The sequence below is a fragment of the Sphingomonas sp. Leaf357 genome (assembly GCF_001423845.1).
Taxonomy (GTDB): domain Bacteria; phylum Pseudomonadota; class Alphaproteobacteria; order Sphingomonadales; family Sphingomonadaceae; genus Sphingomonas.
In genome coordinates this window covers 1,550,388-1,606,868 of record NZ_LMPM01000001.1, presented here as the reverse complement: position 1 = coordinate 1,606,868, position 56,481 = coordinate 1,550,388, and the positions used below count along the sequence as shown (strand labels likewise).

Here is a 56,481-nt window from a genome sequence, read left to right as displayed (position 1 = left end):
ACCACGCCCTTGCGCTGCGGCTGCACCGCGGCGAGCGTGTGATCGAGCCGGCGATGTTCGGCGAGCGTCCATCGCGCCGTCCGGTCGCGCTCCGACGACAGGCCCATATCGGCGAGCATCGCGCCCTGCTCGGGCGTGATATTGCCGTAGAAGGGCGGCCCCTGGGTATGCTGCGGCGGCTGGTATTGCTGCGCCGACGATCCCGCCCCGGCCAGCGCCACGCCGAACGCCGTCAGCCATTTCAAGACACCGGCGACACGACCCATATTCACCCCCGAGGCGCGAAGTGTGACGGCGCGCGCGGGCGTGTCAATCTCCGCTCAGCACACTTCGGCGGTGAATTTCGGCAGCGGCCCCGGCGGCACGCGCGCGGCGGAGAGATAGAAGACGTCGGCGCCGATATGATGATTGCTGCCATACGCCGCGCCGAGCACCTCGTAGAGCGCCGGATCATAGGCCTTCAGATCGTCGTGCGAGAGGACGACGCGGCCGTCGAACGTCGCCACCTTGTTCGAATCGAACCAGAATTGCGTGCCCTCGGCCCAATATTCGTCGATCGTCGTGGCGGTATATTCGCCCTTCCACAGGCCTTTCCGCAGCGCATCGGCATAGGCCTTGCCGACCCGCGCATAGAGCTTCGGATCGGCGGTCTGGATCGCGTTCAGCACGTTGTGGCCGAATTCGTGGACGAAGATGTTCTCGCCGTAATAGCGCGAGCTCTGCCAGCCGAGCAGATTCTCGACCGCCCCCGTGGTGAGCAGGCCGGACATGCCCCGCGCCCGCGCGTTCCAGTATGCGGCATCGCTCAGCCGCCCGATCCGCTCGTCGTAATGCTTCGATTCGCAGAACGTGAGCCGCGGATCGCCCCGGGCGGGCTTCTTCCAGTCGCGCTGCTCGGGAATGTCCACCGTCCCCTCCTCGGCCGCGATCACCGCCACCCGCTGCCCACGTGCGACGAGCGTGCGGGCGAGATCCGGGCGGTAGGAGAGCATCGCGACGACGATGTCCCGCGCCTTGACGAGCGCCTCGTCCGGCACCTTGGCGGAAGACACGATGGGAATGCCGGCGGCGTCGAGATAGCGGGTGTAGAACGGATCGAGGTGGAGGACCGGCGGGGGCGCGGTGATCGACGGCGATTGCGCGAAGCATATAGCGGACAAAACCAGGGCAGCACCCGCCAAGGCTGTAGATATCATTCGCACGCGCAAATCTCGAAGTTATAACATTGTACCAACGTGTTCGTCATGATATAGGCATGCCATGCAAACCGCGCTTCGCAAAATGGGCAATTCCACCGGCATGATTCTGCCGCGCGCGATCCTTGGCGAGATCGGGGCGACCATCGGTGCCACGATGGATCTGAAGGTCGAAGACGGTCGGCTGATCGTGACGCCGATCGTATCCGATATCCGCGCGGGCTGGGCAGAGGATGCCGCCGCAATCGGACGGGACACGTCGACGGAAGAGGAAGCAAACTGGCGGGGTTTCGGCAACGAAGGTGATGCCGATCTGCAATGGTGAAGCGGGGCGAAGTTTGGCTGGTCTCGCTGGACCCGACCGTCGGCAGCGAGATCCAGAAGACCCGCCCCTGCCTGATCGTGTCACCGGACCAGATGAACGATCACCTCCGCGCCGTCATCGTGGCACCCCTCACCTCGGGCAGCAGGCCCGCTCGTTTTCGGGTGCCGGCGCACTTCCAAGGCAAGGACGGCTTGATCCTATGTGATCAAATGCGCACCATCGACAAGATGCGGTTAGTGAAACGATTGGGCAAACTGGATGCTACGACGCTGAAGGCGGCACTAGCCATTCTGGTAGCGATGTTTGGCAATTGATCATCGATCAGTAAATGAATACCTTCGGCGACGTGATCTGACGGCTCGCTTGTAAGTACGCTATTCAATCCAGCTTTTTTGAGTTCGGAAGTTACAGTGAAATGACCAAACCCCGTCACGCTCAATAATCACGAGCGAATTTACTTTGAGTACGTAGCTTTCACCATCGTCCTCTAAATCAATTATATCACCAATCCGTGGGACAACCGGCATCATTCGAACCCGGTCAATGCTGTTAAAAACGAAGTTCAACGTGATGCATTAATATACCCGCTTCTTCGGCTTGATATACTCCACCTCGTCGGTAAGCGTGTATTCGTGCACCGGGCGGAAATCGAGCGTCGTGACGCCGCCCTTGCCGCCCCAGCCTTCGAACGTCGCGGTGGTGTGCTTCATCCAGTTCTTGTCGTCGCGATCCGGGAAGTCCTCGTGCATGTGCGCGCCGCGCGATTCCTTGCGGTTGGCGGCGCCCTTGATCGTCACGACGCCCTGGCCGATCAGATTGTCGAGTTCCATCGTCTCGACCAGATCGGTGTTCCAGATCAGCGAGCGATCCTGGATGCCGACATCCTCCATGCTCTTGTAGATCGCGTCCATCTTGGTGACGCCCTCGGCCAGCAAAGCGGTGTCGCGGAACACGGCGCAATGCTTCTGCATCGTCTTCTGCATCTCCGCGCGGATCCGGGCGGTGGGCGTCGCGCCCTTGGCGTTGCGGAAATGGTCGAGCCGTTCGAGCGCCAGATCGGCCGAATCCTTGGGCAGCGGGTTGTGCGGCGTGTTCGGCTTCAGCGTCTCCTTGAGCCGCAGGCCGGTGGCGCGTCCGAACACGACCAGATCGATCAGCGAGTTCGATCCCAGGCGGTTCGCGCCGTGCACCGAGACGCACGCCGCCTCGCCCACCGCGAACAGGCCCGGCACGACCGTATCGGGATCGCCATCCTTCAGATGGACGACCTCGCCGTGGAAGTTCGTCGGAATGCCGCCCATATTGTAATGCACGGTCGGCGTGACGGGCAACGGCTGGCGCGTCAGATCGACGCCGGCGAAAATCTTGCCGGTTTCGGTGATGCCGGGCAGACGTTCGTGCAGCACCTTGGGATCGATATGGTCGAGGTGCAGATAGATGTAGTCGCCGTCCTTGCCGACGCCGCGGCCTTCGCGCATTTCCGCCGCCATCGACCGGGCGACGACGTCGCGCGAGGCCAGATCCTTGGCGCTCGGCGCATAGCGCTCCATGAACCTCTCGCCTTCGGAGTTGGTCAGGTAGCCGCCCTCGCCGCGTGCACCTTCGGTGATCAGCACGCCGGCACCGTAGATGCCGGTCGGGTGGAACTGCACGAACTCCATGTCCTGCAGCGGCAGGCCGGCGCGCAGCACCATGCCGTTGCCGTCGCCGGTGCAGGTGTGCGCCGACGTCGCCGACTGATAGACCCGCCCGCCGCCGCCGGTCGCCAGCACGACGGAATGGCTGCGGAACCGGTGGATCGACCCGTCTTCCATGCAGAGCGCGATCACGCCCCGGCACTTGCCGTTCTCCATGATGAGATCGAGCGCGAAATATTCGACGTAGAAGTCGGCGTCGTACTTCAGGCTCTGCTGGTAAAGAGCGTGAAGCATCGCGTGGCCGGTACGGTCGGCGGCGGCTGCCGTTCTTTGAACAGGAGGCCCTTCGCCCATGTTCTGCATATGGCCGCCGAACGGGCGCTGATAGATCGTGCCGTTCTCGTTGCGGCTGAACGGCACGCCGGCATGTTCGAGTTCGTAGACGGCGGCGGGTGCCTCGCGCACCATATATTCGATCGCGTCCTGGTCGCCCAGCCAGTCCGATCCCTTGACGGTATCGAACATGTGCCACGTCCAGTGATCGGGCGAATTGTTGCCCAGGCTCGCCGCGATGCCGCCCTGTGCCGCCACGGTGTGGCTGCGCGTCGGGAACACCTTGGTGATGCAGGCGGTCTTCAGGCCGCTTTCGGCGATGCCCATCGTGGCGCGTAGGCCCGAACCGCCGGCACCGACGACCACGGCATCATAGACATGGTCGATGATCTTGTAAGCTTCGGCCATTACTTCGGCATCCCGGTGAAGGCGACCCTGAGGATCGAGAAGATCGCGACGGCGGCGACGCCGGCGGTGAAGAAGTTGAGCAGGACCATCGCGATCACGCGATCCGCGCCATGCTGGTAATCCTCGATCACGACCTGCAGCCCGAGGCGGAAGTGGTAGCAGACGGACGCGACCAGCAGCGTGAGCGGCACCGCGACCCAGGCCGAGGACAGCCACAGCCGCACGGTTTCGAAATCGTACGAATTCAGCCGCGCCACCGCGATCATGAACCACAGCATCAGGAACAGGTTCGCCCCCGCCGTCAGGCGCTGGTGCCACCAATGATGCGCGCCTTCCTTGGCGCTGCCGAGGCCGCGAACGCGACCGAGTCGAGTGCCGGCGCCCATCAGTGCTTCCCCATCGTCAGATATGCCCAGAACAGGATGGTCATCGTCGCCGAGGCCGACACCGTGATCCACGCGCCCAGACGGTTGTTCTTCAATTCGTAATTCGCGCCCGCATCGAGGAAGAAGTGGCGGATGCCCGTCGCCATATGCTGGAACAGCGACCAGGTGAGACCGATCCCGAACAGGTAACCGATCGCGTTCAGGCCACCGGCCGAATACGTGAACACGTCGACAAAGGTCGCATAGGCGTCCTTGCCGGCCGCCAGCGCCGCCAGCCACCACACGAGCAGACCGGCACCGACGGTCGCCATGCCGCTGCCGGTGGCACGGTGGACGATCGAGACGACCATGTTGATCGGCCATTTCACGTGCATCAGATGCGGTGAGATCGGGCGGCTGGGTGCTTTGGTGGCCAAGGGGCAAGTCCTCATGCGGGCAATCGCGCCGTATTAGTCGGCACACCGTGCGATGCAAGCGTTGCGGCGCACGACACCGCGTTCCATTTCAGCGCCCCTAACCGCGTCTTAACCAAATCGCTTTAGCCAGAGGGCAAGCCGTTCCGCGTGGACGGCACGGTCGCGTTCGATTTGGAGTTGTCCCCTTGACCATCACCGACATGCCCGTTCCCGGGTCGATCGCGGCGACCATCGACATCAGGGCGCGATTGCGCGCCTTCGATTTCGACAATTCGCTGGCCGAAGCCGCGCGCGACGTCTGGAAGATCATCGAACCCGATGCGAGCGACGTGGCCCTGGCCTTCTGGGACCAGTGGAAACGCGCCAGCCCCGGCGAACGCAACTGGCAGCCGCACGAAGAGACCAAGATGCTGGAACTCGGCGTCACCTTCTTGCGCAACCGATTCTGCGACGTGACCGGCGTGGCCTGGGTCGAATCGATGGAGCGATCGGTCGCCTCGGGATACCAGGCCAACGTTTCGACCATGGCATTGCTGTCGATGACCTGTGCGAGCGATCGCGCCGCGCTCGATATCCTGCTCAAGCGTTGCAAGTTCGACGATCCCCATCTGCCGGTGATGATCGACACGCTGATGCGCCTGTCCGCGCTGGAGGGTGAGATCACCGTCGAGATCTACAACGCGTTCCGACAATATACCGCGCGGCTCGAACGCGACGCACTGGCCGGCGATTTCCGCGACGGCATCGCCCGGATGGTCGAGGACGCGACCGAGGAAAGCGCCGTGCTGCGCGGCCAATCGATGCGCACGTCCAGTTCCGCGCGCGGTATGCTCGGCAAGACGTCCGAAGTCGCCGCCGCGGCCGAACAGTCCGCGGTCGCGATGCGCGAGGCGGCGCACACCGCCGCCGGCCTGATCCGCGCGATCGAGGATGCGCGCACCGAAGTGGAAGCGGCACGCGAGATCGCCACCCGCGCATCGAGCCAGGCCGGAGTCGCGGTCGGCATGTCCGAAGCCCTGTCAGATCACGCCAAGTCGATCGAATCGATCCTCGGGCTGATCCGCGACATCGCCGGACAAACCAACCTGCTGGCGCTCAACGCCACGATCGAAGCGGCGCGGGCCGGCGATGCCGGACGCGGCTTCGCGGTCGTCGCGCAGGAAGTGAAATCTCTCGCCAACCAGACCGCGCGCGCCACCGACGACATCGCCGCCAAGATCGCCGCGATCCAGTCCGCCACGCGCTCCACGGTCGAAACCAATGCGAGCATCAAATCGACCGTCGCCGAGGTGCAGGAAAGCGCCAACCGCATCCGCTTCGCGATGGAAGCCCAGGCACAGACCGTCACCGCGATCACCGCCGCGGTCGACGAAACCGCCCTGGCGGCCGATTCGATGTCCAACACGATCGCCGCGATCCGCGAGGATACCGAGAGCGTCGCCTCCGAAATCGATCTCGTCGGCCAGGGCTTCGATTCGCTCGAGGGCCGGCTCGGCACGCTGAAGAACAGCGCTGGAGAATTCGTCACCAAGGTTGCCGCATAACCGTTCTGCCGAAGGCAGACGGGGCATCGCAGGAGAGGATAACCCGACATGGCGCGCGCGTCACAAGCGACTGATCTCACCTCCGGATGGATCGGCGTGGCCCGATCGGCGGCGCAGCGCGTCGCCGATTACGACTGGGACCAGTGCATCCGCCCCGGCAGCGCGGACATCTGCGCGCTGATCGCCGGATCGGAGGCGCGGATTTCGGCCGCCTTCTGGAAGTATTACATCGATCTGCCCGCGACCGAGCATCTGCGTCCGTTTTTCGACGAGGCGCGCCTGAACAAGCGCATCGCCAAAAGTGCGCGCTACACCCACGCCAAATATGCCGATCCGTTTTCCGACGCGTGGATGATGATGGCGTTCGGCCATGCCAGCGAATCCTATCAGAACGGCGTGCCGCTGCCCGCTCTCTTGTCTTCGCTCAGCTTCGCGCACAGCCAGACGCTGCAGATCATCGCCGAGAAACTGGGTGACGACAGCGCACGCTTCCGCCGGCTGTCCGACGTGATCCAGCGCCTCGCCCTGGTCGAGGCCGATGCGATGACCACGCATCTCGGCCAGTGCGATGCGGCCCGCACGCGCGAGGAACGCCGCGAACGTTCGGCCCGGTTCAGCGAGAATATCGCGCAATCGATCCAGGGTACCGCCGCGCTCGGCACCGGCATCCGCGTGCGCGCGCGCGGCACTTCCGCCTCGACTCGCGGAATGCTCGGCAAGACCTCCGACGTGGCCTCCGCCGCCGAACAGTCGGCGGTGGCGATGCGCGAGGCGGCACAGACCTCGGCCGGCCTGATCCGCGCGATCGAGGATGCCCGCAGCGAGGTCGAGGCCGCCCGCGAGATCGCTGATCGCGCCTCCGGCCAGGCCGGCGTGGCGGTGGGCATGTCCGAAGCGCTCAGCGATCACGCCAAGTCGATCGAATCGATCCTCGGCCTGATCCGCGACATTGCCGGACAGACCAACCTGCTCGCCCTGAACGCCACGATCGAGGCGGCCCGTGCGGGCGATGCCGGTCGCGGCTTCGCGGTCGTCGCGCAGGAGGTGAAGAGCCTCGCCAACCAGACCGCGCGCGCTACCGACGACATCGCCGGCAAGATCGCCGCGATCCAGTCCGCGACCCAGTCCGCGGTCGAGACCAATGCCGGCATCAAGGCGACGGTGGCGGAAGTCCAGATTTCCGCCGATCGCATCCGCGCCGCGATGGAAGCACAGGCGCAGACCGTCACCGCGATCACCGCGGCGGTGGACGAAACCGCGCTGGCGGCGGATTCAATGGCCAACACCATCGCCGCGATCCGGGAAGATACCGAAACCGTGGCAAGCGAGATCGACACGCTCGAACGCGACTTCGCCGAGATCAACGACAGGCTCGATTCGCTGAAGGGCGCGGCGGACAGTTTCTCGGAGAGCGCGGCGGCGTAAATAGCGTCGCCCCGGCGCAGGCCGGGCCGCCGCGTAACCGGCAAGAACGATCGCTTGAAACTGCGGCCCCGGCCTGCGCCGGGGCGACGATCTGTTGAACGCTTCTCGTGCTACGACTAGACACACGCCGATGACCAATATCCTCCTGACCGGCAGCAGCCGCGGCATCGGCGCGGCGATCGCGCAGGCGCTCGATCTGCCGGACGTCACGCTGATCGGCCATGGCACGACCAGCGGCATCCCCGCCGATTTCTCCGATCCGGCGGCCCCGCAGGCGCTGTGGGCCGCCGCGCTCGACCGGCTCGGCGGCCGGATCGACGTGCTGATCAACAATGCCGGTGTGTTCGAGGCGAACCCGCTCGACCGCCCGCATGACGATTGGGTCGCCGATTGGGAGCGCACGATGCGCATCAACCTGACCGCCAGCGCCGAACTCTGCCGGCTCGCCGTCGCGCATTTCCAGTCGCGCGGCAACGGCGGCCGCATCGTTAACATCGCCAGTCGCGCCGCCTATCGCGGCGATTCGCCGGCGCACTGGCATTATGCCGCGTCCAAGGCCGGCATGGTCGCGATGACGAAGAGCATCGCGCGTGGCTACGCGGCCGAGGGGATCCTGGCCTTCGCGATCTGCCCCGGCTTCACGATGACCGGCATGGCCGACGACTATCTCGCCAGCCGTGGTGGCGACAGATTGCTGGCGGACATTCCGCTGGGCCGCGTCGCGCAGCCGGACGAGGTCGCGACGGCGGCGAAGTTCCTCGCGCTGGAAGCTCCGCCCTCGATGACCGGCGGCGTGATCGACGTGAACGGGGCCAGTTACGTACGCTGATCCATCCCGGGTGGTCTGGCGCATGATCACGTCGGGTTGACCCATCCACCCTCCGTTCGTCCTGAGCTTGTCGAAGGACGTGTCCGAGGCCGACCGGAGATGGTGGGACACGTGCTTCGACAGGCTCGGCACGAACGGTTCTATTTTAAATCATCGCGCTTCAAGCCTGCGCTGAACGATTTACCGCAGCCCCAGCAATTTGTGCGTCTGGATCGTCAGCCGCCATTTCGGTCGCTGCATGACCAGATCGATCGCCGCCGCGTGATTGTCCGCCGCGTGCGGATCGTCCATCGGCTGGAGCAGGAAATGGGTGAAGTCCCAGCCTTCCATCGCCGGCACGTCGCTGCCCGGCTGCGGCCAGACAAGCTTCAGTTCGTCGCCCGCACGCTGCACCACCTCGCTGCCCGCCTTGGGGCTGATGCACACCCAGTCGATACCGGGATGGACCGGCAGCGTGCCGTTGCTCTCGATCGCGATCTCGAAACCGCGCGCATGCAGCGCATCGACGATCGCGTCGTCCACCTGCAGCATCGGCTCGCCCCCGGTCAGCACGACGAAGCGGCTGTCAATGCCCGCGCCCCAGAAATCCGCCGCCGCCCCGGCCAGCGCCGGCGCATCGGCGAACTTGCCGCCCCCCAGCCCATCGGTGCCGACGAAATCGGTGTCGCAGAACCGGCACACCGCGCTCGCCCGGTCCTGCTCGCGGCCCGACCACAGATTGCAGCCGGCGAACCGCACGAACACCGCGCGGCGGCCGGCATGAACCCCCTCGCCCTGCAGCGTGAGGAACATCTCCTTGACCGCGTAGCTCATGTTACAGTGCGGCGTAGCGCGTGGGATCGGGCAGGCCGGCGTCCTCGAACCCCTTGGCGCGCAAGCGGCAGCTGTCGCACTGGCCGCAATGCAGCGATCCCGGTGCCGGATCGTAGCACGACCAACTCATCCCGGCGTCGAGCCCCAGCCGAGCCGCCTCGCGCACGATGTCGGCCTTGGTCATGTCCTGCAGCGGCGCGTGGATCTTGAACGGTTGTCCTTCGACGCCGGCCTTGGTCGCGACCTCGGCCAGCTTCTCGAACTCGGCGATGAATTCGGGGCGGCAATCGGGATAGCCGGAATAATCCAGCGCGTTGACGCCGATATACAGATCGCGCGCACCCATCGCCTCTGCCCAGCCGAGCGCCAGGCTGAGGAAGATCGTGTTGCGCGCCGGGACGTACGTCACGGGAATGCCCGGCCCGACCCCGTCCTTCGGCACGTCGATGTCCGCCGTCAGCGCGGAGCCGCCGAATGCCGACAGATCTAGCGGCAGGACGATGTGGCGGTCCGCGTCCAGCTTGGCGGCGATGCGGCGCGCGGCGGCGAGTTCGACCTGATGGCGCTGGTTGTAGTCGATCGACAGCGCGAGCAGGCGAAACCCGTCCTCCTTCGCGCGCGCGGCGGAAACCATCGAATCCAGGCCGCCCGACACGAGGACGACCGCTAAGGGTGCAGGAGATGTCATGATGTGACGCGCGCTAGGCCGATGCCGCGCGCTTCGCAACCCCGGGGGAACCAGCGATCAGTGCGCGCCAAAAAAAATGGGCCGCCCATAAGGCGACCCAGGGATTGGCTTGTCCAAGCCGAATTCAGGGAGAATTCCATGCCCATGACGGCACCTGATCGCTATAGAACGCCACGCATAAACAACGCGTTAACGGGATCGCTCAGCGGCAGGCACCGGTGCGACGGCCTTCGTAATTCACGTCGAACGGTGCGCCATCGGCGATGCCCTGCGTGCGCAGCCTGATCAGATGCCCGCTTTCGACCGAAATGACCGTGCGGCCATGGCCCGCGCCGGGGCAGGTATAATGCACCGTCGCCGATTTCGGCAGATCCTCGACCACGAACCGCGAACATTGCGCGCCGGGATGACGCAACTGGATCAGCATGCGGGGATCGGCCACGCACAAGGACGTCCTTTCGCCGCCGTCCATGTCGCGCAACTGCCACCGGCCCGGCTGGATTCCATTCAGCGCGACGAGCGACGGCCCCTGCGCCGGTGCGGCCACCGCGACAGCACATCCCAGCCCTGTCAATATCGCCCGTACCCGCATCATGCCCGTCCCAGCTTCCCCCGCTTATCTGGGGAGCCGCCGCCCGGCTGACAATAACGCTTACGAAACGACGTCCGCAATCGGGACGGGAAACTTGCTCGCGCAGAATTGGCAGTCGACCACGATCATGCCGTTCTCGTCGGCCATCTCGCGCTGTTCCTCGGGCGGGAACTGGCCCAGCACCTGCGCGATATAATCGGGCGAACAGCGGCAGCCGCGCGACATCGACACCTGCGCCAGCAGGCGCACCTCGTCCTCCTCGTTGAACAGGCGCCAGACGAGCGTTTCGAGCGGCAGTACGGGATCGGCGAGTTCGTCCGCGCCCATCGTGCCGCCGAGGATCGCGACATGCTCCCATTCGGGATGGTCGAGCCGCACGTGCAGCCGCTCACGCCCGTCCTCGCCCTCCGGCAGATGCTGGAGGAACAGCCCGCCGGCGATGTGGCGGCCATCGGGCTGGCGCCGGATGCCGAGCTTGATCAGCGTCGGGATCTGCTCGGACTGCATGAAATAGCTCTGCGCCGCTTCGGCCAGCGTATCGCCGTCGAGCGGCACGATGCCCTGATAGCGCTCGCGCGTCGCCGCCTGATCGAAGGTGATCGCGAGATAGCCGGTGCCGAACAGGGCGAACAGGCTCGGATCCTCCGGCCCGGCCGCCAGACGATCGGCATCGAACTGCACATACCCGCGCAGCTCGCCGCCCTTGTAATCGCACACCAGCAGCTTGACGATGCCGCCATCGGTCTGCGCCTGCAAAGTCAGCTGGCCGCCGGCGTCCTTCAGCGTCGATCCGATCAGCGCGGCGAGCGTCAGCGCCTCCGCCAGCAGCGCCTCGATCGGCGGCGGATAGGCATGCGCCGCCAGGATGATGTCGAGCGTCGGCCCGAGCCGCACCACCCGCCCGCGCGCATGGCGGCCGGGAATGGTGAAGCCGAGCGCGCGGTCGGTGTCGTCGAGTTTGGGATCGTCCATATAATTTCCGTCATCCCAGCGAAGGCTGGGATCTCATGCCGCACGGGTGCGCAAGGTGGAGGGAGATGCCAGCCTGCGCTGGCATGACGGAAATAGGAAGCGTCGGAGCTCCGATCAACCGATCTGCCCGAAGCACCAGCGCAGGATCGATTTCTGCGCGTGCAGCCGGTTCTCCGCTTCCTGCCAGATCAAGGATTGCGGCCCGTCCATCACCGCGTCGGTCACCTCCTCGCCGCGATGCGCGGGCAGGCAGTGGAGAAACTTCGCGTCGGGCTTGGCCGCCGCCATCAGCGCTTCGTCGACCTGATAGGGCCACATCGCCGCCAGCTTGGTCTCGGCGTGCGCCTGGCCCATGGAGATCCAGGTGTCGGTGACGACGACGTCCGCCCCCTCGACCGCCTCCGCCGCCGTGCCGACGACGCGCGCGCGACCGCCGCCCCGCGCCACGTCCGCTTCCGACGGCATGAACCCCTGCGGGCAGGCCGCCACCACGTCGAACTGCATCAGTCCGCCGGCCTCCATGATCGACGCGAGCACGTTGTTGCCGTCCCCCAGCCACGCGACCTTCAGGCCGGGCAGCGCCTTGCCGCTTTCGATGATCGTCAGCAGGTCGGCAACGATCTGGCTGGGGTGCGAGGCGTCGGTCAGGCCGTTGATCACGGGGACGCTGGCATAATCGGCCATCTCGACGATCTTGGCGTGATCGTCGGTGCGGATCATGATCGCGTCGCAATAACCGGACAGGACGCGCGCGGTATCCGCGATCGTCTCGCCGCGCCCGAGCTGCGTGGTGCCGGCGTCGAGCACGATCGAGGAGCCGCCCAATTGCCGCATCGCCATGTCGTAGGACACGCGCGTGCGGGTGGAATTCTTCTCGAACACCATGCCGAGAACGTGCCCGGCGAGTGGCGCGTCGGTATCGGCCTTGCCCTTGGGCCAGCCCTTGCGCAGCGCCTTGCGATCCAGCGCATCGGCGATCATCGCGGCGATACCGTCGCCCCCGGCGTCGGCGAGATCGAGGAAGTGGCGGTAGGTCAAATTCCCTTTCCCTTTGGGAGAGGGAGGGAGGAGCGCAGCGACGGAAGGGTGAGGGTGAGGGTGAGCAGGCACGCGATATCGCCCTCACCCTTCCCACTCGGCTTCGCCTCGCGGGCCCCTTCCCTCTCCCAAAGGGAGAGGGAAATGGTCAGGCCGCTACGCATCCACCGGCTCATACGTCCGCGCCGCCTCGCTCAGCTTCTCGACGAACTCCGCGATATGGCTTTCCTCGATCACCAAAGGCGGCAGCACGCGCACGACGTTCTCGCCCGCCGCCACGGTCAGCAGACCGTGATGATCGCGCGCATGCGCCACGAAATCGCGGGCGACGGCGGCGTCCTTCAACTTGATGCCGGTCATCAGGCCGCGTCCGCGCACGCTGTCGAACACGGTATCATGGTTCGGCATCATCTGTTCGAGTGCCGAGCGCAACCGTTCGCCCATCGCCGCGACGCGGTCGAGGAAGCCCTCCTCCAGGATCACGTCCAGCACCGCCTCGCCCGCCGCCATCGCCAGCGGGTTGCCGCCATAGGTCGAACCGTGCGTGCCGATCGCCATGCCCTTGGCCGCCTCTTCGGTGGCGAGGCACGCGCCCAGCGGGAAGCCGCCGCCGATGCCCTTGGCGACCGACATGATGTCCGGCGTGATGCCGGCATGCTCGTACGCCCACATCTTGCCGGTGCGGCCGTAGCCGCATTGCACCTCGTCCAGCACCAGCAGCAGGCCATGATCGTCGCACGCCTTGCGCAGGCCCTGGATGAACTCGTCCGTGCCGGCGGTGACGCCGCCCTCGCCCTGGATCGTCTCGACCAAGAAGCCGGCGGTGTTGTCATCGACCAGCGCCAAGGCGGCCGCCAGATCGTTGAACGGCGCGTATTTGAAGCCCGGCAGGAGCGGTTCGAACCCGTCGCGCATCTTCGGCTGGTTGGTCGCGCTGATCGTGCCGATCGTGCGGCCATGGAACGCGTTGTTGAAGGTGATCAGCGTGTGCCGCTGCGGATTGCCGTTGGCGAAATGATAGCGCCGCGCGGTCTTGATCGCGCATTCCACCGCCTCCGCGCCCGAATTGGTGAAGAACACCGTATCGGCGAAGCTGTTGTCGACCAGCCGCTGCGCGAACTTCTCGCCTTGCGGGCTGCCGTAGAGGTTCGAGACGTGCATCAGGGTCGCCGCCTGCTTCGCGATCGCCTCGACCAGCTTGGGGTGGCCATGGCCGAGCGCGTTGACCGCGATGCCGCTGGCGAAGTCGAGATACTTTTCGCCGCGTTCGCCGAACAGATACACCCCCTCGCCTCGCACCGGGCGTACGCCGCAACGCGGGTACACGGGCATCAGGGGGGTGATCGGCACGGTGGGTCTCCCAAAAAAGCAAAAGGGCGACCCATCCGGTCGCCCGAAGGGCATTTTTACGGATATCCCTGCAGAAGCGCAACACCGCTGCTCTAAGCCCTTCCTCCCTTTTCGTGTCTTTGTGGCTTTGTGTGGAAAAATCGAATTTCACACGAAGCCACGAAGACCACGAAGGAGAAAAAGGAAGCAGGTCTACAGGCTTTGCCGCCTCAGTTCTTGATCTTCCAGCCCGAGCGCAGCAGCGCGTAGCAGCCGATCGCCAGCACCGCGTCGATCGCGAAGATCAGCAGGCTGCCGATCCAGATCGGCGAATCGGCGACCCCCAGGAAGCCGTACCGGAAGCCCGAGATGATGTAGAAAAACGGGTTGGCATGGCTGAACGCGCGGAACGACGGCGCGAGCTTGTCGACCGAGTAGAAGGTGCCCGACAGCAGCCCGAGCGGCGTGACCACGAAATTGGTGACGGCGGCGGCATGATCGAACTTGTCCGCCCAGATCGAGGTCAGCACGCCGAGCAGCGCGAGGAACATCGTGCCGAGGAACCCAAACCACAGAACCGCCCAGAAATGCGCCGGGATCAGGTGCACGCCATAGACCATCATCGCCGCCCACACGACGAAGCCGACGATGAACGCGCGCGTCATCGCGCCACCCAGCAAGGCGGTGAGCAATTCCATCGTCGACAGCGGCGGCTGCAGGTAATCAACGATCGTGCCCTGAATCTTGCCGACCATCAGCGAGAAGCTGGCATTGGCGAACGCCGGTCCCATCATGCCCTGCGAAATGATCAGGCCCGGCGCGATGAATTCGGCGAACGGAATCTCCGCGCCGCCGATATGCACCGGCAATTTCGCGCCGGTGGCGATGCTGAAGACGATCAGGAACAGCAGCGTCGTGATCGCCGGTGCCCACACCGTTTGCAGGTGGACCTTGAAGAAACGCCGCACCTCCTTGATATAGAGCGTTCGAAGACCGCCCCAATTGACGTTCCGGATGACCGGCACGCCGGGGGCGTTCATCACCGCCGAAGGTATTTGACCGATAGGGGGCTGGCTGCTCATAGCACACGCGCTAAAGCGTGGGCGGGCCGCCCGCAACCCGGCATGGCTAATCGAGGACGAGAGAATGAGCTGGACCGACGAGCGTATCGATACGCTGCGCAAGATGTGGGAAGGCGGCAGCACCGCCAGCCAGATCGCCGAGGAACTGGGCGGCGTCAGCCGCAACGCCGTGATCGGCAAGGCGCATCGCCTCGGCCTGCAATCGCGTCCTTCGCCGGTGAAGCCGAACGAGCCCGCCGCGCCCAAGGCCGAAAAGCCAGTCGCAGCAGCAACGGCGGCGGCGGCCCCCGCCGCGCCGGTCGAGGCCAAGGCACCGCCGGTGCCGAAAGCCGCCCCGCCCGCGCCGAAGCCGGTCGAGCGTGTCGCCGCGCCGACGCCCGCCCCCGAGCCCGAAATCGACGACGAGGAAGAGGACGAGATCGACGAGGCACCGGCCGCGGTCGCCGCGCCCGCCGCGCCGCCGCCACCGATCATGCGCTCGGTCGGCCCGGGCGGGTTTCTGCGTCAGGCGCCTGGCGAACAGCAGGCGCCGATCACCCCGGCCCCGCCGCGCCGCCTCGTTCCCGCCAAGCCCTCGGCCGAGATGGCCGACAAGACGAGCCTGCTCGATCTGAACGACAAGGTCTGCAAATGGCCGCTGGGCCATCCCGGCGAGCCGGACTTCCACTTCTGCGGCGACAAGGTGAATCCGGGCTTCCCCTATTGCGTCGCGCATTGCGGCCACGCCTATCAGGCGCAGCTGCCGCGCCGCGATCGCCGCCCGCCGCCGCCACTGCCCTTCGGCGGCGCGCGCGTTCGCTGACCGGTCGCCAGTCCGACAAACGAAAACCCCGCCGCGGCGTCTGCCACGGCGGGGTTTTTCTTATGCATGGCAGCGTGGGTCGTCCGGGTGACTAGATTGCTGTCCGAGCCATGGATCCCGGGGCCGCGCCGGTCGGGCTGCAAACACCCGACCTGAAAATGTCCCGGCCGCTGACGACCGGAACATTTCGCACATCTCTTAGAAGCGGAACGCCGCCGTCGCGCGCACGCTGTGCGAACGGAACTTGTCGTCCGAGCGAATGATGTCCGTACCGCCGGTGTTCGGTGCGAGCACGAACGGGTTGGTCGCCGGTGCCGTACCCTGCGTCACACGGACGGTATAATCGTTGTCCTTGTACTGCGTGTACAGATATTCGAGGCCGATCGAGAAATGACGACCGAGCTTCTGCTCGATGCCGCCGCCACCGGTGTAGCCCCACACGTCGCGATCGCCGCGCGACGCGAAAGCGTTGGCGGTGTTGGACGTCGTGAAACGATGGTTCAGCTTCGCATAGGCACCACCAGCGGTTGCGTAGAACAGCGTGGTGTTGGCTGCATAACCAACGCGTGCGCGCAGGTTGGCGTTATACTTGATCGAGCGCGAGAAAGTGTAGCTCGCTGGCGTCGTGCTGAAACCCGACGTGCTGTCGTTGATCTTCGACTTGCCGAATTCACCGACAACGCCGGCAACGAGGTTGCCATACTGCTTATCGATGCCGATACGGCCGGCGTAAGAGATGTTATCCTTGTCGTTACGGCATGCGACCGGGGCAGTCGACGTTGCTGCGCCGTTGCAAAAACCCGGCGAGAAGGCGTTGGCGCCGGTCGATGTCGTCACGGTGTCACCGAACGTGCCGTCGAGGTTGCGATCGAACAGCAACGTGCTGCGTGCATCGCTGGGCTGGGCATCGAACCCGACCGAACCGCCGACATACAGGCCGTCGAACGGAGCGCGCTCCGGCGCTGCGTCCTGGGCAAAGGCGGGTGCCGCAAAAGAAAGCGCGGCGGTGCCGGCGGCGAGGGAAAGAAAGAACTGGCTGCGCATCGTGATACTCCAAATGGTGCGTTGCAGCAGCAGGAACGATGCGAACGCGATAAAGCCGCATCGCTTCCGACATTTCCGCGTCATGTGTCATTATGGCCACACCGGCCCGGATCGAATGGCGTTTCGCCCGCTTGGCACCCGCCCCCTCGCGCCCCTATAGCTGAGCTATGGCCGATGACCTGTTCGCTTCCAAGACCAACGCCACCACCGATTACGATGCCTCCTCGATCGAAGTGCTGGAGGGGCTCGAGCCCGTCCGCCGCCGTCCGGGCATGTATATCGGCGGCACCGACGAACGCGCCTTGCACCATCTCGCCGCTGAAGTGCTCGACAATGCGATGGACGAAGCGGTCGCGGGCCATGCGACGCGGATCGAGATGCACCTCGAACCCGGCAACCGGCTGACCATCGTCGACAACGGACGCGGCATCCCGGTCGATCCGCATCCCAAGTTCCCGGACAAGAGCGCGCTGGAGGTGATCCTGTCCACGCTGCATTCCGGCGGCAAGTTCGACGGCAAGGCCTATGCGACCAGCGGCGGGCTGCACGGCGTGGGCGTTTCGGTGGTCAACGCGCTGTCGTCCGACACGGTGGTCGAGGTGGCGCGCAACAAGACCGTCTATCGGCAGCGTTTCGCGCGCGGGATCACGCAGGGGCCGCTGGAGGCGCTGGGCCCCACGCCGAACCGGCGCGGCACGTCGGTCAGTTTCGTGCCGGACGTCGAGATCTTCGGGCCGGAACTGCATTTCAAGCCGGCGCGGCTTTACAAGCTGGCGCGCTCCAAGGCGTATCTGTTCGCCGGCGTCGAGATCCGCTGGAAATGTTCGCCGGACCTGATCTCCGACGACACGCCGGCCGAGGCGGTGTTCCAGTTCCCCGGCGGCCTCGCCGACCACCTCAAGGACCAGATCGCCGGGCGCGAATGCGCCACCGCCGACTTCTTCGCCGGATCGCAGGATTTCCCGGGCGAGAATCAGGGCCGCGCCGAATGGGCGGTTGCGTGGCCGCTGTGGAGCGACGGGTCCTACAGCTGGTATTGCAACACCATCCCCACGCCCGACGGCGGCACGCACGAAGCGGGCCTGCGCGCCGCTCTGGTGCGCGGCCTGCGCGGGTTCGGCGACTTGGTGGGGAATAAGAAGGCGAAGGATATCACGGCGGACGACGTGATGGTCGGCAGCGAATTGATGCTCAGCGTGTTCATCCGCGAACCGCAATTCCAGAGCCAGACCAAGGATCGCCTGACAAGCCCGGAGGCCGCCGCACTGGTCGAAAAGGCGATGCGCGACCATTTCGACCATTGGCTCAGCCGCAACATGGACCGCGGCAAGGCTTTGCTCGGCTACATCCTGGAGCGGATGGACGAACGCCTGCGCCGCAAGCAGGAACGCGAGGTCAAGCGCAAGACCGCCACGTCGGCGCGCAAATTGCGCCTGCCGGGCAAGCTCACCGACTGCTCGTCGGACGACCCCAAGGGCACCGAACTCTTCATCGTCGAGGGCGACAGCGCCGGCGGCAGCGCCAAACAGGCGCGCGACCGCAAGACGCAGGCGATCCTGCCCATTCGCGGCAAGATCCTGAACGTGGCATCGGCGACGTTGCAGAAGATCGCCGCCAACTCCGAGATCGCCGATCTGATCCAGGCGTTGGGCTGCGGCACGCGCAAGGATTGCGTGGCGGAAAACCTGCGCTACGAACGCATCGTCATCATGACCGACGCCGATGTCGACGGCGCGCATATCGCGACCCTGCTGATGACCTTCTTCTTCCAGGAGATGCCGGAACTCGTGCGGCGCGGGCACCTCTATCTCGCGCAGCCGCCGCTCTACCGCCTGACCGCCGGCACCAAGTCGCTCTACGCGATGGACGATACCGACCGGACGAAGATCGAGAACGGCGCGTTCAAGGGCAAGAAGGTCGATGTCGCGCGCTTCAAGGGCCTTGGCGAAATGAACCCGATGCAGCTGCGCGAAACGACGATGGACCCGAAGACGCGCAGCATGCTGCGCATCACCCTGCCACAGGAATATGAGGAACGCGCGGGCGTGAAGGATCTGGTCGATCGCCTGATGGGCAACAACCCCGCGCACCGCTTCGCCTTCATCCAGGAGAATGCGGCGCGGATCGACGAGGAGGCGATCGACGCTTGAGGATGGCGCTCCTCCCCGGCACGGGGAGGTGGCAGCCGCAGGCTGACGGAGGGGGCGGGCCAGTAGCGCTTCGCTCGCGGAGAGCCCCCTCCACCATTCGCTGAATGCTCATGGTCCCCCTCCCCGTGCCGGGGAGGATCAGTTCGAAGGACACCGACCCACATGCGCCACGCCCTCGCCAGCTTTGCCCTCCTGATCGCCCTCCCCGCGACCGCCCAGACGGTGCCGGCCGCCGCACCCGCGATCCAGCCCGCCCCCGAGCTGCAGCGCCGCATCGAAGATCTCATCCCGCTGTTCAACGGCGGCGGCGATTACACCGCCGCCTTCTCGCCCACATTCATCGGCGCGGTGCCGAAAACGGCCTTCGACGGATTCGCCAAGCAACTCACCGCGACCGGCGGAAAGGCGATCCGCATCGAAAGCGTCGCCCCGGTCAATCCGTGGAGCGCGGCGATCGTCATCGCCTATGAACGCGGCCGGGCCAGCGCGCAGATCGCGGTCGATCCGCAGACGCACCAGATCATCGGTCTGCGCATCACCGGCATGTCGAGCAGCGAGGCCTCGCTCGCCGCCGTCGATGCGGGACTCGCCAAGCTGCCCGGCCGGACCGGCTTCGCGCTGGCGAAACTCGGTGCCGGCGCGCCCGAAATGCTCAGCCAGCGCGGCGCCGATACGGTCTTCGCGATCGGATCGGAATTCAAGCTCGTCATCCTCGCCGAACTGGTACGCGGCATCGCGGCGGGGATGCGGCACTGGGACGACACCGTCACCCTGGACGGTCGCCCGCTGCCCGGCGGCGGCTACACGCAGGCACCGGTCGGCACCAAAGTGTCGCTCTATGAGCTCGCCGAGCGAATGATCTCGGTCAGCGACAACAGCGCGACCGACATCCTGCTGCGCGCGCTCGGTCGCGACAAGGTGGAGGCGATGCTGCCGGTGGTGGGAATCAGGAACCCCAGGGGCATGCAGCCATTCCTCGGGCCGCTGGAACTGTTCAAGCTGAAGGGCAGCCCATTGGGCGCGCGCTGGGCGGCACTCGATATCGCGGGACGCCGCGCGTTGCTCGACGGCGAGGTCGCGGCGATGCCCAACGCGGCGATCGACAAGAGCCTGTTCGTCGACGGCAAGCCGGTGCGGATCGACGAGCTGGAATGGTTCGCCTCGCCCGCCGACATCATCCGCACGCTGGACTGGCTCCGCCGCCACAGCGAAACCGGCCCCGCAACTCGCGCCCGCGCGATCCTCGCCAAGAATTCCGGCGTCGGCGCAGGGCCGGCGGGCAAGTGGCAATATCTCGGCTACAAGGGCGGGTCCGAACCCGGCGTGATCGCGATGAGCTTCCTCGCGCAGGCGAAGGACGGACGCTGGTATGCCATGTCGGCCAGCTGGAACGATACCGAGGCGGCGGTGGACGATGCCCGCTTCGCCGGCCTGATGACCCGCGCGGTGGAACTCGCGGCGGGGTATTGAGCCTTTTTCTGGATGCTCGCATGGCCTCCACCCGTCTGCCCTGAGCTTGTCGAAGGGCTGTCCTTCTTTTCGACGGCAGATGAGAAAGGCAGTGCTTCGACGAGCTCAGCACAGACGGCTATGAGGTAACCCGTTCTAACTCGAACGGATGCCGCCCCTATTCCCCCCGCATCCGCCGCGCGTGATACAGCGTGCGGATCGCCATCCCCGCCACCATGTTGAACGCGCCCAGCGCCAACGCCGCCGCCGGGATGGCGATCGGCATCGCCCGCCACCACAGCAGCCGTCCGACGACCAGCAGCACGCCGAGCAGGGCGAACGCCAGTCCGGCCAGCCGCAACGGCCGCGCGACGTAGCGCAGTTCGCGGCGGTACGCGGCACGCTGCGCCGCGTCGTTCAGATCGGGTGGGGTCATCATCGGCTGGTCCATTCGTCGGCGAGCAGGCCCCAGGCCACGGTGTCGCGCACGCCGATATGCGTTTCCCATTCCGCGCGCAGCAGGCCCTCGCGGTGGAAACCGAGCGACGCGAGCAGCGCGTTGGACGCCGCATTGTCGGGATCGGTATCGGCGAAGATCTTGCGATGCCCTTCCTCGCGCACCAGCAGGTCGATCACCCGCGACACCGCCTCGCGTGCATAGCCATGCCCCCAGGCGGAGCGGACCAGCATATAACCGATCTCCGTCACGCCCGATCGCCGCTCGCCCGCCGCGACCGTTCCGATCGCCCGGTCGTCGTCCGTCAGCGTGATCGCCCAGCCGCGCCAGTCGCTCTTGTCTAGCCGCGCCGCCAGATAATCGCGCGTGTCGACCACGTCGGCATGCGGTCCGCTCGACCAGTAATGCATCAGCTCGGCGTCGCCATAGGCCTCGAACAGCGCCTCGGCATCCCCGATCCGTTGCGGCCGCAGGCGCAATCGCGCGCTCTCCAGAATCGGCTCGCCGGCCATCTCAGGCGGTCGTCGCCCCGACCAGCGCGTCGACCAGCGCCTTGACCTTCTTCTGCCGCCATTGCGGCAGCGGCGCGACCAGCCAATAGCCCTTGGCGGACGGCTGCGGATCGCCCAGCACGACAACGCGCCCGGCGGCGATATCGCCGGCGGCGAGCAGTTCGGGCACCGTCGCACGTCCCAGCCCCTCGGCGGCGGCATCCAGCGCGAGCCCCGCATCGCCGACGCGGACCAGCGACGCGGCATCGTCGTTCAGGCATCCGGGCCAGGAAATCCGTGTATTCACCCCGCCGCCGGGCCGCGCGATCGTCACCATGCCCTCCGATTCAAGCGCCTCGCCCTCATGCGCGCCCGGCCCGTCGCCCCAACGGATTGCGAGATCGAGATTGGCCTCGGTGAAGTCGATATCGTCGTCCGCCGAAACCAGGGCGAAACGCAGTTCGCCGTCGCCACGCGCAATCGCGGCGAGACGCGGCATCAGCCACTTCTCGGTCAGGTCGCGCGGCGCGGCAATGGTCAGCGACTTCGACGTCTGCCCCGCCTGCATCGCGCGCACCGCTTCCTCGAATTCGAGGAACCCCTGGCGCAACGGGCCGAGGCCAGCCTCGCCCTCCGGCGTCAGTTCGAGGCCCTTGGTGGTGCGGCGAAACAGCACGACGCCCAGCGTATCCTCCAGCGCGCGGATCTGCTGCCCGACGGCGGCGGGCGTGACGGCGAGTTCGTCGGCCGCGCGGGTGAACGACAGATGCCGCGCGGCGGCGTCGAGCACGCGCAGGCCGTTGAGCGGGAGATGCGTGCGTTTCATGCCGTCACCCTCACCCTTCCCACTCGGCTGCGCCGAGCGGGCCCCTTCCCTCTCCCATCGGGAGAGGGAAAAGACGCCGAAGGCGGCGAAGGGTGAGGGTGACCACGGACGCTCACGCGCCCACCGCGGGCGCGAGCAGCGCGAATTTCGGGATGTCCACGTCGAACGCGGCGCCGTCCTCCCCCATCATGTGATAGCTGCCCTGCATATTGCCGCTCGGCGTCGCCAGCGGGCAGCCCGAGACGTAATCGAAGCTCGCGCCGGGCAGGATCAGCGGCTGCTCGCCGACCACGCCCTCACCCTCGACCGAATGGCGCGCGCCGCGCCCGTCGGTGATGATCCAGTGCCGCGTGAGCAACTGCACCGCCTGATTGCCCTCATTCTCCAGCCGCACGTGATAGGCCCAGAACCAGCGCCCGCGCTGCGGCTCGGACTGTTCGGGCAGATAGCTGACCGACACCCGCACGACGATCCCCCGCGTCTCGGCGACGTTGGGGAACAGCGCCTTCACAATTCCACCGCGACAGAAATCGCTTCCCCGGCGAAGGCCGGGGCCCAGTCGCGAAGGTCGAAATAATGAAGCGCAGCGCCCGCAATCTTCTGCTCCGCGACTGGGCCCCGGCCTTCGCCGGGGAAGCGCTGCAGGACGGAAGAGGCGCTCATCGTCACAATCCCACCGCCGTCAGCGCCTGGTCGAGATCGGCGATAACATCCTCCGGATCCTCGAGCCCGACGTTCAGGCGCAGAAGGTTCTCCGTCACCCCCATCTCGATGCGCTTGTCCTCGGCGACGCCGTAATGCGTGGTCGAGGACGGATGCGTCATCAGCGAGCGCGAATCGCCGATATTGTTCGAGATATCGACCAGCTCCAGCGCATCGAGCAGGCCGTGCGCCTGCTTCCGCCCGCCCTCGACCTCGAATGCGAAGATCGGCCCGCACGCGCTCATCTGGCGCATCGCGAGATTGTGCTGCGGATGGCTCGGCAGGCCCGGATGCAGGATGCGCGGCACGCGGGTTTCGAGGAAGCGGCCGACCTTGAGCGAATTCTCGCTCTGCCGGTTGATGCGCAGATCGAGCGTCTCCAGCCCCTTCAGCACGACCCAGGCGTTGAACGCGCTGAGCGTCGGCCCGGTGTTGCGCGTGAAGGGCAGCAGCACGTCGTCGATGAACGCGCTCGTCCCGCACACCGCGCCGGCCAGCACGCGCCCCTGCCCGTCCATCATCTTGGTCGCGCTATAGGCGGTCACGTCCGCGCCGAACTCCATCGGCCGCTGCAAAGCGGGCGTGGCGAAGGCATTGTCGACCACCGTGGTGATGCCGTGCCGTTTCGCGATGTCGCAGATCGCCTGCAAATCGGCGACGTCCATCGTCGGATTGGCCGGCGTCTCGAAGAAGAACACCTTCGTATTCGGCTGCACCGCATCGGCGAAGGCCTGCGGATCGCGCGCATCGACGATCGTCGTCTGGATGCCGAACTTGGGCAACAACGTGTCGGTCAGCCAGCGGCACGAACCGAACGCGGCGCGCCCGCCGACGAGATGATCGCCCTGTTCGAGCTGGCACAGCAATACGGCGGTCATCGCCGCCATGCCGGTGGCCATCGTCCGGCACGCCTCGGCGCCCTCCAGCAGCGCGATGCGCTCCTCCAGCATCTGCACGGTCGGGTTCTGCAACCGCGAATAGGTCATGCCGACCTGTTCGCCGGCGAAGCGCGCCGCGGCGTCGGCGGCGCAATCATAGGCATAGCCCGAGGTCAGGAACAGCGCCTCGGACGTCTCGCCGAACTCGCTGCGCGCGGTGCCGCCGCGCACGGCCTGCGTGGCCGGGCGCCAGTTGGCGGTGATCTCGCGGTTCTGTCCGGTACGGCGTTTCATGCGGGACGCTTTGCCGGGAGGGACGAGGCCACGTCAACCTCTAGTGAGGCGGAGCAGAGTCGGTCTTTCCTCTGTCACCCCGGACGTGTTCCGGGGTCCACTGGGCCGCAACCTGGGCGATCGAGCCTCTATTCGTTTCGAAAGCCGCTTGGTGGACCCCGGAACATGTCCGGGGTGACGAGGCCGGATGGGAGAGGACTGCTCCCTTGAAAGGGAGGGGCTAAGGGGGAATAGCGAAACGATGGCCAAATCTCCGCCCCGCCCGATCCTCACCGCGACGGCGATCGGCGCGGCGGCGCAATTCCTGTTCACGCTCGACATCGCGCGCCCCAGCATCCTGGTGTTCGACGAGGTGCATTACGTCCGCGCGGCGCGCATCCTGCTCACGCTCGATGCGCCGACCAACATCGAACATCCCCTGCTCGGCAAGATGCTGATCGCGCTCGGCATCCTGCTGTTCGGCGACAATCAATATGGCTGGCGCATCCCCTCGGCCGTCGCCGCGACGATCGTGGTGCTGGGCGTGTTCTGGATCCTGTGGGTGCTGTTCCACCGCGTGCGCCCGGCATTGGTCGGCGCGCTGCTGGCGATGCTCAACTTCACGGTGTTCATTCAGGCGCGGATCGGGATGCTCGACGGGTTCATGGCCGCGTTCCTGGTGCTGGCGATCCTCGCTCTGCTCCGCTCCGCTTATGCGCCACCGGATCGGGTGTGGCGGCACTGGATCGTCGGCAGCGTGCTGCTCGGCCTCGCGGTCGGGGTGAAATGGGCGGCGGCGCCCTATGTGGCGTGGGCGGGCATGGCCTTCCTCTTCGTGCGATGGCGCGACGCCCGGAACGGTGGCGCGCATTGGCGCGGCATGCGGGCGATCCCGGCGCTGGCGACGCTCGGCGCGGTCAGCGTGCTCGTCTATCTGCTGACCTTCGCACCGGCCTTCTTCTACGCCAACGATCCGCTGACGCTCGGCAGGCTGCTGCCATACCAGTGGACCATGTACCAGCAGCAGACCCAGATCCTGCCGCCCCACCCCTATCAGTCCGCGTGGTGGACCTGGCCGCTGATGATCCGCCCGATCTGGTATCTCTACGAAGCCGTCGACGGCGCGCAGCGCGGCATCCTGCTGCTCGGCAATCCGGCGATCCTGTGGGGCGGGCTGGCGGCGGTCGGCTATTGCACGTGGGCGGGGTGGCGGCGCGATGCGATGAAGCTGGCCGGCGTCGCGGGCGTCTGGCTCGCTTCGCTGCTCATCTGGGCGATCATCCCCAAGTCGCTGGGCTTCTTCTATTATTATTATCCGTCGACGATCTTCCTGTGCCTCGCGCTCGCCGCCGCGTTCGACGATCTGCGCGCGACGCGCCCGCATTGGGACGAGGCGTTCCTCGTCCTCAGTGCGGGGCTGTTCCTGCTCTTCTACCCGATCCTCTCGGCCGCGGCGCTGTCCGGGCCGCAGGCCTTCCACCGCTGGATGTGGTTCCCGACCTGGCCGTGAATTAATACCGGCCCCAGGTGAACCGCGACGAAAGCGCGTAATTCCACACCGCGCTCACCGCGATGCCGGCCAGCGCCGAGAGCGCCCAGGTATCCGCCTTGGCGTCGTACAGGAACGCGGCGACGCCGATGTTTGCCACCGCTCCGACCGAGCAGACCAGACAGAAGGTCAGCCAGCCGTCGAACAACTGCTTCGCACCCTTCAGCCGGCTGTCGCGGTAAGTCAGCGCGTTGTTCAGGAAGAAGTTGAACGTCATCGCCACGACGGTCGCCACGATCGTCGCCCACAGGAAGCTGAGGATCCCTTCCTTGAACAACGGCCCGAGCACGAGGAAATGCACCAGCGCGCCAAGCGCCCCGATCGCCGAGAACATCGCGAACCGGACGGGAATGATCCGCCCGAACATCCGGTCGTAGATCGCGATCAGATACTCCATCGCCACGACGTGATCCAGCTTGCTCTCGCCCTCGGTCCGCACCCGGAAGGTGTAGGGCAGTTCGAGGAACTTCAGCGGGCGGGGCGAACCGGTCATCAGGTCGAGCAGGATCTTGAAGCCGATCGCGTTCAGATGCGGCGTCAGGTCGCGCACGATGCCGGCCCGGATCATGAAGAACCCGCTCATCGGATCGCTGAGGTCGGCCTTCAGCACCTGCCGCGAAAGCTTGGTCGCGAAGGCGGATTTCGCCACCCGGTCGCTGTCCCAGTCGCCCGTCCCGCCGCCATCGACGAAACGCGATCCGATCACCACGTCCAGCGTCTCGTCCGCCTGCAGGGCATCGAGCATCTTGGGCAGGATCGTCTCGTCATGCTGCAGATCGCCGTCGATCACCGCGACGACCGGCGCTGCGGTCGCGCACATCCCCTCGATACAGGCCGAGGACAGGCCGCGCCGGCCGATCCGCTGGATCACCCGCACGCGCGGGTCGCGCCGCCCGATCGCGCGCGCGGCATCGGCCGTGCCGTCGGGGCTGTTGTCGTCGACGAAGATCGCTTCCCAATTGCGCCCGGCCAGCGCCGCGTCGAGCTTGGCGACGAGCAGCGGCACGTTCTTCGATTCGTTGAAGGTCGGGATGACGACCGCGAGTTCCAGAAGTTCGCTCACGCCTGTCCTTCCTGAAGAGCGGCCAGCACCGCGTCGCCCATCGCGCGCGTCGACAGCGTACCGCCCAGATCGGCGGTGCGCGCGCCACCGGTCAGCGCCGTGCCCACCGCCACCTCGATCCGGTCGGCCGCGTCGTCCAGCCCCAGCGAATGGCGCAACAGCATCGCCGCCGACAGGATCGTGGCACAAGGGTTGGCCTTGCCCTGCCCGGCAATGTCCGGGGCGCTGCCGTGGATCGGTTCGTACAGCCCCTTGCCCGCGCTATCGAGGCTGGCGGAGGGCAGCATGCCGATCGATCCGGCACACATGCTGGCCTGATCGGACAGGATGTCGCCGAACAGATTGCCGGTGACGATCACGTCGAACTGCCCGGGATCGCGCACCAGCTGCATCGCGGCATTGTCGACATACATATGGGTCAGCGCGACGTCGGGATAGTGCGCCGAAATCTCGATCACCACGTCGCGCCACAATTGCGACGTCTCCAGCACATTGGCCTTGTCGACCGAACACAGCTTGCGCCCACGTTTCTGCGCGGTCTTGAACCCGACATGCGCGATCCGCGTCACCTCGGCTTCGTCATAGGACATCACGTCATATCCTTCGCGCAGGCCGGCGGGGGTCTTGCGGAACCCCTTCTCGCCGAAATAGACGTCGCCGTTCAGTTCGCGCACGATCACCATGTCGATCGCCGCCGCGACCTCGGGCTTGAGCGCGGAGGCGTCCTCCAGCCCCGGAAACAGCTTGGCCGGGCGCAGGTTGGCGAACAAAGTCAGTTCCTTGCGCAGCCCCAGGATCGCCTGTTCCGGCCGGAGCGACCGCTCCAGCGCATCGCAGGACGGATCGCCGACCGCCCCGAACAGGATCGCATCGGCGCGCTTCGCCAGATCGAGCGTCTCGGGCGGCAACGGATGCCCCGTGGCGTGATAGGCCGCCCCGCCGACCAAGGCCTCCTCGAACGTCAGGTCGAGCGCCCCGTTCTCATCCAACGCATCCAGCACGCGGCGCGCCTCGGCGGTCACTTCCGGGCCGATCCCGTCGCCGGGCAGAATTGCGATCAATGGCATATCAGATTCCCACCCCAATTCGTGGTGCTGCCTTTGCCGCCCCGTCCGCCCTCACGCAACCGCCCTTTTCAGCCGTTCCACGAGCCGCGCCCGCCCGGCCAGCGTCTCCGCGCGCCGGTCGGTCAGAATGTCGGCCTCCAGCGCCTGCCCGGTCACCTTCAACGCCGCCAGGATATCGTCCCAGCCCGCCTCGCCGCCGGTGCGCAGGATGTCGGGCAGGTCGTCCATCTCCGGCCCGTAACCGAGTTCCGCCAACACCAGCAGTTCGTAGCGCGCCAGCGCCACCGCCCAGCCGCGCGCCGCCGGTGCCGCCTCGATCGCCCCGATCACCCCGTCCAGCGCGCCGTACAGACGCGGATAGGGCTGCCCCTCGGGCAAGGCCGTCGCGGTCAGCGCCGTCACCCATTCCAGCGCCGCTGCGGGCAACGGCTCGCCATACAGCGGCGCGCGGCTGTGGATCAGCTCCAGCGTCAGCCCGGCCAGCTGCTCCTCGGTCCGCGCGCGCCACTGGCCCAGCACCAGATTGGCCGGTTGCAGGATCGGCCGGATCCGTCGCGACCGCCCGCCGCGCACATAGCCCGCCTGCAAGCCATGCTCGGCTGTCAGCGCGCGGACGATCGCATTGTTCTCGCCGTGCGGACGGACGGCAAGGATCAGGGCTTCGGCGCGCAGATGCATGCCCCCGCCTTACACGAAGCGCGGCGATCACGCCCGCCGGATCTTCCGCGCCAGATCGCCCAGCCCGTATTTCCGTACCGCCGCCTTGGCCAACGCCGTACAATCGTCGAACGTGCCGAGCGCGACGATCGTCGCGTGATTGGCGATCGAGCGCCGCAGCAGCAGCAGATCGACGCACGCCACCCCGCCGGTCGCAAGCTGGCGCTTGTGCTGCCCCTCGCCCTCGGTGAAATCGAACCGCGTCAGGCCACCCTCGTCCTGCAGATCCCTCATCGCCGCCAGATGCAGCACGCTGCCAGGTGACAGATCGCCGAACGCCGGATCGTGCCCGACGAATTGATAGATCACCGTGCCGTCGTGGATCGGGCAATAGAGATAGGCGGCCGGCTCGCCGCCGATATACAGCAGCCACGCGCGCACATCGTCCGCCGCCGCCATCGCGTACATACGCTGCACGAAGCCGGCATCCTCGGGCAGGCCGGAACCGAGCAGCTTTTCCTGATAGGTGCGCGCCGAAATCCCGCGTGCCACCTCATGGAACCCGGCCATCTCACCCGGGGTGCGGAACGCCCGCACATCGAGCGTGCCGCCCGACAGTCCGGCGATCTTCTTGGTCTTGCGTTTCAAGCCATTGCGCGCATTGCCCGACAGCGTTTCGAGATAGCGGTCGTAACCGATCGAAAGGTCGGCATAATAGCGCACGTAATTCTGTCGCACGAAGGCGATCATGCCGGAGCCGACGAACCCCATCGCCTCCTGCCGCTCGGCCGGCAGCGACGTCACCTGATAGCCGTCGGCCGCATCGCCCAGCGGCGGCAGCATCGGCAGCCGCCCGCCCAGCACGTCCGCCAGATCGAGCGGCACGCGCACCAGATTGCGCTGGATCGATCCCAGCGTCCGCGCCCCGATCTGAAACCGCAAGGGTAGCGGAAGCGCGCTCAAGCGGCGCGTTCCTCGATCACGTTCGACCACAATTGCTCGGCCTGCCGCCAGCTCGATCGCAGCGGGCTTGGCCCAAGCGGCACGTCCGGGCTGTCGAGCCTCAGATCGGCATCGGCGAAATGCATCGTCGGCATGCTGCCCATCCGCTCGGCGAGCATCGTGCACAGCGCCTCGAAGCGGCGCACATGCACGCTGTTCGGGCGCGTCCCCGATCGGTTGGCGAGTTCGAAGCTGTGGCTGACGATCGTGACGGCGGCGTGATCCTGCTCCGCCGCGTGCTCCAGCGCGGCCTGCATCTCGCCGCTCGACAGCGCGCAGATCTGGAAGTTGCGCAGCGATCCCGGCCGATCCTCGATCACCGTCACCGGCACCTCGATCACGCCGTGGCGCGCGACCGGCGCGATCTGTCGCACCGGCAGATCGATCAGGCTCGGCCAGGGATGTTCCGCGCCGTTATGGCTGCTGTCGTATTTCAGCCCGAGCCGGTGCAGCGCGCGCAGCGTCGCGTCGTTCGCGGCGTAGGATCCGCTGCGATACGCCACCGGCGCTTCCGCCCCGGCCGCGACGAGCAGGTCGCGCGCGCCGGAGATCAGCGCCTCCTGATCTTCCTCGGTATATTCGACCATCTCGAACCGCGCATGCGAGCGCCCCTGATCGTCCGCCCTTGCGCCGGTCCAATTGGGGTGCAGGTGAAGCTGCACCTCCTGCCCCGCCTCGCGGATTGTGCCGATCAGGCGGCGGAACGGCTCGAGCCCGAACAACAAGGCCGGCATCGGATCGACGAAGAAGCACGCCTTCAGGCCGTATCGCGCCAATTGGCGAAGTTGATAGCCGATGCCTACCCCGGCGGGTTCGATCGATCGTTCGAACAATGTCGGCATTTCCAGCCCGGCGGCATGATGACGCCACGCGATCTCGGTGTCCACGGTAAGAAAAACTGGGGTCATCTCGCGGGTTTAGCCACGCGAGGGTGAAGATTTCCCCAATATGGGGGGATTGGATTTTACTTAGCCCCTCCCCTTCAGGGGAGGGGTTGGGGTGGGGCAGTCCATTCTCGAAGAGACCAGCGCTAGTATTTGCGGCGCGGCCCCACCCCAAACCCCTCCCCTGAAGGGGAGGGGCTTTTACCGAAACCTTACCTTAAGGCACGATCCCGAACTGCGCATAGGTCTGGTCGATCGTCGGCCGCATCAGTCGCGCCCCGGCCAGGTCGATCTCTCCCGCTTTGGCGTCGCCCTGCTTCTTGCGGATCACGCCGCGCATATACAGGCTCGCGGCAAGGCCCGGATCCTGATCCAGCGCCGCATTCAGGTCCGCCAGCGCATCCTCCATCTGGTTCATGCGGAAATAGACCATCGCCCGGCTGTCGAGCACCTTCTCCGACGAATCGGCCAGCGCGATCGCCTTGGTGCAATCCTTCAGCGCGGTATCGAGCATCACGTTCAGCGTCCCCTTCAGCCAGCAGCGCTGGTTGAGCAGATCGGGCGCGCCCGGCTTGGCGGCGACGGCCGCGTCGATCGTCGCGATCGCATCGTCCTTCCGCCCCGCCCGGCTGAGGACATCGGCCTTGCCCAGCATGAAATCGGCCTTGTCCTTGCCGCCATCCTCGATCCGCGTGTCGAGCAGCGCCAGCGCCTTGTCGTATTCCTTGCGATCGGCATACAGGCCGGCGAGCCGCTGGATCACCGTGTCGGATGCGGGATCGATCTTGCGCGCCTCCAGCATGTCGGCCAGCGCCTTGTCCTTTTCGCCGACGGCCCAGTACAGCCGCCCGCGCCACAAATAGCTGTCGGCGGTCGGATCGGTCGCGATCGCGCGGCCGATATCGTCGATCGCCGGCCGCCAGTCGTAGATCCGTTCGAGGAACCAGGCGCGGTTGGTGAACGGCTCGGCCTTGTCCGGCTGATCGGCGATTCCGGCCTTGTACACCGCCAGGATCGGATCGAACCGATGCGCGGCCTTGCCCGCCTGGATCACCTGCCACTCGGCGGGGTAGGCCTCGGGCGCGATCACGCGGAGCAGATGCTGCTTCGCCTGCGCCAGCTTCTGCCGCGCCGCCGGAATGTCGGCGGCGGCGATCTCGGCGCCGGTCGTCTGCACCATCACGTCGCTGGTCAGCCAGCCGTCGGCCAGCGTCGAGTTGCGATCGATCTGCGCACCGGCGAGGACTTCGGACAATTTGGGATTGCCCTCCAGCGTGAAACCCTTGCCGCCCTCCGGCAGGTGCACGCGGGTGCGCAGCGAATATGTCGCCTTGTCGCCGCTGCTTACCGGAATGTCGCGCCACGCCGTGCGACTGCGATCGGGTTCGAATTTCAGCCCGTCCAGCGCGGCATCGACGCTCGTGCGATAGCGTTCGTTCTCGCGGTTCCAGGACGGGTAGGTCACGCCGGACGCGGTGACGGTCGCGGTGCCGCTGGCCTCGTCGAATTTCAGCGTGCGCGCGACGATCGTCGCCCCCGACCCGACATAGCCCTCGCTCATCTTCGCCACCATCTGGGTCAGCTGGTCCTTGCTCGCCTGGCCCTGCGCCGATCGCAGGATCTGCGCCAGCGACCCGCGCATCGTCATCGCCAGCGTGAACGGCGCGGGCAGATTGACCCCGGCGGATTCGTCCCGCGTCAGGGTGGCCGCGACATCGGGCCGGGCGTTGACGCGCAAGGGGATCGGCATCAGCCCCGTCCCGCCGGCGCGCAGCGGCAGTACGTTGCCGAACGGCGGCGTATCGCGAATGTCGGCCAGTTGCGCACCGGCACCGGTGCCGTCCAGCCACAGGCTCTCGCCGGCCACGGTCGCCCGCACGAAGACATGATCGAACGCACCCGGCGTCGGCAGCCGCTGTGGCACCCAGTCGCCGAACTTGCTGTTCGCCAGCACCGGCTCGGCCTCGATTCCCAGCTCTCGTAGAATTGCCAGCAGTAACAAGGTCTTGGCCTTGCAATCACCGTATCGCACCGTCCAGGTCTGGGCCGGCGTTTGCGGCACGTAATTTCCGCCGTCCATCCCCTTGAAAAGATAGCGTATTTTGTCCTGTACCAGCTGCAAGGCGAGCGCCGTCCGCTTCATCGGATCGGGCGTTTGCGCGGCAACTTTGGCAACTTCCGCCGCCAGCGGACTGCCCGGCGCGATCAGCCCTTTGGTCTCGTATAGCGGCGCCATCACCTTGGAGATCGCCGCCCAATCGGCGAAGCTCGTCGCTTCCAGAAGCGGTGCATGGCGATAGCGCGGCGGGGCATCGGCGGGCATCTCCGGCTGCTTGGACAGCGGCACGGTGATCGTCAGGTCGTTATAGCCACCCGCCTTGGTCACGACCGGCGTCACCCCGCTGCCATCCGCCTTCCAGCGCACGTCCCGCCCCTCCGGCCACACCATCCGCACGCGGCCGAAATCGGCGCGCACCGGGTCGGTCGCCAGTTGCGCGAAGGCCTGCACATTGCCCTGCAATGCCGTATCCTTCTGCGTGGTCGAGAAGACGAGGTGCAGCACGTCCCCGACGCGTAACCCTTCCACCGCCATCGTCGCGGTCAGCATGCCGTTCAGCATGCGCTGCTCCAATTGTTCCTCGCGGCGCAGGACCGAGAAGCGTTCGCCGCTCTTCAGCAGGTCGATCCGCTCCGCACCGCGCACGATCTCCGCCTTGTGGATGATCAGATCGCCCTTGTCGGGTTGCCACGGCAACGTCACGGTCCCCAGCGAATCGAGCACCTGCGGCGATGAGGCGCGCGCCGCCGTTTCGGCATACACCGTCACCTCGCCATCCTTCAGCCGCTGCTGGCTGTCGAGGATCAGGAAGATCGGCGAATCGTCCTTGATCTTCGCCGTGTCGATCGGCGGCGCGGGCTTCACCCAATCCGGCACCGGCGCGTAGAGCGGCTTGTCCCCCGCATGCGCCACCCCGGCCGATGCGAGCAAGGCGAAGAAGATCGTACGCCGAAACATGAATTTTACCCCCCAGAGACGGGGTCAGTCTAGCGCGGCGCGAATGAGCGGCAACTTCTATTCCGTCACCCCGGACTTGTTCCGGGGTCCACCGGCCCACAGGCTATCAGGCCGTTGATAAAGCGGCACGGTGGACCCCGGAACAAGTCCGGGGTGACGATACATATTCACCGCCCGTGATAGAAATCGTACACCTGCTGCGCCACCGCCGCCGAAACGCCGGGCGCCTGTTGCAGATCGGCGAGGCTCGCGTTGCGCACCGCGCGGCCGGTGCCGAAATGCATCAGCAACGCCTTCTTGCGCGCCGGCCCGATCCCCGGAACCTCGTCCAGCGGCGACGCGCCGATCGCCTTGGAGCGCTTGTCGCGATGCGCGCCGATCACGAACCGGTGCACCTCGTCGCGCAGCCGCTGGAGATAGAACAGCACGGGCGCGTTCACCGGCAACTGGAACTCGCGGCCGTCGAGCATGTGGAACACTTCGCGACCGTCGCGCCCGTGCATCGGCCCCTTGGCGATGCCGACCAGACACACATCCTCGATCCCCATATCCTCCAGCACCGCCTTGGCCGCGTTCAACTGCCCGCGCCCGCCGTCGATCAGCACCAGATCGGGCCAGTCGCCCGCATCGCGATCCGGATCCTCGGCCTGCGCGCGCGCAAAACGGCGCTGGAACACCTCGCGCATCATGCCGAAATCGTCGCCCGGCTGCGTCTCCGGATTCTTGATGTTGAACTTGCGATACTGGCCCTTGCGAAAGCCCTCGGGCCCCGCGACGACCATCGCGCCGACCGCATTGGTGCCCTGGATATGGCTGTTGTCGTAGATTTCGATCCGGTCGGGCGGTTCGGCCAGATCGAACAATTCGGCCACCTCGCGCAGCAGTTTCGCCTGTGTCGTGCTTTCCGCCAGCCGTCGTTCCAGCGCCTCGACCGCGTTGCGTTGCGCCTGTTCGAGCAGCCGCCGCCGCGTGCCGCGCTGCGGCACCGAAAGGCTCACCTTGAATCCGACCGCACCGCCCAATGCCTCACCCAGCAAATCAGCCTCGGGCAGGTCGCGATCGAGCAGGATCGTGCGCGGCGGCGGCACTTCCTCGTAGAATTGCATCAGGAAGCTGGTCAGCACCTCGTCTTCCGCGACATCGTTGGTGTGCGCCGGGAAGAAGCTGCGATGCCCCCAATTCTGCCCGCCACGGATGAAGAAGGCCTGGATGCCCATCACGCCGTTGGCATTGGCCATCGCGAAGATGTCGGCGTCGCCCACGCCCTCGGCATTGATCGCCTGCGTGCCCTGGATGAAGGTAAGCGCGCGCAGCCGGTCGCGCAGGATTGCGGCGAGCTCGAAGTCCATCGCCTCCGCCGCCGCTTCCATCTGCTTGCCGAGCTTCGCCTGCACCTGCGTGGATTTGCCGCCGAGGAACGCCTTCGCGTCCTCGTTCAGATCGGCATAATCCTCCTTCGAGATCCGCCCGACGCACGGCGCGGAGCAGCGCTTGATCTGGTACAGCAGGCATGGCCGATCGCGCGTCTTGAAGAAGCCGTCGGTGCATGATCGCAGCAGGAACAGCTTCTGCAATGCGTTCAGCGTGTTGTTGACCGATCCGGCGCTGGCGAACGGCCCGTAATAATTGCCCTTCGCGCGCCGCGCGCCGCGATGCTTCTGGATGCGCGGAAATTCGTGATCGGAGCGCAGCAGGATGAAGGGAAAGCTCTTATCATCGCGCAACAGCACGTTGTACGGCGGGCGATAGCGCTTGATCAGTTGCGCCTCGAGCAGCAGCGCCTCGGCCTCGTTGTTGGTCGTGACGATCGTCATCGATCGCGTCTGCGCGACCATCCGCTGCAGGCGTTTCGAGAGCCGGTCGATCTGCGTGTAGTTGGTCACGCGGTTCTTCAGCGCGCGCGCCTTGCCGACGTATAGCACGTCCCCACGTGCATCCTGCATCCGATACACGCCCGGTCGCGTCGGGAGCGTCGCGAGCACGTTGCGGATCGCCGCGACGCCCGTCGCGATATCCGGTGCATCGCCCCCGCCGCGAACGGCAAAGGCGGACTTCTCTTCGTTGAAACGGTCGGGGGCGTTGGGAGAGGACATTGCGGGTGATTTAGGGACTCGCGGGCGAGCAAGCCACCCTTCGCTGCTCGCAATTCCAAAACCGAAGCCGTCACCCCGGACGTGATCCGGGGTCCAACGCGTCGCGTATCATCCGCTGGCGAGTTCGCGGCGCGTTGGATGCCGGACCCGGTCCGGCATGACGGAAAGCGGCGGTTGCCTTACTTGATCGTCGCCAGATCGGCCTGCACCTTGGCCAGCACCGCCGGCGTGATCTTGTCTGCGGCCATCGGAGCGACCTGGTTCAGGCTCATCGCCTTGAACTGGTCGTACATCGGGTGCGTCGTGGTACCGGGCAGATCTTTGTCGATCACCGCCTTGCCGGCCGGATCGGCGACGATCGCCTCGATCGGCGTGTCGAGCGTGAACTTGGCCGTCGCGGCAGCGGGCGCGGCGGGGGCAACAGGCGCCGGAGCCGCAGGCGCCGCGGTCTGGGCGGAAGCGGCGGCAGGCAGCATCAGGACGGCGGCAAGGACGATGAATTTCATGGATCAAGCTCTCCGGACAATGGCACGATTCGCCATCGGCCGTAGGTCTAGCGCGATTGGTTGCAATTCGAAATGCGTGAGATCAAGGCCGGAAGCGGCGCAACGAGCCGCTCCTTATCGCCCGCCACTTCGGATCGGTGCTGGAGTCCGGTCATCCGAATACGAATCGCCGACCTTGCACGGAGGATCCCGAAACAAGTCCGGGGTGACGAAGACTACCGACTGGGCCGACCCGACAGTCGGCAATCAGGGTATAACGATCAGTTCGGCCGACCGAGTCCGGCGATCGTGCGATCCACCACCACCTTGTCGGCATCGGCATCATGCCGCTCGGCGATGATCGTCGCCGCAGCGCGCGCAGCCGCATCGGCAGCCTTCGCCCGGACCTCGGAAATTGCGAGCCGTTCCGCTGCACCGATCTTGTCCTCGGCCATCTTGGCGCGCCGTGCCACCAGTTCCGCCGCATCCGCCTCGGCCTGGGCGAGCAGTTGCTTCGCCTCGGCCTCGGCATGCGCGACGATCGCCGCCGCATCGCCCGCGCTCGCCGCATTGCGCGTCTTCGCCTCGGCCAACTGCGCCTCGGCTTCGGCGCGCAGCTTGGCCGCCTCGTCCAGATCGTGACGGATCGTGGCGATCTTCGCGTCGAGCATCCGCCCGATCATCGAAGGCACCTTCTTCCACAATATGATGCCGATCACGACCAGCATCGACAGCGCGACATAGCCCGGCGCACTGATGCCGAACGCGACCGGTTCGTGATGAACCTCGACCACGCCAGTCTGCGCGACGGCCTCGATTGGGTGTCCCTCAGCCATGCGCCAGTTCCGCCTTCACCTTCTGCTCGACCGCCACGCGATCGACCTGCACGCCCGACAGCTTGGCGACGATATCCTGCACGGCATCGACCGTCGCCGCTTCGATGTCGGACGCGGCCGTCGCCTTGGCGGCATCGATCCGGGTCATCGCCGCCGCGACATTCGCCGCTGCCGTCGCATCGCCGGCCTTCACCGTCGCCTCGGCGCGGGCGGATGCCTGCGCCTTGGCCTCGGCGGCCGATTTGAACGCCACCGCCCGCGCCGCGTCGAGACCGGCCTGATAGCTGGTCTCGAGCCCGGTCGCGCTCTGGTGCGCAGCCTCCGCCGCGGCGAGATCGCCCGAGACGCGCGCGGTACGATCGTCGATCGTCCGTTCGATCTTGGGCACCATCGCCTTGCCGATCCCGAAATAGATCAGCGCGAACACGATCGCGAGCCAGAACAGCTGCGAGGCGTAGATCTCACCGATCTGGGAAAGCTGCGGCATTGGAGGATGCTCTCTCTTACTTAGGTCGTCAGGTTTACTTGACCCGAATTACTTGACGACGAACAGGATCAGGATCGCGACGACGAAGGCGATCAGGCCCAACAGTTCCGACGCTGCGAAACCGATGAACAGGCGGCCCTGCTGGCCGTCGGCAGCGCCCGGATTGCGCAGCGCGCCCTCAAGGAACGAACCGAACACATTGCCCACGCCGAGTGCGGCCATGCCGACGCCGATCGCTGCGAGGCCGGCACCGATGTACATCAAACCCGTATCAGTCATGTCAAAACTCCCTAATCAATTCAGTGTGGTTGGTAGAAAACTCTAAAACTCGATGTCTCTAGTGCAGATGCACCGCGTCATGCAGGTACAGCGACGTGAGAAGTGCAAAGACGTACGCCTGGATCGCGCAGACCAGAAGCTCCAGCGCGCTGACGCCGATGATCATCACGAAGCTGAGCGCGCTGACGAGCCAGCCGAGCGGGCCGCCCGCGTTCAGGCCCTGCACCACGAAGCTGCCGAACACTTCGAGCAGGATGTGCCCGGCGGTCATCGCGACGAACAGTCGCAGCGCGAGGCTGAACGGGCGCACCATGAACGACACGAACTCGACCGGGATGATGACCGGCATCAGCCACAGCGGCGCGCCGTGTGGCACGAACAGGGAGAAGAATTTGAAGCCATGCTTCACCAGCCCGACGATCAGCACGATGCCGAACGACACGAACGCCAGCACCGCGGTCAGCGTAATGTGGCTGGTGACGGCGAAGGTGTGCAGCCCCGGCACGATCGCCAGCGGCAGGATGCCGACGAAATTGGCGAACAGAATGAAGAAGAACAGCGAGAAGATGTACGGCGCGAACTTCTTGCCGCCCGAACCGATGCTGGTCGTCACCATATTGTCGATGAAGCTCACCGCGCCCTCGGCCATCACCTGCCAGCGGCCCGGGATCAGCGCGCGCTTCATGCCGCCGGCCATGAACACGGCCAGCAGCGCCAGCACGACGAACATGAACAGCGCCGAATTGGTGAACGACACGTCGTAGCCGAACAGTTCCAGATGGCGGCCCAGCAAGGGCTCGACCATGAACTGCTCCATCGGATCGATTTTGCCGGCGCTCACATTCCCACTCACTCTGGGCGCTCCTTCGACATCTTGATGATATTCATGAAAGCCCCGATTACGGCGAGCGTCAGCACGATCAGCAGGCCCCAGGGGCTCGTGCCGAACCACTGGTCGATCGCCCAGCCCAGCACGCCCCCGCCGAACAAGGCGCCCAGCAGCATCGCCAGTACGCGCGACCCCTGCGAATAGCCCTTGGCCGGCTTGCCCAGCCCGGTCCCGCCGGCACGCGCCTGCTCGGCCGCACGCGCGCTGGCGATGCGGCTGTTCAGGTCATCGGTCTGGCGATCGTCGGCCAACGCTTGAAAAGTCCTGATAAGAAAACGCCGCCACGCCAAAGGCGCAGCGACGAGAGACATGGGAGCGACACCCCCGTTGCGGCGCCCGTTTAGAAAAGGGGGGTCGCCAAGTCAACCGCTGTGGGATCGGCCTTTAGACCAATGGGATGACGGCAATCCCCCGTCCGCCGTCATCCCGGACTTGATCTGGGATCCAACGTTCCACAAGCGCAAGCGCTGGCGCGTCCATTCGGACCGTGCACCCACTTTGTCCGTCCGTACTGAGCTTGTCGAAGCACCTATCGAGCAACCCTTTTCGACAGGCTCAGGGCAAACGAGGAGGGGTTATCGCGCTATACGACAGCATTACCCAGCCGCACGTTGGATCCCGGATCAAGTCCGGAATGACGGCATAGGCGGTACAGACTTCACCGAATCACACGCAGCTCGGGCTGCGCTCCGGCGCCGCGTCCGTCCGCGTCTTCCACGATCCGTCCGGCGCCTTGTATTTCTCGCCCGGCTTCGTCTGCGCGATCAGGTTGCAACCGAACGTCACGCCGTAATCGTTGATCGTCACGCCCGCCGCCTGCGCCTTTTCGGCATAGGTCGCCTTGCGCTGGATGTTGATCTTGTCGACGATCGCCTGGACGCTCGCCCCGCCGCTCACCACGCCGAGATAGCCGTTGGGCTGTTCGCCCACCTGGCCCGCCGCGCGCGCCGCGGCATAGGCCGGATCGCGCTGCGCGAACGCCGCGCTGGACAGACCGGCGAGCAGCATTGCGCCCGTCATCATCACCTTGCCCCGAACACCAGATAGAATCATCATCAGAATATTCCCGGTTGCGCCTTGATGGCCGCTTTCGCCTCGCCATCGAGGCGGTATACGACTTCCTGCTTCACGTTGATATTGAGATTGATCTCGATCGGCTTGTCCGGCGCGCTGACGTTCACGCACCCCGAACTTGCCGCCATCAATCCCATCAGCACGAAATTTCTCCATTGCACGGATGCTGTCATGGCACGGTCTCGCTTTCTTGAGGCTGAACGGGTGGGGTGGCGGGCGGCGTGATGGACGGAGCCTGTGTCGGCCGGCCGCTCCGCTCGATCAACGCCGGCAGGTTGCGCTCGATCAGCAGGCGCGGATCGTAGAACGAGCGGACCGAATCGAACAGGCCCCGGAATGGCGCCTTGATCTTGACGTTGAACACGAACGGCAGGCGTTGCAGCCGCCGGATCAGGAAATTGCTCTTCGCGCCCTCGCCCTGGTTGAGCCCCGCGAAATGCGCCTCGGTGATCATCTCGCCGGCCAACGGCCCGTTCATCACCAGATCCAGATCGCGGTAGCGCAAGGATTTCAGCGCCTGAAACGCAAGATTGCCCCACACGCCGAGATTCTCCTTCGACACTTCGCCCAGATAGGCGATCGTCCCGCCGCCGGGGCGCGACTTCAGCGTGCCGTTCTCGATCCGCCCGCCGGTGAAATCGAAGATCATCGGCAACCGTCCGTCGAACACGCCGGTCGCGGAGAGATTCTCGAAATCGAACTGCTGCAGGAACTTGGCCGCCTCCATGCCGGTGACGGTCAGCGTCATGTGCCGCTCCTGCTTGTCGGAGAAGTCGAGCAGGGTCGGCTCCAGCACCAGACTGCCGCCGGCGAACGGCCAACGGGCATCCTCCACCCGGATCCGCGCTTCGGGCAGGGTCTGGTATCGCAGCACGCCGTCGCTTACGACGACGCCGGTGTTGATCGTCTTGATCGTCGCCACCTGCCCCGGCGCGCTCTGCAGCGCGAGCAGATCGGTGAAGCGGATCTCTGTCGTGATCCCCGTCACCGGCCCCAGCCCGGCAGCGAGGTTCATGTCGGTGGTGCGGAACACGCCGTCGCTCGTCACCCCGTCCGGCGACCAGCGGATGTGCCCCTCGCCCGTCACCGTGCCGACGACGTTCTGGATCACGCTCGCGGTCAGCGGCGTCAGGTCATCCGGCTGCAGCCCCTTGTCTGCGAACACCAGCCTCGGCACGGAGATGTCGGCGCTGCCGCTGCCGCTCGCCAGCGTGTGTCGCATCGCGATCTGGGCGACCGACACCTTACCGCCCGGATCATAGAGTAGCCCCGCAACACCGATCACGCCATTCGACAGGCCCAGCGCGACGTCGCGCGCGACCATCGGCTTGAACCGTGCCACCGCCGCCGAATCGCTTACCGTCATCGCACCGGTCAGGCCGAGCCGCCCGTCGAAGCCCCAGACGCCGCTCGCCGCCGACAGGACCAGCGGCACCGCGCCGATCTGCCCCCCGCCGCCCGCGAACGTACCAGATATCCCGCCACGCTCCCGTTTGCCTTCGATCCGGGCGAAATCGAGCCGCGTGACGCGATCCGGCGCACCGAGCCGTACGGCCGTATCGCTGAGCGCAAAGCTCAGATCCGCCAGCGCGAACCGCGCCGCCGACGCGGCCAGTGTAATCGGCGAGCTGCCCAGCGTACCGGCCAGTCGCGGCGCGGCGATTCTCGCACCGCCGCGCATGCGGGTGCCGTCGATCACCAGCATCGCGCCGTCGACCGGGCACAGCCGAAGACTGACAGGCCGCAGATCCAGCCCGGATACCGCCAGCCTTTGCCACCCGATCGCCGCGCAATCCGGGTTGATCGCGACCCGCCCGCGCCCATTCCAGATCCCGGCCAGCGGGACATCCAGCCCCTTGACGCTTCCGTCGCCCAAGGGACCGGACACCGTCACCCGAGTCGCGAACCGGCTGTTCCCGCGCGGTGTCGCGCTGAACCGCAAGGGTGTGAAAGTCAGGCTCGCCCCGCCCGCCCGGTACGGCCGATCGAGCGAAGCGACGCCCGTCACCGCCGCGCCGGGCGCGGCCTGTGCCAGAGCGGCCCTCAAACTCGGAAAACCACCCCCGCCCATCGCCAGCGCGCCCGCGACCCGCAACGTGCCGCCCTTCGGATCGTAAACCACATTCGCGTCGTTAAGCGCAGCGTTTAGGCCAGACCGCGAAGACACGGTCAACTGGCTCACCGCGACCGGCCCGCCACGTCGCCATCCGAAACGGATTTGTCCCTCGATCGACTTCCCCGCCGCGACGCTCGCCTGCGCCAAGGCTTGAGCAAGCGGCCCGACCGGCGTTCCCGCCCCCGTCGCGCCCAGCCTAGCGACCGCCGCCAGCCGTGCCGGGGCGATCGCCACGTTCGACGCATCGACATAGCCGCCCGGCGCGATCTCTATTTCCCGGCCGATCTTGTACTCGCCACCGAACCCCAGCCGCGCACCCGATCCCTCCGCGCTCACGAAGCGTCCGGTATCCAGCTTCACCCGTCCCGAGGTCTCGGCCTTGGTGCCCGCAAACCCGACCCAGCCTGCCACCGATTCGGCTCGCACCAGCGGATGCGACGCCGCTCCGGTCGCCAGCCGCACGTCGCCCTTCCAGCGGTCCAGCGCCGCACCCAGCGCCACATTCAGGTCCGCGCCAAGTGTCCGAACCTTCACATCCCCGCACGACACCGCGCCCGCCCGCACCGGCCCATGCAACGACGGGGCCGCCTTGCTTACCCCGATCGTCAGCGCCGCCGCCACGTCATCGGCCGCGCAACCACCGGCCTCCAGCCGCTGCGATACCGCCGCCAGATTGCCCTTGAACCCGTCGCTCAACCGCCCGCGCCCGCTCAGCTTCAGGCCCAGCAGCCCCTGCGGCGTCTCCAGCCGCATTCGCGCATCCGCCACATCCACATTCAGAGCAGGCAGCGCGAACGGTTTTCCGCTCGGCGCAGCCAGCAATTTGTCGAGCGCACCCAGCGACAAAACACCATCCACCAACTTGCCGCGAAGCCGCACCCGCCCGGCGCGCACCGCATCCACGCTCGCGCCGGAAAAGCCCAGCTCGGTGCGCAATTCCACCCAGTCCGCCACCAGATCGGGCCGTGCGGGATCCCCGATCACCACATTGGTCAGCCGCTGCCGGCCCAGCCCGAGTTCGGCGATGTCATAGGTGCCCGGCACGCCCCGCTCGGCCAGATAGCGATCGACATATCCGCTCGCGATCGGCTTGCGCTGCGTCCACAACGCGATCAGCCCGACCAACAGCACGATCGCGATCACGCTTACGATTCGCGCGCCCCGCCCCAGGCGCGGCAGGCGGCGACGTCGCCCTTCTTCCTCGTCGCTACTCGCCGTCACGCCTTCGCACTCTCCAAATCGCCGCCAGCATAGGGGCGGAGCCGCGTCATGCAATTGCGCGCCCGGCCCGGCCTGCGTAATCCTTCGCGCCGATGAGCGTTCCAGACCCCGAACCGGTGAACGACAATGCCGGCCACCGCGCCCGGCTGCGCCAACGCCTCGTCGAAACCGGTGGCGACGGTCTGCTCGATCACGAACTCGTCGAATATCTCCTCGCTCTCGCCATTCCCCGCCGCGATACGAAGCCCCTGGCCAAGCAATTGCTCCGCGAATTCGGTGGGATCGGCGGGCTGCTCACCGCCGATCCGGAGGCGCTTTCGCGCGTGTCGGGCATGGGCGACACCTCGATCGCCGCGCTCAAGATCGCCCATGCCGCCGCGATCCGGCTGGTCAGATCCGCGATCGCCGATCGCCCCGTGCTCGCCAACTGGCAGGCGCTGCTCGACTATCTCCGCGCCGATATGGCGCATCATCCGATCGAGCGCGTTCGCGTGCTGCACCTCAACACCCGCAACATGCTGATCCGCGACGAACTGATGAGCCAGGGCTCGATCGATCAGGCCGCCGTCTATGTCCGCGAGGTGATCCGTCGCGCGATCGATCTCGGCTCGGCCGCGATCATCCTGGTGCACAATCATCCCAGCGGAGACCCAGCCCCCAGCCGCGCCGACATCGATCTGACGCGCAACATCATGGAAGCCGGCAAGCGCCTGAACATCGCGGTCCACGACCATGTCATCATCGGAAGCGGCGGCCATGCGAGCCTGCGCGCGATGGGGCTGATCTAAATCCTAGCCACGACACCAACCGTCACCCCGGACTTGTTCCGGGGTCCACCGTTCCGCGCGCTTATCGCTGGCCCCAAATGTCCAAACAAAGCCGCTTGGCGGACCCCGGAACAAGTCCGGGATGACGAAATAAAAAGCCGCCGAACCCGAAGGTCCGGCGGCCATTCCGCATCTCACATCAGCGCCAAATCAGCCCTGAGCAAGAAACGCGTTCAACTCGGTCATCGAAACCGACTTGTTCTTGTCGGTATCCGCGCTGGCGAACGCCTGCCCGACCCACGTCTTGGTTTCCGGGCTGTTCGCCTTGGTCGCCGGATCGCTCGCGGTCTTCAGCGCGATCATCCAGGATTCGAACTCAGCCGTGTCGAGCTTCCCGTCCTTGTTCTTGTCATAGGTCGGGAATTCCTTGCCCACAACCGCCGCGACCTGTTCCGCCTTGTTGGTCGGGGCGGGCTGTGCCGCTACCTGACTTGGCGGCCCTGCTGCCGGATCGGTCGCGGGAGTCGCCTGCGCCACGTTGTCCGGTGCCGGTGCTGCTTCGACCGGAGCCGGTGCAGTGGCGGCCGGCGCAGTCTGCGCCGGGACTGGCTGAGTCGCCGGAGCGGACTGCGCCGGGGCCGGCTGGGTCTGCGCCAGAACAGGCGTAGAAATCATCACGGCACTGGCCAGAAGAATATGCTTCAACATGGTTTTTCTCCGAATATTAAACTGTTCGAAGCCCGGTGAATGCTTTCGCACTCGCGCCAACAGGCTTGCCTATACCAACCATCATCCTGCCGCTTTGTTCATTTCGCTTGCGTTTGGAGCTTCGGCCCGTCCCTGCTAACGCCCGGGTCACCGCGAATCCCGCTAAGGACCGCGCCGCCTTTCGTCTCGCCTGTTAGAGGAACCCAGCATGGTCCCCCGCTATTCCCGCCCCGCAATGGCCGCGCTCTGGACGCCGGAGGCGCGGTTCCGCATCTGGTTCGAGATCGAGGCGCACGCCACCGATGCCTTGGCCGACCTCGGCGTGGTTCCCAAGGAAGCCGCCGCCGCCTTATGGGCGTGGTGGAACACCAATCCCGAGATCGACGTGCCTGCCATCGACGCGATCGAGGCCGTCACCAAGCACGACGTGATCGCCTTTCTCACCTGGGTCGCGGACAATGTCGGCGATCAGGCGCGCTTCATGCATCAGGGCATGACCTCGTCCGACGTGCTCGACACCTGCCTGTCGGTGCAATTGGCGCAGGCCAGCGACATCCTGATCGCCGATCTCGATGCGCTACTCGCCGTGCTGGAACGCAAGGCGCGCGAACACAAGCTGACCGCCACGATCGGCCGCAGCCACGGCATCCATGCCGAGCCGGTCACGTTTGGCCTGAAACTCGCTCAGGCCTATGCCGAATTCGCCCGCAACCGCGCGCGGCTGGTCGCCGCGCGCGCCGACATCGCCACCTGCGCGATTTCCGGTGCGGTCGGCACCTTCGCCAATATCGATCCTGCCGTCGAAGCGCACGTCGCGGCGAAGATGGGGCTCGCGATCGAACCCGTCTCGACCCAGGTCATCCCGCGCGATCGCCATGCGATGTATTTCGCGACCCTCGGCGTGATCGCCTCGTCGATCGAACGCCTCGCCACCGAAATCCGCCATCTGCAGCGCACCGAAGTGCTGGAAGCCGAGGAATTCTTCTCCCCCGGCCAGAAGGGTTCGTCGGCGATGCCGCACAAGCGCAACCCGGTGCTGACTGAGAATCTCACCGGTCTCGCCCGCATGGTCCGCGGGTATGTGACGCCGGCGCTGGAGAATGTGGCGCTGTGGCACGAACGCGACATCAGCCACTCTTCGGTCGAGCGCTATATCGGTCCCGACGCCACGATCACGCTCGATTTCGCTCTCGCCCGGTTGACCGGCGTGATCGACAAGCTCGTCGTCTATCCGGCGCGGATGGAGAAGAATCTCAACAAGATGGGCGGCCTCGTCCATTCGCAACGCGTGCTGCTGGCGCTCACACAAGCCGGCGTCAGCCGCGAGGACTCCTACCGCCTCGTCCAGCGCAACGCGATGAAGGTGTGGGATTCGGACGGCGAACTCTCGTTGATGGAATTGCTCAAGGCCGATCCCGAAGTCACCGCCGCTCTGTCGGTGGCGGACATCGAGGACAAGTTCGACCTCGGCTATCACCTGAAGCATGTCGATACGATCTTCGACCGCGTCTTCGGTCCGGCCTGAGCGGGTGACCGAGCGCAGCGTCTGGCCGGCCCGTGCGGCCTTGCTGCTCGCCGCGCTCGCCTTCGCCTGGGGCCTGGCCCGGCTCGCCGCGCACGCCGCTTTCGCCTTCGATTACCCCTATGATCTCGATTACGGCGAGGGCGTGGTGTGGCAGCAGATGCGCTACATCCTCGCTGGCCATGGCTATACGCCGTTGCAAGCCTTCCCGGCTTTCGTGTTCGAATATCCCCCGGTCTACCCGCTCGCCACCGCCGCGACCGCGCACGCGTTCGGGATCGACGAACTCTATGCCGGCCGGCTCGTATCGTTCGTCGCGACCGCGATCTGCGCGCTGCTGATCGCGCTGCTCACGGCCCGGGCGATTCCGCTGGGCCCGCCCCGCCGCATCCGCCACGCCGCGGCCGCCTTCGCGGCGCTCGCATTCGTCACGCTGCCGGTGGTGCTCACCTGGGCGGTGCTGATGCGCATCGACATGCTCGCCTGTGCGATTACGCTCGCCGGCATGGCCCTCGCCGCCGCATCCGCGCGGCGGCCGAGGCTGGCGATCGCCGCCGGCATCGCCTTCGCCGCCGCGCTCTACACTCGCCAGACCAACCTGCCCGCGCCCGCCGCCGCTTTCCTCGTATTGCTGCTGGCAAATCGCCGCGCGGCATGGACGATGCTCGCCGCCGCGCTCGTTTCCGGCGGTGTCGCGCTGGTGGTATTGGAAGCGACGAGCGGTGGCTATTTCCTCGTCAACATCCTGTTCTACAACATCAACCGCATCGTCTGGGCGCATGCGGCGATGCTCGGCGCGGTCCTGCTCGCCAGCATCGTCACGCTGGCGCTCGGCACGATCGGCCTGATCACGGCGCGCCACAACCTGGGGTGGCGAACCTTGCGCGAGCGTCTCCCCCGCGACCCCAGCCTCGTTACGCTCGCCATCGTCGTCCTTACATTAGCGCTCAAGACGCTGATGCTCCCCGCGATCCTCAAATCGGGCGCGAGCGACAATTACCTGATCGACTGGTTCTCCGGGATCGCCGTGTTGATCGGCCTAGCCGTAATTCCGCTGTTACGCGCCGCCCTCCGCCTGCCCGCCCGCCCCAGCCTGTCGCTGCTCGTGCTGGTCGGCTTGGGACTGGCGGTGCAGATGAGCGACCCGCCGCTTGCACCCGACACCACCAAAGCGGCGCGCGACCGCGTCGCGCTCGACGCCCTCGTCGCCCGCATCCGCGCCAGCCCGAAGCCGGTCGTCACCGACGACATGGTGCTGCTGCTCCGTGCCGGCCAGCCGATCCTGTGGGAGCCGGCGATCGTCGCCGAACTGGGCGGGGCCGGCGTGTACGACGAACGAGCGCTTGCCGCCCGCGTCCGGCGCGGCGATTTCGGCTTTTTCGTCACGCGCGGCGATCGGGGGAAGACACTCTACGACCAACGCTTCAATCCGGTCGTTGCCGATGCCATCGACGTGGCCTATCCGCGTCGCGAACAGGCCGGCGATTTGACGCTGCATCTCCCGCGCTGAGATCGACCGCTCGAGCGCCGTGTATCCCGTAACAAAAGTGCAAAAATTGCACTCGCAGTTGCGCGCAACAATATTGCGCGGAAAAGAAATAATCCTATTTGAGCCGGACCGGACTTATCCGGCACTCTCGGAGACTATCAATGCGCACTTTCGAAGCCGTGGTCAGCGGAATGCTGGCCCTTGCGGCTCAAGCGCTGGTGGTCGGGGCGATCTTCGCCTTCTGACCCATCGGCCAGCCCGCCCTTTTCGAAGAATCGAAAGGGGCGGACACGGCTGGCGGGGTCAAGATTTTCGAACGCGCGTTCCATCGAACGCCGTTCCAGTCGCTGACGGTTTTTACGGTTCGCACGCACCGACCCAGCATTGCGCTTCCCCGACGAAGGCCGGGGCCCAGTCGGGAGAAAGAAGTGGTCTGGCGCTGCGCGACATAACATCGACCCGCGCCACTGAACCCCGGCCTCCGCCGGGGAAGCGTTAAAGCAAGGCCGAGGCGGAAGCCCTATCCGCCCCGTCCAAATCCCTCACCCCCAGGCGCTTTTCATCTTCTGGAAGAAGCCCTCGCTCTGCGGGTTGCAGTCGCCGTTCTCGGTTGCGCGAAACTGCTCGAGCAAGTCCTTTTGCTTGGCCGAAAGCTTGGTCGGCGTTTCCACCTCGAGCCGCACGACCAGATCGCCTCGCCCGCGCCCTTGCAACACCGGCATGCCCGCGCCGCGCTGGCGTAGTTCGCGCCCGCTCTGGGTGCCGGCCGGAATCTTGATCGCATGGTTCACGCCGTCCGGACCCGGAATGCTGATCTCACCGCCAAGCGACGCGGTGGTGAAGCTGATCGGCGCGCGCGCGAACAATGTCGTGCCCTCGCGCTCGAACAGCGCGTGCCGCGCCACGTGCAGGAAGATGTAGAGGTCGCCCGGCGGTGCGCCCCGCGCACCCGCCTCGCCCTCGCCGGTCAGGCGAACGCGCGTGCCCTCGTCCACCCCGGGCGGGATGTTGACGGTCAGCGTCTTGGTCTTCTCGACCCGGCCTTCGCCGTGGCAATCGCCGCACGGATCGGCGATCACCTGGCCCGCGCCGTGGCAGGCCGGGCAGGTCCGCTCGACCACAAAGAAGCCCTGCTGCGCGCGCACCTTGCCATGCCCGCCACACGTCGCGCAGCCCTTGGCGCTGGTGCCGGGCTTGGCGCCGGTGCCGCTGCACGTGTCGCACTGCGCCGAGACGTCGACCGTGATTTCGGTCGATTTGCCCTGGAACGCGTCCTCCAGCGTGATTTCCATGTCGTAGCGCAGGTCCGCGCCGCGCCTGGGCCCGCGCTGTTGCCCACGCTGCCCGCCCATGAATTCGCCGAAGATATTCTCGAAGATGTCGCCAAAATCGCCGAAGCCGCCACCCTGGCCGCCACCACCGCCGCCGCCATTGCGGAACGCATCATGGCCAAAGCGATCATAGGCCGCGCGCTTCTGCGGATCCTTCAGGCAGTCATAGGCTTCGCTGATCGCCTTGAACTTGCCTTCGCTGTCCTTGCATCCGGAATTCTTGTCCGGATGGTATTTCATCGCCAGCTTGCGATACGACGACTTGATCGTCGCATCGTCGGCGGTGCGCTCGATCTCGAGCAGTTCGTAGAAATCGACTTCGGTGGTCATCTTGGGCCCCCGCCCCCAAATCCGTCACCCCAGCGCAGGCTGGGGTCTCTCGCGGCAAGGGCGCTCCCTTGCCGCATGAGATGCCAGCCTGCGCTGGCATGACGAACGAGGTGCATTGTGTTTACGCCTTGTGGTTGTCGTCGACTTCCGAGAACTCGGCGTCGACCACGTCTTCCTTCGGCGCTTCTGCACCGGCCTCGCCCTCGGGCGACGCTTCGGCCTGGGCCTGCTTCTCGTAGATCGCCTGGCCGAGCTTCATCGCAACCTGGGCCAGCGCGTCCGACTTGGTCTTCATCGCTTCCGGATCGTTGCTCTCGACCGCCGCCTTCGCTTCCGCGATCGCCGCTTCGATCTCGCCCTTCAGCGCGGCGTCCACCTTGTCGCCATTGTCGGCGAGCTGCCGCTCGGTCGTGTGGATCAGGCTGTCGGCGTTGTTCTTCGCCTCGGCCGCCGCACGGCGCTTCTTGTCGTCCTCGGCGAACTGCTCGGCGTCGCGGACCATCTGGTCGATGTCCTTGTCGCTGAGCCCGCCCGAGGCCTGGATGCGGATCTGCTGCTCCTTGCCCGTGCCTTTGTCGCGCGCCGAGACGTTGACGATGCCGTTGGCGTCGATGTCGAACGTCACCTCGATCTGCGGCACGCCGCGCGGTGCCGGCGGAATGCCGACCAGGTCGAACTGGCCGAGCATCTTGTTGTCCGCCGCCATCTCGCGCTCGCCCTGGAACACGCGGATCGTCACCGCGCCCTGATTGTCGTCCGCGGTCGAATAAGTCTGGCTCTTCTTGGTCGGGATCGTCGTGTTGCGATCGATCATCCGGGTGAACACGCCACCCAGCGTCTCGATGCCCAGCGACAACGGCGTCACGTCGAGCAGCAACACGTCCTTCACGTCGCCCTGCAGCACGCCGGCCTGGATCGCGGCACCCATCGCCACGACCTCATCCGGGTTGACGCCCGAATGCGGTTCCTTGCCGAAGAAGTCCTTCACCACCTGGCGGACCTTGGGCATGCGCGTCATGCCGCCGACGAGCACGACTTCAGTGACGTCCGCCGCCTTGACGCCGGCATCGGCCAGCGCCTTCTTGCACGGCTCCAGCGTACGCTGGATCAGATCCTCGACCAGCTTTTCCAGGTCGGACCGGGTGATCTGCTTGACGAGATGCTTCGGCCCGTTCTGGTCGGCAGTGATGAACGGCAGGTTCACTTCCGTCGTGGCGGCCGAAGACAGCTCGATCTTCGCCTTTTCCGCGGCTTCCTTCAGACGCTGCAGAGCCAGCTTGTCCTTGGTCAGGTCGATGCCCTCGGCCTTCTGGAAATCGCTCGCCAGGAAGTTGAGCAGCTTGTTGTCGAAATCCTCGCCGCCCAGGAACGTGTCGCCGTTGGTCGCCTTCACTTCGAACACGCCGTCGCCGATCTCGAGGATCGAGATGTCGAACGTGCCGCCGCCAAGGTCATAGACCGCGATCGTCTTGTTGGTGTCCTTGTCGAGGCCGTAGGCGAGCGCCGCCGCGGTCGGCTCGTTGATGATGCGCAGCACTTCGAGACCGGCGATCTGCCCGGCGTCCTTGGTCGCCTGGCGCTGCGCGTCGTTGAAATAGGCCGGCACGGTGATCACCGCCTGCGTCACCGTCTCGCCGAGATAGGCCTCGGCGGTTTCCTTCATCTTCTGCAGCGTGAACGCGCTGATCTGCGACGGCGAATAATCCTTGCCGCCGGCCTGCACCCACGCGTCGCCATTCTGGCCCTTCACGATGTGATAGGGCACCAGTTCGGTGTCCTTCTTGGTGATCGGATCGTCGAAGCGACGGCCGATCAGGCGCTTCACCGCGAACACCGTGTTTTCCGGATTGGTCACCGCCTGGCGCTTGGCCGGCTGGCCGACCAGTCGCTCGCCGTCCTTGGCGAACGCGACGATCGACGGCGTGGTCCGCGCGCCTTCCGCATTCTCGATCACCTTGGGCTTGCCGCCCTCCATCACCGAAACGCAGGAGTTGGTCGTGCCCAGATCGATACCGATAACTTTAGCCATGGTCCTGTTTGGTCCCCGTCTTCTCTAAAAAAATGCCTGTCGGCCAGGGAACCTTTTTCAAGGGCCGGGCCGCTTCACTGAAGGCGATATAGGGGGGCTTTCGCTTGCCGCAAGATTGTCCCGGCCTTAGAGTCGTTTGAACCATCCCGAAGCGGGAGCCAGCTTTGCGCGCCTTGTTGCCCATCCTCGTCACGACGCTCGCACTCGCCGGGTGCAGCCCGCCGGCCCAGATCGCCGCGGAGGGTGCCTATGTCCGTCTGGCGGCGGTGCCGCGCAACCCGGCCGCGGCCTATTTCACGCTGAAGGGCGGCCCCGCCGACGTGACGTTGATGAGCGTCGAGAGCACCGTCGCGATCCGCTCCGAAATGCACGAGTCGATGAAGTCCGGCACGATGATGGCGATGAAGCCGATCCAGGCCGTCCCCCTCCCCGCGCATGGCGAGGCGAAGTTCGCGCCCGGCGGCAAGCACGTCATGCTGTTCGACATGAACCCGGGCATCAAACGCGGATCGAAGGTGCCGCTGCTGTTCACCTTCACCAACGGCCAGCGCGTCCGCACCAACGCCATCGCCATCGCCGCCGGCGATCCGCCACCGGCGGAGTAAGCCCGCACCTGGCTCGCCCCAAAAAACGACGTCATCCTGAACTCGTTTCAGGATCCAGGCGCGGCCGGCAACCAAATCTGACACGGTCTTCGTGACGAACGACCGCGCCTGGATGCTGAAACAAGTTCAGCATGACGTGGGGGCTGCTAAAACCACAACCACCTCCCGCATTACCACGACCGTATACGAACCCGATACTTTCGCCGCGCGGCGGATCGGCCTAGTCTGACGGAAACTCCGCCAAGGACTCCGCTCATGACCCTACAATCCCCGATCGACTGGACCGCCATCGGCGAGGCCGAACTGGCCGACGCGATCGCGCTTCGCCGCGCGATCCATGCCGATCCGGAGATCGGGCTGCACTGCCCGCGCACGGCCGACAAGATCAAGGCGGCACTCGCCGGTCTGCCGCTTGAGATCCGCGACGGCACCAGCACCACCGGCTTCGTCGCGATCCTGCGTGGCGGGCGCGACAATGGCCGCACCGTGCTGCTGCGCGGCGATCACGATGCGCTGCCGATGCAGGAGGAAACCGGCCTGCCCTTCGCGTCGCAAGTGCCGGGCGCGATGCACGCCTGCGGCCACGATTCGCACACCGCGATGCTGGTCGGGGCGGCGCGGGCGCTGTGCGCGCGCAAGGACGATCTGCCCGGCACGATCGTGTTCATGTTCCAGCCCGGCGAGGAAGGCCATCATGGCGCGCGCTTCATGATCGAGGACGGCCTGCTCGCCGATCCCGCGCCCGAAGCCGCGTTCGCGCTGCACATCTCACCCAACATGCCCGCGGGCGTGTTCGTCAGCCGCCCGGGGCCATTGCTCGCCTCGACCGACGCGATCAACATCACGATTCGCGGCGCGGGCGCGCATGCCGCGATGCCGCAGGACGGGCTGGATCCGATCCCCGTCGCGTGCGAGATCGTCACCGCGCTTTCCACCTTCGTCGCGCGCCAGATCGCCGTCACCGATCCCGCCGTGCTGTCGATCACCAAGATCACCGCCGGCTCGGCCTATAACATCGTGCCGGACGAGGTGCAGATGCTCGGCACTCTGCGCACGCTCTCCAATGCGACGCGCGTGAAGGCGAAGGACGGACTGGCGCGCATCGTCGAGCACGTCTCCGCCGCGCACGGCTGCACCGGCCATCTGCGCATCGACGAAGGCTATCCCGTGACGCAGAACGATCCCCGCGCCGTGGCGCTGATCCGCGACATCGCGGTGCGGATGGGCGGCGACGGCGGCTATGTCACGATGCCCGCGCCGATGATGGGCGGCGAGGATTTCTCCTACGTCCTGCGCGAGATACCGGGCGCGATGGCGTTCGTCGGCGTGGCACCAGAGGGCACCGATCCGCGCACCAACCCGCCGCTGCACAATACGAAGATGACGATCGACGAAAGCGTGATGGCCAAGGGCGTGGCGATGCATTGCGCGCTGGCCGATGCGTTCCTCAACGACGGGTTCGATTGACATCGTGACTCCCGCCACGCGCGAGATGATGGGCAAGGTACCGGCGATCACGCTCGGCTTCTGGATCGTCAAGATCCTGGCGACCACCTTCGGCGAGACGGCGGGCGATACCGTCAGCATGTCGATGGGGCTCGGCTATCTGGCCGGCTCCGCGATCTTCCTCGCCATTTTCGCTGCGTTCGCATGGTGGCAGATATCGGCGACGCGGTTCCACCCATGGCTCTATTGGGCGACGATCATCGCCTCGACCACGGCGGGCACGACGATGGCGGATTTCGCGACGCGGTCGCTGGGCATCGGCTACCCCGGCGGATCGCTCCTGTTGCTGGCCTGCGTGATCGCATCGCTCGCGGCATGGCATCGCACGCTCGGATCGATCTCCGCGGAGAGCGTGCACGAGCCGCGCGCGGAGAGCTTCTACTGGCTGACGATCACCTTTTCGCAGACGCTCGGCACCGCGCTCGGCGACTGGACCGCCGATACCGGCAATCTCGGCTATGGCGGCGCGGCGGTGATCTTCGGCGCGTTGCTGGCGATCCTTGCCGCCCTGTATTTCTGGACGAAGGTCAGCCGCGTATTGCTGTTCTGGACGGCGTTCATCCTGACGCGCCCATTGGGGGCGACGGTCGGCGACCTGCTCGACAAGCCGATCGACCATGGCGGTCTGGCGTTCAGCCGCCCGCTGGCCTCTTCCGTGCTGGCGATAGCGATCGTCGTGCTCGTGGTGATGCTGCCGCAAAGAGCCGGGTCGCAGGCGAAGGGCGTCTAGCCGAAAAGAGTGCGCAGCCCGCACATGGCGTGTAACGATGTCGGCACAACGACCTTACCGACGGAATTCCAGACCGATGGCCACCGCCCCGATCACCACCCCCGCCCGCCCGCTCGCCGAACTGACGCTCCGGGGCATCGTCCTCGGCGCGCTGATCACGGTGCTGTTCACGGCGGCCAACGTCTATCTCGGGCTGAAGATCGGACTCACGTTCGCCACGTCGATCCCGGCGGCGGTGATCTCGATGGCGATCCTGCGCTTCCTGCCCAATTCGAACATCCTCGAAAACAATATCGTCCAGACGATCGCCAGCGCGGCGGGCACGCTGGCGGCGATCATCTTCGTGTTGCCGGGCCTGATCCTGGTCGGCTGGTGGAGCGGTTTTCCGTTCTGGACCACCGCGTTCGTCTGCATGGCCGGCGGTATTTTGGGCGTGATGTTCTCCGTGCCGCTGCGGCGCGCATTGGTGACGGGGTCGGATCTGCCCTATCCCGAAGGCGTGGCGGCCGCGGAAGTGCTCAAGGTCGGCACCGAATCCGCCGCGGGCGATGTCGAGAATGCCAAGGGCCTGCGAGTCATCATCTTCGGGTCGGTCGTCTCGGCCGGCTTCGCGCTGCTCGCCGCGATGAAGCTCGTCGCGGCGGAGGCGACCAAGAATTTCCGCGTCGGCGGCAGCGCGAGCGGCGTGTCCGGCAGCTATTCGATGGCGCTGATCGGTGTCGGGCATCTCGTCGGCCTGTCGGTCGGCGTGGCGATGTTCGTCGGGCTGTTGATCGCCTGGGTCGGGCTGGTGCCGTATCTGACCGCCGGCAACGCCTTCACCGAACCGCTCGATACCGTGGTCAGCGGCGTGTTCCGCGGGCAGGTGCGTTTCATCGGCGCGGGCACGATCGGGGTGGCGGCGATCTGGTCGCTGCTGCGCATCGTCGGGCCGATCATCGGGGGGCTGCGCTCCGCGATGGCCGCATCGCGCGCACGCTCCGACGGCGAGACGCTGGCGCTGACCGAACGCGATCTGCCGATCGGCATCGTCGCCGTCTCGGTCCTGCTCACCCTGCCGCCGATCGCATGGCTGTTGTGGATCTTCTCCGCCGGCGGCCCGGTGCACGAACATCCGCTCGCCGTGATCGGCGGGACTTTGATCTTCATCCTGATCGCCGGCGTGCTGATCGCGGCGGTGTGCGGTTATATGGCGGGACTGATCGGCGCGTCGAACTCGCCGGTATCGGGCGTCGGCATCCTCGCGGTGCTGGGCGCATCGTTGCTGCTGGTCGCGGTGTTCGGCCATGGGATCGATCCCTCGCGCGCCAATGCCCTGGTCGCCTATGCCCTGTTCACCACCGCGATCGTGTTCTCGGTGGCGACGATCTCCAACGACAACCTCCAGGATCTGAAGACCGGTCAGTTGGTCGGCGCGACGCCGTGGAAGCAGCAGGTGGCGCTGGTACTGGGCGTGATCTTCGGCTCGCTGGTCATCCCGGTCGTGCTCAACCTGCTCAAGGATACGCTGGGCTTCGTCGGCATGCCGAATGCCGGGCCGAACGCATTGTCCGCCCCTCAGGCCGCGCTCATCTCCAGCCTCGCCAAGGGTGTGCTTGGCGGCGATCTCGACTGGAGCCTGATCGGAACGGGCGCGCTGATCGGCGTGGTCGTGATCGCGCTGGACGAACTGCTCGGTCGCACCGGCAGGATGCGCCTGCCCCCGCTCGCCGTCGGCATGGGCATCTATCTGCCGATGTCGCTGACCTTGCTGATCCCGATCGGCGCGGTGATTGGCCATTATTACAACCGCTGGGCCAAGGCCTCGCCCAATCCCGACTTCGCCGAACGCATGGGCGTGCTGGCCGCCACCGGCCTGATCGTCGGCGAAAGCCTGTTCGGCGTCGCCTTTGCCGGCATCGTCGCCTGGGCCAATCGCAGCGGCCCGATCCCCGCGATCGACGCGCCGCTGGCCGTGGTGGATGCCGGATTCGAGGCGACGGCGCTGTGGGCGGCACCGGTGCTGTTCGCGGTGGCGATCGGGCTGCTGTATCGGCGGACGCGGGGGTTGGTGGGGTAGAGCATCCATAACGCCACCTACCCTGCGTCACCCCGGACTTGTTCCGGGGTCCACTGCGCGGCAAATCCAAGACATGACGATTGAGCGCCTACCTTGAGTCTACATGCTCGCGAGCAATTACAACGGATCGCTTTATGTTGGCGTCACGTCCAATTTGGTCGGCAGGATCGCCCAGCATCGCAACGGGACATACGACGGACATACCAGGAGATACGCAATCACCCGGCTCGTCTGTTTCGAGGTTGCGGACACGATGGAAATCGCCATCGCCCGCGAAAAGCAATTGAAGCGTTATCGACGCTACTGGAAGCGCAACCTTATCGAACGGGAAAACCCGCTCTGGAACGATCTTGCGGTTGGGCTGGGGCTGGAACCGTTGAAGGCATAGCCCGCGGCGCGGTGGACCCCGGCACGAGGCCGGGGTGACAATGGGGAGGGATGGCTTTCGACCGAAATACCACCGACCCATCTTCTCGCCGAACACGAGAAGCACAAACCTCACCCGGTCGCCATCTCCGCCAGCATCGTGCTGATCGGAATGAACGCGAACGCCACCGAGCTGTCCGCCACGCCGTACGGCACGAACAGCGTATCCCCATGCC

The 56,481-nt window shown here is 66.1% G+C and carries 57 protein-coding genes (2 of these 57 running past the window's edge); 17 read left to right on the top strand and 40 right to left on the bottom strand.

The annotated features are described in order from the left end of the window. Together ASG11_RS07445 and ASG11_RS07440 are read right to left on the bottom strand one after the other, a co-directional pair. Positions 1-266 carry the 5' end (the start) of a C13 family peptidase gene (locus ASG11_RS07445; protein WP_055777183.1) on the bottom strand. 727 nt of this gene lie to the left of the window's left edge, so the window shows 266 of its 993 coding nt (coding positions 1-266); it begins with the start codon at positions 264-266; the stop codon falls past the left edge of the window. A gap of 54 nt (positions 267-320) precedes the next feature. Beyond that, complete coding sequence (locus ASG11_RS07440) at positions 321-1,181, bottom strand: glycoside hydrolase (RefSeq protein WP_236697417.1); 861 nt, start codon at positions 1,179-1,181, stop codon at positions 321-323. 79 nt (positions 1,182-1,260) lie between these two features. Between ASG11_RS07440 and ASG11_RS07435 the strand changes: the two genes are divergently transcribed. Both ASG11_RS07435 and ASG11_RS07430 read left to right on the top strand, forming a co-directional pair. Next, positions 1,261-1,521: an AbrB/MazE/SpoVT family DNA-binding domain-containing protein gene (locus ASG11_RS07435; protein ID WP_055777180.1), complete on the top strand. Its 261-nt coding sequence runs from the start codon at positions 1,261-1,263 to the stop codon at positions 1,519-1,521. After that, positions 1,515-1,835, top strand: a complete 321-nt coding sequence (locus ASG11_RS07430; RefSeq protein WP_055777177.1) for a type II toxin-antitoxin system PemK/MazF family toxin — start codon at positions 1,515-1,517, stop codon at positions 1,833-1,835. Before ASG11_RS07435 ends, ASG11_RS07430 begins: the two co-directional genes overlap by 7 nt. Positions 1,836-2,096: 261 nt before the next feature. Here the strand turns inward: ASG11_RS07430 and sdhA are convergent, their stop codons facing one another. The 3 genes from sdhA to sdhC are packed head-to-tail and all read right to left on the bottom strand — an operon-like array spanning position 2,097 to position 4,701. Further along, on the bottom strand, positions 2,097-3,899 hold the full coding sequence (gene sdhA / locus ASG11_RS07425) for a succinate dehydrogenase flavoprotein subunit (RefSeq protein WP_055777174.1): 1,803 nt from the start codon (positions 3,897-3,899) through the stop codon (positions 2,097-2,099). After that, the gene (sdhD, locus tag ASG11_RS07420; RefSeq protein ID WP_055777171.1) at positions 3,899-4,285 is read right to left on the bottom strand and encodes a succinate dehydrogenase, hydrophobic membrane anchor protein; all 387 of its coding nucleotides are present in this window, start codon (positions 4,283-4,285) and stop codon (positions 3,899-3,901) included. Before sdhD ends, sdhA begins: the two co-directional genes overlap by 1 nt. Then, the gene (sdhC, locus tag ASG11_RS07415) at positions 4,285-4,701 is read right to left on the bottom strand and encodes a succinate dehydrogenase, cytochrome b556 subunit (protein ID WP_269083374.1); all 417 of its coding nucleotides are present in this window, start codon (positions 4,699-4,701) and stop codon (positions 4,285-4,287) included. The genes sdhD and sdhC overlap by 1 nt, the downstream gene beginning before the upstream one ends. A gap of 200 nt (positions 4,702-4,901) precedes the next feature. On the opposite strand from sdhC, the gene ASG11_RS07410 reads away from it, so the two are divergent. From ASG11_RS07410 to ASG11_RS07400, 3 genes are all read left to right on the top strand, one after another. After that, entirely contained in the window at positions 4,902-6,245 is a 1,344-nt protein-coding gene (locus tag ASG11_RS07410) for a methyl-accepting chemotaxis protein (protein ID WP_055780508.1), read from the top strand. Positions 6,246-6,293: 48 nt separating this feature from the next. Then, positions 6,294-7,670 (top strand): methyl-accepting chemotaxis protein, encoded by a 1,377-nt coding sequence (locus ASG11_RS07405; RefSeq protein ID WP_055777164.1) that lies wholly within the window; start codon positions 6,294-6,296, stop codon positions 7,668-7,670. 130 nt (positions 7,671-7,800) lie between these two features. Beyond that, positions 7,801-8,499 (top strand): SDR family NAD(P)-dependent oxidoreductase, encoded by a 699-nt coding sequence (locus ASG11_RS07400; protein ID WP_055777161.1) that lies wholly within the window; start codon positions 7,801-7,803, stop codon positions 8,497-8,499. A gap of 180 nt (positions 8,500-8,679) precedes the next feature. Here ASG11_RS07400 and queE read toward each other — a convergent pair whose 3' ends face one another. From queE to ASG11_RS07360, 7 genes are all read right to left on the bottom strand, one after another. Beyond that, positions 8,680-9,312 (bottom strand): 7-carboxy-7-deazaguanine synthase, encoded by a 633-nt coding sequence (queE, locus tag ASG11_RS07395; protein ID WP_055777158.1) that lies wholly within the window; start codon positions 9,310-9,312, stop codon positions 8,680-8,682. A 1-nt stretch (position 9,313) separates the two neighbouring features. After that, on the bottom strand, positions 9,314-10,000 hold the full coding sequence (queC, locus tag ASG11_RS07390; protein WP_055777154.1) for a 7-cyano-7-deazaguanine synthase QueC: 687 nt from the start codon (positions 9,998-10,000) through the stop codon (positions 9,314-9,316). Between the two features lie 202 nt (positions 10,001-10,202). Beyond that, on the bottom strand, positions 10,203-10,547 hold the full coding sequence (locus ASG11_RS07385) for a DUF3617 domain-containing protein (protein ID WP_236697416.1): 345 nt from the start codon (positions 10,545-10,547) through the stop codon (positions 10,203-10,205). Between the two features lie 105 nt (positions 10,548-10,652). After that, entirely contained in the window at positions 10,653-11,564 is a 912-nt protein-coding gene (gene hslO / locus ASG11_RS07380) for an Hsp33 family molecular chaperone HslO (RefSeq protein ID WP_055777151.1), read from the bottom strand. 114 nt (positions 11,565-11,678) lie between these two features. Beyond that, positions 11,679-12,602: an ornithine carbamoyltransferase gene (gene argF, locus ASG11_RS07375; protein ID WP_082472648.1), complete on the bottom strand. Its 924-nt coding sequence runs from the start codon at positions 12,600-12,602 to the stop codon at positions 11,679-11,681. Positions 12,603-12,758: 156 nt separating this feature from the next. Then, positions 12,759-13,934 (bottom strand): aspartate aminotransferase family protein, encoded by a 1,176-nt coding sequence (locus ASG11_RS07365; RefSeq protein WP_443024479.1) that lies wholly within the window; start codon positions 13,932-13,934, stop codon positions 12,759-12,761. A 227-nt stretch (positions 13,935-14,161) separates the two neighbouring features. Continuing rightward, the gene (locus ASG11_RS07360; RefSeq protein WP_055777144.1) at positions 14,162-15,013 is read right to left on the bottom strand and encodes an ABC transporter permease; all 852 of its coding nucleotides are present in this window, start codon (positions 15,011-15,013) and stop codon (positions 14,162-14,164) included. Positions 15,014-15,077: 64 nt separating this feature from the next. On the opposite strand from ASG11_RS07360, the gene ASG11_RS07355 reads away from it, so the two are divergent. Then, entirely contained in the window at positions 15,078-15,815 is a 738-nt protein-coding gene (locus tag ASG11_RS07355) for a GcrA family cell cycle regulator (protein WP_055777141.1), read from the top strand. Between the two features lie 198 nt (positions 15,816-16,013). Here the strand turns inward: ASG11_RS07355 and ASG11_RS07350 are convergent, their stop codons facing one another. Further along, positions 16,014-16,859: an outer membrane protein gene (locus ASG11_RS07350; protein WP_055780498.1), complete on the bottom strand. Its 846-nt coding sequence runs from the start codon at positions 16,857-16,859 to the stop codon at positions 16,014-16,016. A gap of 167 nt (positions 16,860-17,026) precedes the next feature. On the opposite strand from ASG11_RS07350, the gene parE reads away from it, so the two are divergent. Together parE and ASG11_RS07340 are read left to right on the top strand one after the other, a co-directional pair. Next, entirely contained in the window at positions 17,027-19,009 is a 1,983-nt protein-coding gene (gene parE / locus ASG11_RS07345) for a DNA topoisomerase IV subunit B (RefSeq protein WP_055777139.1), read from the top strand. 162 nt (positions 19,010-19,171) lie between these two features. After that, complete coding sequence (locus ASG11_RS07340) at positions 19,172-20,479, top strand: serine hydrolase (protein ID WP_055777136.1); 1,308 nt, start codon at positions 19,172-19,174, stop codon at positions 20,477-20,479. Positions 20,480-20,636: 157 nt separating this feature from the next. Here ASG11_RS07340 and ASG11_RS07335 read toward each other — a convergent pair whose 3' ends face one another. The 6 genes from ASG11_RS07335 to ASG11_RS07315 form a co-directional block, all read right to left on the bottom strand. Continuing rightward, positions 20,637-20,897, bottom strand: a complete 261-nt coding sequence (locus ASG11_RS07335) for a hypothetical protein (protein ID WP_055780495.1) — start codon at positions 20,895-20,897, stop codon at positions 20,637-20,639. Continuing rightward, positions 20,894-21,427: a GNAT family N-acetyltransferase gene (locus ASG11_RS07330; RefSeq protein ID WP_055777132.1), complete on the bottom strand. Its 534-nt coding sequence runs from the start codon at positions 21,425-21,427 to the stop codon at positions 20,894-20,896. The genes ASG11_RS07335 and ASG11_RS07330 overlap by 4 nt, the downstream gene beginning before the upstream one ends. Before the next feature lies 1 nt (position 21,428). Further along, positions 21,429-22,232 carry a LysR family transcriptional regulator gene (locus ASG11_RS07325; protein ID WP_055777128.1) on the bottom strand — a complete coding sequence of 268 codons (804 nt, stop codon included), beginning with the start codon at positions 22,230-22,232 and terminating at the stop codon, positions 21,429-21,431. A gap of 112 nt (positions 22,233-22,344) precedes the next feature. After that, positions 22,345-22,743, bottom strand: coding sequence for a Co2+/Mg2+ efflux protein ApaG (gene apaG / locus ASG11_RS07320; protein WP_055777125.1), 399 nt, complete (start codon positions 22,741-22,743; stop codon positions 22,345-22,347). Beyond that, positions 22,740-22,895 carry a hypothetical protein gene (locus tag ASG11_RS18690; protein ID WP_156363683.1) on the bottom strand — a complete coding sequence of 52 codons (156 nt, stop codon included), beginning with the start codon at positions 22,893-22,895 and terminating at the stop codon, positions 22,740-22,742. The genes apaG and ASG11_RS18690 overlap by 4 nt, the downstream gene beginning before the upstream one ends. 2 nt (positions 22,896-22,897) lie before the next feature. Further along, on the bottom strand, positions 22,898-24,106 hold the full coding sequence (locus tag ASG11_RS07315; protein WP_055777122.1) for a trans-sulfuration enzyme family protein: 1,209 nt from the start codon (positions 24,104-24,106) through the stop codon (positions 22,898-22,900). A 241-nt stretch (positions 24,107-24,347) separates the two neighbouring features. On the opposite strand from ASG11_RS07315, the gene ASG11_RS07310 reads away from it, so the two are divergent. Then, positions 24,348-25,595: a glycosyltransferase family 39 protein gene (locus ASG11_RS07310; RefSeq protein ID WP_055777119.1), complete on the top strand. Its 1,248-nt coding sequence runs from the start codon at positions 24,348-24,350 to the stop codon at positions 25,593-25,595. 1 nt (position 25,596) lies between these two features. Here the strand turns inward: ASG11_RS07310 and ASG11_RS07305 are convergent, their stop codons facing one another. The 16 genes from ASG11_RS07305 to ASG11_RS07230 all read right to left on the bottom strand — a co-directional run bounded on the left by ASG11_RS07305 (position 25,597) and on the right by ASG11_RS07230 (position 42,803). Further along, on the bottom strand, positions 25,597-26,697 hold the full coding sequence (locus tag ASG11_RS07305; protein ID WP_055777117.1) for a glycosyltransferase family 2 protein: 1,101 nt from the start codon (positions 26,695-26,697) through the stop codon (positions 25,597-25,599). Further along, positions 26,694-27,764, bottom strand: coding sequence for a 3-isopropylmalate dehydrogenase (leuB, locus tag ASG11_RS07300; RefSeq protein WP_055777114.1), 1,071 nt, complete (start codon positions 27,762-27,764; stop codon positions 26,694-26,696). The genes ASG11_RS07305 and leuB overlap by 4 nt, the downstream gene beginning before the upstream one ends. A gap of 51 nt (positions 27,765-27,815) precedes the next feature. Next, positions 27,816-28,442 carry a DNA repair protein RecO gene (gene recO / locus ASG11_RS07295; protein WP_055777110.1) on the bottom strand — a complete coding sequence of 209 codons (627 nt, stop codon included), beginning with the start codon at positions 28,440-28,442 and terminating at the stop codon, positions 27,816-27,818. Between the two features lie 27 nt (positions 28,443-28,469). Next, positions 28,470-29,384 carry a GNAT family N-acetyltransferase gene (locus ASG11_RS07290; RefSeq protein ID WP_236697415.1) on the bottom strand — a complete coding sequence of 305 codons (915 nt, stop codon included), beginning with the start codon at positions 29,382-29,384 and terminating at the stop codon, positions 28,470-28,472. Continuing rightward, the gene (locus ASG11_RS07285) at positions 29,381-30,331 is read right to left on the bottom strand and encodes a polysaccharide deacetylase family protein (protein ID WP_055780490.1); all 951 of its coding nucleotides are present in this window, start codon (positions 30,329-30,331) and stop codon (positions 29,381-29,383) included. Before ASG11_RS07285 ends, ASG11_RS07290 begins: the two co-directional genes overlap by 4 nt. A gap of 193 nt (positions 30,332-30,524) precedes the next feature. Further along, positions 30,525-33,323, bottom strand: a complete 2,799-nt coding sequence (locus ASG11_RS07280) for a DUF3857 domain-containing protein (RefSeq protein ID WP_055777108.1) — start codon at positions 33,321-33,323, stop codon at positions 30,525-30,527. A 167-nt stretch (positions 33,324-33,490) separates the two neighbouring features. Continuing rightward, the gene (uvrC, locus tag ASG11_RS07275; protein ID WP_055777105.1) at positions 33,491-35,416 is read right to left on the bottom strand and encodes an excinuclease ABC subunit UvrC; all 1,926 of its coding nucleotides are present in this window, start codon (positions 35,414-35,416) and stop codon (positions 33,491-33,493) included. A 179-nt stretch (positions 35,417-35,595) separates the two neighbouring features. Next, positions 35,596-35,922 (bottom strand): hypothetical protein, encoded by a 327-nt coding sequence (locus ASG11_RS07270; protein WP_055777102.1) that lies wholly within the window; start codon positions 35,920-35,922, stop codon positions 35,596-35,598. 260 nt (positions 35,923-36,182) lie between these two features. Next, entirely contained in the window at positions 36,183-36,737 is a 555-nt protein-coding gene (locus ASG11_RS07265) for a F0F1 ATP synthase subunit B family protein (protein WP_055777101.1), read from the bottom strand. Beyond that, entirely contained in the window at positions 36,730-37,224 is a 495-nt protein-coding gene (locus ASG11_RS07260; protein WP_055777098.1) for a F0F1 ATP synthase subunit B family protein, read from the bottom strand. Before ASG11_RS07260 ends, ASG11_RS07265 begins: the two co-directional genes overlap by 8 nt. A gap of 48 nt (positions 37,225-37,272) precedes the next feature. Next, positions 37,273-37,485 carry a F0F1 ATP synthase subunit C gene (locus ASG11_RS07255; RefSeq protein ID WP_055777096.1) on the bottom strand — a complete coding sequence of 71 codons (213 nt, stop codon included), beginning with the start codon at positions 37,483-37,485 and terminating at the stop codon, positions 37,273-37,275. 76 nt (positions 37,486-37,561) lie between these two features. Beyond that, positions 37,562-38,320, bottom strand: coding sequence for a F0F1 ATP synthase subunit A (locus ASG11_RS07250; protein WP_201781333.1), 759 nt, complete (start codon positions 38,318-38,320; stop codon positions 37,562-37,564). 32 nt (positions 38,321-38,352) lie between these two features. Further along, on the bottom strand, positions 38,353-38,643 hold the full coding sequence (locus tag ASG11_RS07245) for an AtpZ/AtpI family protein (protein ID WP_055777090.1): 291 nt from the start codon (positions 38,641-38,643) through the stop codon (positions 38,353-38,355). A 415-nt stretch (positions 38,644-39,058) separates the two neighbouring features. Then, entirely contained in the window at positions 39,059-39,445 is a 387-nt protein-coding gene (locus tag ASG11_RS07240) for a YdbL family protein (protein WP_055780487.1), read from the bottom strand. Between the two features lie 2 nt (positions 39,446-39,447). After that, positions 39,448-39,639 (bottom strand): YnbE family lipoprotein, encoded by a 192-nt coding sequence (locus ASG11_RS07235; protein ID WP_055777086.1) that lies wholly within the window; start codon positions 39,637-39,639, stop codon positions 39,448-39,450. Beyond that, complete coding sequence (locus ASG11_RS07230) at positions 39,636-42,803, bottom strand: YdbH domain-containing protein (RefSeq protein ID WP_082472645.1); 3,168 nt, start codon at positions 42,801-42,803, stop codon at positions 39,636-39,638. The genes ASG11_RS07235 and ASG11_RS07230 overlap by 4 nt, the downstream gene beginning before the upstream one ends. Before the next feature lie 92 nt (positions 42,804-42,895). Here ASG11_RS07230 and radC point away from each other — a divergent pair, with 92 nt between their 5' ends. Continuing rightward, on the top strand, positions 42,896-43,591 hold the full coding sequence (gene radC / locus ASG11_RS07225; RefSeq protein ID WP_055777083.1) for a RadC family protein: 696 nt from the start codon (positions 42,896-42,898) through the stop codon (positions 43,589-43,591). Positions 43,592-43,780: 189 nt separating this feature from the next. Here radC and ASG11_RS07220 read toward each other — a convergent pair whose 3' ends face one another. Continuing rightward, positions 43,781-44,278 carry an EF-hand domain-containing protein gene (locus tag ASG11_RS07220; RefSeq protein ID WP_055777080.1) on the bottom strand — a complete coding sequence of 166 codons (498 nt, stop codon included), beginning with the start codon at positions 44,276-44,278 and terminating at the stop codon, positions 43,781-43,783. A 208-nt stretch (positions 44,279-44,486) separates the two neighbouring features. Here ASG11_RS07220 and purB point away from each other — a divergent pair, with 208 nt between their 5' ends. Together purB and ASG11_RS07210 are read left to right on the top strand one after the other, a co-directional pair. Continuing rightward, complete coding sequence (purB, locus tag ASG11_RS07215; protein WP_055777077.1) at positions 44,487-45,803, top strand: adenylosuccinate lyase; 1,317 nt, start codon at positions 44,487-44,489, stop codon at positions 45,801-45,803. Between the two features lie 4 nt (positions 45,804-45,807). Then, positions 45,808-47,310 (top strand): glycosyltransferase family 39 protein, encoded by a 1,503-nt coding sequence (locus ASG11_RS07210; RefSeq protein ID WP_055777074.1) that lies wholly within the window; start codon positions 45,808-45,810, stop codon positions 47,308-47,310. Between the two features lie 137 nt (positions 47,311-47,447). On the opposite strand, the gene ASG11_RS18685 is transcribed toward ASG11_RS07210, so the two are convergent. From ASG11_RS18685 to dnaK, 3 genes are all read right to left on the bottom strand, one after another. Beyond that, positions 47,448-47,618, bottom strand: a complete 171-nt coding sequence (locus ASG11_RS18685) for a hypothetical protein (RefSeq protein ID WP_156363682.1) — start codon at positions 47,616-47,618, stop codon at positions 47,448-47,450. Positions 47,619-47,831: 213 nt separating this feature from the next. Next, positions 47,832-48,950 (bottom strand): molecular chaperone DnaJ, encoded by a 1,119-nt coding sequence (dnaJ, locus tag ASG11_RS07205; RefSeq protein ID WP_055777071.1) that lies wholly within the window; start codon positions 48,948-48,950, stop codon positions 47,832-47,834. A 121-nt stretch (positions 48,951-49,071) separates the two neighbouring features. After that, positions 49,072-50,979, bottom strand: coding sequence for a molecular chaperone DnaK (gene dnaK, locus ASG11_RS07200; protein ID WP_055777068.1), 1,908 nt, complete (start codon positions 50,977-50,979; stop codon positions 49,072-49,074). Between the two features lie 164 nt (positions 50,980-51,143). Here dnaK and ASG11_RS07195 point away from each other — a divergent pair, with 164 nt between their 5' ends. From ASG11_RS07195 to ASG11_RS07175, 5 genes are all read left to right on the top strand, one after another. Next, positions 51,144-51,584 carry a copper chaperone PCu(A)C gene (locus tag ASG11_RS07195; protein ID WP_055777065.1) on the top strand — a complete coding sequence of 147 codons (441 nt, stop codon included), beginning with the start codon at positions 51,144-51,146 and terminating at the stop codon, positions 51,582-51,584. A gap of 255 nt (positions 51,585-51,839) precedes the next feature. Next, positions 51,840-53,051 carry a M20 metallopeptidase family protein gene (locus ASG11_RS07190; protein WP_055777061.1) on the top strand — a complete coding sequence of 404 codons (1,212 nt, stop codon included), beginning with the start codon at positions 51,840-51,842 and terminating at the stop codon, positions 53,049-53,051. A 25-nt stretch (positions 53,052-53,076) separates the two neighbouring features. Beyond that, positions 53,077-53,820 (top strand): COG4705 family protein, encoded by a 744-nt coding sequence (locus ASG11_RS07185; RefSeq protein ID WP_055777058.1) that lies wholly within the window; start codon positions 53,077-53,079, stop codon positions 53,818-53,820. 76 nt (positions 53,821-53,896) lie between these two features. Beyond that, positions 53,897-55,879, top strand: a complete 1,983-nt coding sequence (locus tag ASG11_RS07180) for an OPT family oligopeptide transporter (RefSeq protein WP_055777055.1) — start codon at positions 53,897-53,899, stop codon at positions 55,877-55,879. Positions 55,880-55,982: 103 nt separating this feature from the next. Further along, on the top strand, positions 55,983-56,267 hold the full coding sequence (locus ASG11_RS07175; protein ID WP_055777051.1) for a GIY-YIG nuclease family protein: 285 nt from the start codon (positions 55,983-55,985) through the stop codon (positions 56,265-56,267). A 110-nt stretch (positions 56,268-56,377) separates the two neighbouring features. On the opposite strand, the gene ASG11_RS07170 is transcribed toward ASG11_RS07175, so the two are convergent. Beyond that, positions 56,378-56,481, bottom strand: partial view of a glycoside hydrolase family 130 protein gene (locus tag ASG11_RS07170; RefSeq protein WP_055777048.1) — the 3' end only. It continues 1,183 nt past the right edge of the window; 104 of the gene's 1,287 nt are visible here — the last part of the coding sequence; its start codon lies off the right edge, out of view; its stop codon occupies positions 56,378-56,380.

Bases quoted from the DNA above. Each gene is read 5' to 3' on its own strand.
- ASG11_RS07435 (WP_055777180.1), top strand. From the start codon at position 1,261: ATGCAAACCGCGCTTCGCAAAATGGGCAATTCCACCGGCATGATTCTG.
- ASG11_RS07430 (WP_055777177.1), top strand. From the start codon at position 1,515: ATGGTGAAGCGGGGCGAAGTTTGGCTGGTCTCGCTGGACCCGACCGTC.
- sdhA (WP_055777174.1), bottom strand. From the start codon at position 3,899: ATGGCCGAAGCTTACAAGATCATCGACCATGTCTATGATGCCGTGGTC.
- sdhD (WP_055777171.1), bottom strand. From the start codon at position 4,285: ATGGGCGCCGGCACTCGACTCGGTCGCGTTCGCGGCCTCGGCAGCGCC.
- ASG11_RS07410 (WP_055780508.1), top strand. From the start codon at position 4,902: ATGCCCGTTCCCGGGTCGATCGCGGCGACCATCGACATCAGGGCGCGA.
- ASG11_RS07405 (WP_055777164.1), top strand. From the start codon at position 6,294: ATGGCGCGCGCGTCACAAGCGACTGATCTCACCTCCGGATGGATCGGC.
- ASG11_RS07400 (WP_055777161.1), top strand. From the start codon at position 7,801: ATGACCAATATCCTCCTGACCGGCAGCAGCCGCGGCATCGGCGCGGCG.
- queE (WP_055777158.1), bottom strand. From the start codon at position 9,312: ATGAGCTACGCGGTCAAGGAGATGTTCCTCACGCTGCAGGGCGAGGGG.
- queC (WP_055777154.1), bottom strand. From the start codon at position 10,000: ATGACATCTCCTGCACCCTTAGCGGTCGTCCTCGTGTCGGGCGGCCTG.
- hslO (WP_055777151.1), bottom strand. From the start codon at position 11,564: ATGGACGATCCCAAACTCGACGACACCGACCGCGCGCTCGGCTTCACC.
- ASG11_RS07365 (WP_443024479.1), bottom strand. From the start codon at position 13,934: ATGCCCGTGTACCCGCGTTGCGGCGTACGCCCGGTGCGAGGCGAGGGG.
- ASG11_RS07360 (WP_055777144.1), bottom strand. From the start codon at position 15,013: ATGAGCAGCCAGCCCCCTATCGGTCAAATACCTTCGGCGGTGATGAAC.
- ASG11_RS07355 (WP_055777141.1), top strand. From the start codon at position 15,078: ATGAGCTGGACCGACGAGCGTATCGATACGCTGCGCAAGATGTGGGAA.
- ASG11_RS07350 (WP_055780498.1), bottom strand. From the start codon at position 16,859: ATGCGCAGCCAGTTCTTTCTTTCCCTCGCCGCCGGCACCGCCGCGCTT.
- parE (WP_055777139.1), top strand. From the start codon at position 17,027: ATGGCCGATGACCTGTTCGCTTCCAAGACCAACGCCACCACCGATTAC.
- ASG11_RS07340 (WP_055777136.1), top strand. From the start codon at position 19,172: ATGCGCCACGCCCTCGCCAGCTTTGCCCTCCTGATCGCCCTCCCCGCG.
- ASG11_RS07335 (WP_055780495.1), bottom strand. From the start codon at position 20,897: ATGATGACCCCACCCGATCTGAACGACGCGGCGCAGCGTGCCGCGTAC.
- ASG11_RS07330 (WP_055777132.1), bottom strand. From the start codon at position 21,427: ATGGCCGGCGAGCCGATTCTGGAGAGCGCGCGATTGCGCCTGCGGCCG.
- ASG11_RS07325 (WP_055777128.1), bottom strand. From the start codon at position 22,232: ATGAAACGCACGCATCTCCCGCTCAACGGCCTGCGCGTGCTCGACGCC.
- ASG11_RS18690 (WP_156363683.1), bottom strand. From the start codon at position 22,895: ATGAGCGCCTCTTCCGTCCTGCAGCGCTTCCCCGGCGAAGGCCGGGGC.
- ASG11_RS07315 (WP_055777122.1), bottom strand. From the start codon at position 24,106: ATGAAACGCCGTACCGGACAGAACCGCGAGATCACCGCCAACTGGCGC.
- ASG11_RS07310 (WP_055777119.1), top strand. From the start codon at position 24,348: ATGGCCAAATCTCCGCCCCGCCCGATCCTCACCGCGACGGCGATCGGC.
- leuB (WP_055777114.1), bottom strand. From the start codon at position 27,764: ATGCCATTGATCGCAATTCTGCCCGGCGACGGGATCGGCCCGGAAGTG.
- recO (WP_055777110.1), bottom strand. From the start codon at position 28,442: ATGCATCTGCGCGCCGAAGCCCTGATCCTTGCCGTCCGTCCGCACGGC.
- ASG11_RS07285 (WP_055780490.1), bottom strand. From the start codon at position 30,331: ATGACCCCAGTTTTTCTTACCGTGGACACCGAGATCGCGTGGCGTCAT.
- ASG11_RS07280 (WP_055777108.1), bottom strand. From the start codon at position 33,323: ATGTTTCGGCGTACGATCTTCTTCGCCTTGCTCGCATCGGCCGGGGTG.
- uvrC (WP_055777105.1), bottom strand. From the start codon at position 35,416: ATGTCCTCTCCCAACGCCCCCGACCGTTTCAACGAAGAGAAGTCCGCC.
- ASG11_RS07270 (WP_055777102.1), bottom strand. From the start codon at position 35,922: ATGAAATTCATCGTCCTTGCCGCCGTCCTGATGCTGCCTGCCGCCGCT.
- ASG11_RS07265 (WP_055777101.1), bottom strand. From the start codon at position 36,737: ATGGCTGAGGGACACCCAATCGAGGCCGTCGCGCAGACTGGCGTGGTC.
- ASG11_RS07260 (WP_055777098.1), bottom strand. From the start codon at position 37,224: ATGCCGCAGCTTTCCCAGATCGGTGAGATCTACGCCTCGCAGCTGTTC.
- ASG11_RS07255 (WP_055777096.1), bottom strand. From the start codon at position 37,485: ATGTACATCGGTGCCGGCCTCGCAGCGATCGGCGTCGGCATGGCCGCA.
- ASG11_RS07250 (WP_201781333.1), bottom strand. From the start codon at position 38,320: ATGGAGCAGTTCATGGTCGAGCCCTTGCTGGGCCGCCATCTGGAACTG.
- ASG11_RS07240 (WP_055780487.1), bottom strand. From the start codon at position 39,445: ATGATTCTATCTGGTGTTCGGGGCAAGGTGATGATGACGGGCGCAATG.
- ASG11_RS07235 (WP_055777086.1), bottom strand. From the start codon at position 39,639: ATGACAGCATCCGTGCAATGGAGAAATTTCGTGCTGATGGGATTGATG.
- radC (WP_055777083.1), top strand. From the start codon at position 42,896: ATGAGCGTTCCAGACCCCGAACCGGTGAACGACAATGCCGGCCACCGC.
- ASG11_RS07220 (WP_055777080.1), bottom strand. From the start codon at position 44,278: ATGTTGAAGCATATTCTTCTGGCCAGTGCCGTGATGATTTCTACGCCT.
- purB (WP_055777077.1), top strand. From the start codon at position 44,487: ATGGTCCCCCGCTATTCCCGCCCCGCAATGGCCGCGCTCTGGACGCCG.
- ASG11_RS18685 (WP_156363682.1), bottom strand. From the start codon at position 47,618: ATGGAACGCGCGTTCGAAAATCTTGACCCCGCCAGCCGTGTCCGCCCC.
- dnaJ (WP_055777071.1), bottom strand. From the start codon at position 48,950: ATGACCACCGAAGTCGATTTCTACGAACTGCTCGAGATCGAGCGCACC.
- dnaK (WP_055777068.1), bottom strand. From the start codon at position 50,979: ATGGCTAAAGTTATCGGTATCGATCTGGGCACGACCAACTCCTGCGTT.
- ASG11_RS07190 (WP_055777061.1), top strand. From the start codon at position 51,840: ATGACCCTACAATCCCCGATCGACTGGACCGCCATCGGCGAGGCCGAA.
- ASG11_RS07185 (WP_055777058.1), top strand. From the start codon at position 53,077: ATGATGGGCAAGGTACCGGCGATCACGCTCGGCTTCTGGATCGTCAAG.
- ASG11_RS07180 (WP_055777055.1), top strand. From the start codon at position 53,897: ATGGCCACCGCCCCGATCACCACCCCCGCCCGCCCGCTCGCCGAACTG.
- ASG11_RS07175 (WP_055777051.1), top strand. From the start codon at position 55,983: ATGCTCGCGAGCAATTACAACGGATCGCTTTATGTTGGCGTCACGTCC.